General features: G+C 48.4%; 36 protein-coding genes and 1 pseudogene. 17 read left to right on the plus strand and 20 right to left on the minus strand.

The genetic code is table 11. The features are described from left to right. From AC14M5_RS09000 to AC14M5_RS09040, 9 genes and pseudogenes are all read left to right on the plus strand, one after another. Positions 1-210, plus strand: a pseudogene (locus AC14M5_RS09000) (hypothetical protein); the annotation flags it as partial. Between the two features lie 53 nt (positions 211-263). Further along, complete coding sequence (locus AC14M5_RS09005) at positions 264-1,259, plus strand: ABC transporter substrate-binding protein (protein WP_484029321.1); 996 nt, start codon at positions 264-266, stop codon at positions 1,257-1,259. 185 nt (positions 1,260-1,444) lie between these two features. Beyond that, positions 1,445-3,310 (plus strand): cache domain-containing protein, encoded by a 1,866-nt coding sequence (locus AC14M5_RS09010; RefSeq protein ID WP_484029322.1) that lies wholly within the window; start codon positions 1,445-1,447, stop codon positions 3,308-3,310. Further along, positions 3,307-5,892 (plus strand): cache domain-containing protein, encoded by a 2,586-nt coding sequence (locus AC14M5_RS09015; RefSeq protein WP_484029323.1) that lies wholly within the window; start codon positions 3,307-3,309, stop codon positions 5,890-5,892. The genes AC14M5_RS09010 and AC14M5_RS09015 overlap by 4 nt, the downstream gene beginning before the upstream one ends. A gap of 27 nt (positions 5,893-5,919) precedes the next feature. Continuing rightward, the gene (locus AC14M5_RS09020; RefSeq protein ID WP_484029324.1) at positions 5,920-6,726 is read left to right on the plus strand and encodes a transporter substrate-binding domain-containing protein; all 807 of its coding nucleotides are present in this window, start codon (positions 5,920-5,922) and stop codon (positions 6,724-6,726) included. Positions 6,727-6,768: 42 nt separating this feature from the next. Next, positions 6,769-10,686 carry a GAF domain-containing protein gene (locus tag AC14M5_RS09025; RefSeq protein ID WP_484029325.1) on the plus strand — a complete coding sequence of 1,306 codons (3,918 nt, stop codon included), beginning with the start codon at positions 6,769-6,771 and terminating at the stop codon, positions 10,684-10,686. After that, positions 10,679-12,334, plus strand: coding sequence for a pyridoxal-phosphate dependent enzyme (locus AC14M5_RS09030; RefSeq protein ID WP_484029326.1), 1,656 nt, complete (start codon positions 10,679-10,681; stop codon positions 12,332-12,334). The genes AC14M5_RS09025 and AC14M5_RS09030 overlap by 8 nt, the downstream gene beginning before the upstream one ends. Before the next feature lie 12 nt (positions 12,335-12,346). Continuing rightward, complete coding sequence (locus AC14M5_RS09035; protein WP_484029327.1) at positions 12,347-12,733, plus strand: response regulator; 387 nt, start codon at positions 12,347-12,349, stop codon at positions 12,731-12,733. Positions 12,734-12,756: 23 nt separating this feature from the next. Beyond that, positions 12,757-13,935: a threonine synthase gene (locus tag AC14M5_RS09040; RefSeq protein ID WP_484029328.1), complete on the plus strand. Its 1,179-nt coding sequence runs from the start codon at positions 12,757-12,759 to the stop codon at positions 13,933-13,935. A gap of 57 nt (positions 13,936-13,992) precedes the next feature. Here the strand turns inward: AC14M5_RS09040 and AC14M5_RS09045 are convergent, their stop codons facing one another. The 13 genes from AC14M5_RS09045 to aroH all read right to left on the minus strand — a co-directional run bounded on the left by AC14M5_RS09045 (position 13,993) and on the right by aroH (position 27,418). After that, positions 13,993-15,120 carry an SPFH domain-containing protein gene (locus AC14M5_RS09045; RefSeq protein ID WP_484029329.1) on the minus strand — a complete coding sequence of 376 codons (1,128 nt, stop codon included), beginning with the start codon at positions 15,118-15,120 and terminating at the stop codon, positions 13,993-13,995. Between the two features lie 36 nt (positions 15,121-15,156). Beyond that, positions 15,157-15,795: an MBL fold metallo-hydrolase gene (locus tag AC14M5_RS09050; RefSeq protein WP_484029330.1), complete on the minus strand. Its 639-nt coding sequence runs from the start codon at positions 15,793-15,795 to the stop codon at positions 15,157-15,159. A gap of 100 nt (positions 15,796-15,895) precedes the next feature. Next, complete coding sequence (locus tag AC14M5_RS09055; protein ID WP_484029331.1) at positions 15,896-17,065, minus strand: MFS transporter; 1,170 nt, start codon at positions 17,063-17,065, stop codon at positions 15,896-15,898. 127 nt (positions 17,066-17,192) lie between these two features. Continuing rightward, on the minus strand, positions 17,193-17,978 hold the full coding sequence (locus AC14M5_RS09060; protein WP_484029332.1) for an alpha/beta hydrolase: 786 nt from the start codon (positions 17,976-17,978) through the stop codon (positions 17,193-17,195). Next, positions 17,975-19,048: a hypothetical protein gene (locus tag AC14M5_RS09065; RefSeq protein ID WP_484029333.1), complete on the minus strand. Its 1,074-nt coding sequence runs from the start codon at positions 19,046-19,048 to the stop codon at positions 17,975-17,977. The genes AC14M5_RS09060 and AC14M5_RS09065 overlap by 4 nt, the downstream gene beginning before the upstream one ends. Positions 19,049-19,323: 275 nt before the next feature. Beyond that, a complete protein-coding gene (gene aroQ / locus AC14M5_RS09070; protein WP_484029334.1) occupies positions 19,324-19,770 on the minus strand; it encodes a type II 3-dehydroquinate dehydratase in 447 nt (148 codons plus the stop codon). 97 nt (positions 19,771-19,867) lie between these two features. Beyond that, on the minus strand, positions 19,868-21,376 hold the full coding sequence (gene aroB, locus AC14M5_RS09075) for a 3-dehydroquinate synthase (protein ID WP_484029335.1): 1,509 nt from the start codon (positions 21,374-21,376) through the stop codon (positions 19,868-19,870). Positions 21,377-21,493: 117 nt separating this feature from the next. Further along, a complete protein-coding gene (aroC, locus tag AC14M5_RS09080; RefSeq protein WP_484029336.1) occupies positions 21,494-22,663 on the minus strand; it encodes a chorismate synthase in 1,170 nt (389 codons plus the stop codon). Between the two features lie 42 nt (positions 22,664-22,705). Continuing rightward, the gene (aroE, locus tag AC14M5_RS09085) at positions 22,706-23,581 is read right to left on the minus strand and encodes a shikimate dehydrogenase (protein WP_484029337.1); all 876 of its coding nucleotides are present in this window, start codon (positions 23,579-23,581) and stop codon (positions 22,706-22,708) included. Continuing rightward, complete coding sequence (gene aroA / locus AC14M5_RS09090; RefSeq protein ID WP_484029338.1) at positions 23,578-24,906, minus strand: 3-phosphoshikimate 1-carboxyvinyltransferase; 1,329 nt, start codon at positions 24,904-24,906, stop codon at positions 23,578-23,580. Before aroA ends, aroE begins: the two co-directional genes overlap by 4 nt. Before the next feature lie 34 nt (positions 24,907-24,940). Further along, entirely contained in the window at positions 24,941-25,801 is an 861-nt protein-coding gene (locus AC14M5_RS09095) for a prephenate dehydrogenase (RefSeq protein ID WP_484029339.1), read from the minus strand. A 2-nt stretch (positions 25,802-25,803) separates the two neighbouring features. Further along, positions 25,804-26,850 carry a 3-deoxy-7-phosphoheptulonate synthase gene (gene aroF / locus AC14M5_RS09100; protein WP_484029340.1) on the minus strand — a complete coding sequence of 349 codons (1,047 nt, stop codon included), beginning with the start codon at positions 26,848-26,850 and terminating at the stop codon, positions 25,804-25,806. Positions 26,851-27,046: 196 nt separating this feature from the next. Then, on the minus strand, positions 27,047-27,418 hold the full coding sequence (gene aroH / locus AC14M5_RS09105; protein ID WP_484029341.1) for a chorismate mutase: 372 nt from the start codon (positions 27,416-27,418) through the stop codon (positions 27,047-27,049). Positions 27,419-27,778: 360 nt separating this feature from the next. On the opposite strand from aroH, the gene coaBC reads away from it, so the two are divergent. The 4 genes from coaBC to rsmG all read left to right on the plus strand — a co-directional run bounded on the left by coaBC (position 27,779) and on the right by rsmG (position 31,728). Then, positions 27,779-28,984 (plus strand): bifunctional phosphopantothenoylcysteine decarboxylase/phosphopantothenate--cysteine ligase CoaBC, encoded by a 1,206-nt coding sequence (gene coaBC / locus AC14M5_RS09110; RefSeq protein ID WP_484029342.1) that lies wholly within the window; start codon positions 27,779-27,781, stop codon positions 28,982-28,984. 2 nt (positions 28,985-28,986) lie between these two features. After that, the gene (locus AC14M5_RS09115) at positions 28,987-29,718 is read left to right on the plus strand and encodes a metallophosphoesterase family protein (RefSeq protein ID WP_484029343.1); all 732 of its coding nucleotides are present in this window, start codon (positions 28,987-28,989) and stop codon (positions 29,716-29,718) included. Positions 29,719-29,856: 138 nt separating this feature from the next. Then, positions 29,857-30,819, plus strand: coding sequence for a DUF4349 domain-containing protein (locus AC14M5_RS09120; RefSeq protein WP_484029344.1), 963 nt, complete (start codon positions 29,857-29,859; stop codon positions 30,817-30,819). 198 nt (positions 30,820-31,017) lie between these two features. Next, the gene (gene rsmG / locus AC14M5_RS09125) at positions 31,018-31,728 is read left to right on the plus strand and encodes a 16S rRNA (guanine(527)-N(7))-methyltransferase RsmG (protein ID WP_484029345.1); all 711 of its coding nucleotides are present in this window, start codon (positions 31,018-31,020) and stop codon (positions 31,726-31,728) included. A 3-nt stretch (positions 31,729-31,731) separates the two neighbouring features. Here the strand turns inward: rsmG and AC14M5_RS09130 are convergent, their stop codons facing one another. The 4 genes from AC14M5_RS09130 to AC14M5_RS09145 form a co-directional block, all read right to left on the minus strand. Continuing rightward, the gene (locus tag AC14M5_RS09130; protein WP_484029346.1) at positions 31,732-32,631 is read right to left on the minus strand and encodes a hypothetical protein; all 900 of its coding nucleotides are present in this window, start codon (positions 32,629-32,631) and stop codon (positions 31,732-31,734) included. Between the two features lie 79 nt (positions 32,632-32,710). Then, positions 32,711-33,073: a cupin domain-containing protein gene (locus AC14M5_RS09135; RefSeq protein WP_484029347.1), complete on the minus strand. Its 363-nt coding sequence runs from the start codon at positions 33,071-33,073 to the stop codon at positions 32,711-32,713. 84 nt (positions 33,074-33,157) lie between these two features. Continuing rightward, positions 33,158-33,790 (minus strand): response regulator, encoded by a 633-nt coding sequence (locus AC14M5_RS09140; RefSeq protein WP_484029348.1) that lies wholly within the window; start codon positions 33,788-33,790, stop codon positions 33,158-33,160. Between the two features lie 148 nt (positions 33,791-33,938). After that, a complete protein-coding gene (locus tag AC14M5_RS09145) occupies positions 33,939-35,252 on the minus strand; it encodes a sensor histidine kinase (protein WP_484029349.1) in 1,314 nt (437 codons plus the stop codon). 331 nt (positions 35,253-35,583) lie between these two features. Here AC14M5_RS09145 and AC14M5_RS09150 point away from each other — a divergent pair, with 331 nt between their 5' ends. From AC14M5_RS09150 to AC14M5_RS09165, 4 genes are all read left to right on the plus strand, one after another. After that, positions 35,584-36,015: a GtrA family protein gene (locus AC14M5_RS09150; protein WP_484029350.1), complete on the plus strand. Its 432-nt coding sequence runs from the start codon at positions 35,584-35,586 to the stop codon at positions 36,013-36,015. Between the two features lie 109 nt (positions 36,016-36,124). Beyond that, positions 36,125-38,329 carry an ArnT family glycosyltransferase gene (locus AC14M5_RS09155; protein WP_484029351.1) on the plus strand — a complete coding sequence of 735 codons (2,205 nt, stop codon included), beginning with the start codon at positions 36,125-36,127 and terminating at the stop codon, positions 38,327-38,329. A gap of 404 nt (positions 38,330-38,733) precedes the next feature. After that, positions 38,734-39,996 carry a YHYH protein gene (locus AC14M5_RS09160; RefSeq protein WP_484029352.1) on the plus strand — a complete coding sequence of 421 codons (1,263 nt, stop codon included), beginning with the start codon at positions 38,734-38,736 and terminating at the stop codon, positions 39,994-39,996. 81 nt (positions 39,997-40,077) lie between these two features. Further along, a complete protein-coding gene (locus AC14M5_RS09165; protein ID WP_484029353.1) occupies positions 40,078-40,461 on the plus strand; it encodes an MSCRAMM family protein in 384 nt (127 codons plus the stop codon). A 4-nt stretch (positions 40,462-40,465) separates the two neighbouring features. On the opposite strand, the gene AC14M5_RS09170 is transcribed toward AC14M5_RS09165, so the two are convergent. The 3 genes from AC14M5_RS09170 to AC14M5_RS09180 are packed head-to-tail and all read right to left on the minus strand — an operon-like array spanning position 40,466 to position 45,333. Continuing rightward, positions 40,466-42,172, minus strand: a complete 1,707-nt coding sequence (locus AC14M5_RS09170; RefSeq protein WP_484029354.1) for a glycosyltransferase family 39 protein — start codon at positions 42,170-42,172, stop codon at positions 40,466-40,468. 8 nt (positions 42,173-42,180) lie between these two features. Next, positions 42,181-43,902 (minus strand): ArnT family glycosyltransferase, encoded by a 1,722-nt coding sequence (locus tag AC14M5_RS09175; RefSeq protein WP_484029355.1) that lies wholly within the window; start codon positions 43,900-43,902, stop codon positions 42,181-42,183. Positions 43,903-43,959: 57 nt separating this feature from the next. After that, entirely contained in the window at positions 43,960-45,333 is a 1,374-nt protein-coding gene (locus tag AC14M5_RS09180) for a hypothetical protein (RefSeq protein ID WP_484029356.1), read from the minus strand. Positions 45,334-45,429: the final 96 nt, after the last annotated feature.

The raw sequence follows: 45,429 nt of genomic DNA on the forward strand, positions 1-45,429 counted from the left end.
GTCAAATATGACGAAACACTTGATCTCGCCTACCAGCAAAAGGTAATGAAAACCCAAATCCCATTTATTGACACCGGAGATGGTTCGATTGGTTCAATGGATGAGAATATATGGGAAAACACACAGGCGATCCTGCTGGAGTTCAAGTTAATTTCCAATCCAATTGAATTATCTTCAATTTATACAAATGAGTTTATCGCCGCTCCTTGATTCGCGCGCGACAAAATAGGTTTATTCAACTAATTTTTAGAAAGGAAAATCCAATGAAAACAAATTCCGCCCGCATAATTGGCGTGTTGCTTATCATTACGACATTATTGGTAAGCGCCTGCGGTAATCTTTTCAGTGCCCCAGAAAAAGTAACCATGCAATTTGCCTGGTTCCATCAAATTGAGTATACAGGGTTCTATCTGGCAGTTGAAAAGGGATTTTACGCTGATGAAAATATTGATGTCACGCTGGTAGCGGGCGGCTATGATACTAACCCAACTGCAGAAGTAGTAGAGGGCCGCGCCCAGTTCGGGATTTCCAGAGGCGTGAACATGGTGATTGCAAAATCTGAAGGACAGGATGTTCAAGCACTCGCAACGATCTTCCGTAAGAGTCCCTGGGTGGCGGTCTCGTTGCAAGAGGCTGGCATTACGACCCCACAAGATCTGGCTGGCAAAACCATTGGTATTGAAACAGGGGATCCAAAATACATTGAAAATATTCAATTGGCAGCAATGTTGAAAAAGCTTAATGTTGATACCAGCGAAATCACTTATGTTGCAAGGGACTTTGCCGACCCAATCGCCAATGATTTGCAAACAAGTCTCACAGATGTAGACGCCGGGCTTTTTTCCACGAACGATCTTGTAACAGCTCAAATGCGAGGCCTGAGCGTAAACACGATTTACTATTCCGACTATGGTGTTGATTTTTACGCCAATCTAATTTTTGCAAACAGTTCATTTTTGAAACAGAACCCCGACCTTGCAGCACGATTTATACGCGCCACATTACGCGGTTACCAATATGCCCTGGAAAACCCGGAAGAAGCTGTGGCCGCCACGCTTAAGTATGATGAGAAATTGGATGCAACAATACAAACAGCGCAAATGAAGGCCCAGGTTCCATTGATTGATACAGGTGATCAACCCATAGGATGGATGGATGCAGATGTCTGGCAAAACACAGTGGATACTTTACTTGCAGGTGGTTTTATTTCATCGACTGTGGATATTAATTCGTTGTACACCAACGAGTTCATTGAATAGATCGTTAATACAAGCTGGCAGTTACTCTGATTAAGAGTAACTGCCAGCCTACTACCATAAACACGTTGATTTTACGTAAGCCGAAGATTGGCCCTGATTTATTTGTAAGTCCTATTATTTACATCAAATTAAAAAGATATTCTGTAACACATATCAGGTACTAGCAAAAGAGACCGGAGGTTGTAATGAACCAAAATCCACCTATTTTAAATAATAAAGGCTTTGCAAGCAGCCGCTTATTTAAATTCACATCACTTAGAAACCGCCTGCTTCTTGCTTTTACACTGTTGGCAATCCTTCCTGTGCTTATCACCGGTACTACAGCCACATTGGTCAGTGCCCAGGGCCTGAGAAGTGACGTCTTTGATGAGCTTAAATCTGTAACGATCTTGAAAAAAAATGCGATTAGAAGCTGGTTGGAAGTTTTACAGACAAATCTTGATCTTATTCAAGAAGACCAGGTAGTGGAACAGGGCATGTTCGCGCTCCTGCAAAATAGCCAGGAATTAATCCTGAGCCAAAACCAGTTAAGAAACGAACTGGTCAGTTTTAATGAAAAAACAGGGTACTTTACAGAGATATTTGTCATGAATACTAATGGAGAAATTGTAGTCTCGACAAATGCACCCCAGGAAGGCAAGGTTCAGGCAAATCAAACCTTCTTCCAGAAGGGTTTGACAGATAAATATATTACACCACCTGCATATGAAATATCTCTTTCCAGCTACTCCATCATAATTTCACAGCCCATAAAAAACAGGAGTGGGAGGACTATAGGAGTATTAGCCGGCCGTGTAAATCTTGCCACATTGAGTAATATCATGGAACAGGAAACCGGCATCGGAGAAGCCGGTGAGACTTACATCGTAAGCGCCAACTACGCTGTATTAACTGATCTAAAGCACATAAATTTTACACTGGGTGAAACCTATGTACGCACGCAAGGTGTAACTGACGCAATCAAGAATAAGTCTGAAGGTTCGGCCGCTTACACTGATTACGCAGGGAATCTCACTTTTGGCACTTACCAATGGATACCGGAACTCCAAATCGCGATTATTGCTGAACACGATCAAGATGCTGCATTGCAGGCATCCAATAGAGTGTTTCAAATCACAGTCGGTTTGATGATCATTACTGCCTTGCTGGCCATCTTCATTGCATTCATTGTTACCAGAAGCATTACTTCACCAATCACAGCACTCGTGGATGTTGCGAACAAGATTGCCCAGGGAAATATTGAATTACAAGCTGAGGTCGCCGGGCAAGATGAAATTGGAGTATTGGCGCAATCATTCAATACGATGACATCACGTTTGCGAGATTTCATCAATACACTTGAACAGCGCGTGGCGGATCGAACCAAAGCGCTCTCCACATCGATTGAAGTAAGCCGCCATCTCTCGAACATTTTGGATGAGAAACAATTGGTGACCGAGGTGGTGGAACAGATCAAGGCGGCCTACGATTATTATCACGGGCAAATCTATTTGCTGGATGGCAGCGGCCAAACGCTTGTTTTAGCTGGAGCCACAGGTGAAGGCGGGCGAGCCATGCTAGAAAGTCAGCACAGCATATCCATTGAACGCGGGCTGGTTGGACGTGCAGCCCGCTCAAAATCCGGTGTGCTGGTAACGGATACCTCGCAAGACCCGGATTGGCTGCCTAATCCCCTACTACCGGATACGAAGGCCGAAGTAGCCGTCCCCATCCTTTTGGGCGATCAACTGCTGGGCGTAATCGATATGCAGGATGATGTTGTTGGTGACATCTTCCCAGACGATGTTGAACTTCTCACAGGTATCGCCAACCAGGTGGCAGTCGGGTTGCAAAATGCCCGTTCATATGCGGAGGTAAATGCCCGGGCGGAGCGTGAAGCGTTGATCTCATCCATCAATCAAAAGATCCAAAGCGAAACATCCGTGGCAAGTGCTTTGCAAGTGGCGATCCGTGAAGTTGGTCGGGCAACCGGCGCACAAACCAGCGTGCGGTTGAAATCCACCAGCAATCATGAAGATCGTGAGACTTCGATTGAAGAGAGGTCGTTATGAAAAAAAGTCTATTTCGCCTCCCGGAAAATAACACACTTCAGGCACACACCGCATTTCTGATCGCCATGTTGCTTTGCATTGTCCATTTTATGGCAGTGGCATATTACCTGTATCTAATTCAAACAACCGGGATCGCTCAATTCTATACGCTGGCAATCATTTCATCTGTGCTTGGCATTCTGTTCGGAATCGGCGCAATGCTAAACAGAAGTGGAAAACCCACCCCTGGCACAATTCTGGTTCTCGGCGCATTGGCTGTGTCTTACCCGCCCATCTCGGCTTTGGTAATCGGACTTGGATTGATCATCGGGCTCGCTTTAATGTTTGCCGGCCCGATGATCGCATTCCAGATTTTGCCCCGAAGGTCGGCTTGGGTGATGGCAGTTGCCACTTTAGCCTCGGGCCTGGCTGCCCTACTTTTGGACGTTTTCGGTTCAACAGTTAGGCCCGCCCTGCCGGGCATCGTCATTCAGCTTTTGGCGGTATCGGTATTGGGTGTGCTCGGCTTTTTCATTGTCCGCCAGTTTCGAGATTATTCCCTGCGTACGAAAATTATTTTGGGGATTCTGTTAATCGAAGGTATTTCCATCGGTACGCTGTCATACTTTGCCTTAACACGGGCAAATCAAATCGTTACATCAGTTTCCAGTGAATTTGAAAACAGCGTCCAGGCTCAGACGGAAGCGCAGTTGAAGAACATTGTCCAAACTGAGGCAACGAACGCAGATCAAATTTTTTCGGCAACGAGAGACAGCCTGGTCAATTTGGCAGATTACCGCGCCCAACTGGAATCGCAGGACACAATTCTGGGCCAAGGCACATATTGGGATGCGCACACGAAATTATCCATATTGTCCGAAAACCAATATGGCAACCCGGCTTCAGACGTAGCCTCTGTTTTTCTTCCAAATACCATGATCGTTGATGAGAATGTTCTATCGGAACTAAACACATCCGCTTTTCTAGACTTTTCCGCTCCGGGAATATTGAAAACCCAACCGCAAATTGTCGCAGTTTATTACATGAGTGTGCTTGGTTCCACCACATATTACCCGAATATTGGGCTAGCCAGCCTCGTACCCGGAGACTTTGATATTTTAGGCCAGCCTTTCTTTACCGTTGCCGATCCACAAAACAACCCTGAACGCATCCCACGCTGGACGGCGCCATATCAAGACCCAGCAGGTACCGGGTTGATCGTTACATCCTCCGCACCTGTTTACGACGCCGGCGGAATTTTCAAAGGTGTAATCGGCATTGACATGCAGCTTGCTCGCATTTCTGAAAATATCTCGAAAATCAAAATCGGCGAAACAGGTTTTGCCTTCCTTGTTGATGAGACAGGTCACATCCTGGCAATGCCGTCAAAAGGGTACACCCTCTTCGGGCTGCAACCCGAGGAAGTGCCAGTCAATGAAACACCGAAAGAGACCATCCTGGGTCATGGATCCAAGGATTTGCAGGAGGCAACGAGCCGCTTGTTAAGCGAAGCATCGGGATTATCGATTGTTGTCATTGACGGCGTGGAAACCTATATTGTTTCTTCGCCTCTTGACACTCCCGGCTATAGACTTGGCGTGACCGTACCAGTAAGTGAACTCAATTCAGCTATCATAACTTCTCGCGAGCAAATTCAAAACGAAACGACTTCTTCACTGCAAACAGCTACATTCATCCTGATTGGTTTATTGGTTGGCGCCATACTATTAAGCCTTGGAATTGGCCAGGTTATCGCTGCGCCGCTCACTCGCCTTACCCAAACTGCAGAACAAATCTCTTCTGGAAATCTTTCTGCTCGGGCTACCATCACTTCAAAAGATGAAACTGGAATTTTGGCGGGTGCCTTCAATCGCATGACCGACCAGTTGAACGAAACACTTTCCGGTCTCGAACAACGCGTCGTTGACCGCACCAAAGCGCTGGCCACCTCTACAGAAGTCAGCCGTCGTCTCTCCACTATTCTGGACCAGAAACAACTTGCAGTTGAAGTAGTGGAACAGGTGAAGAACTCCTTCGACTACTACCATGCCCAGATTTATCTTTATGACGAAGCCGGTGGCGAATTGCTCATGTCCGGTGGCACAGGCGAGGCTGGTCAGACCATGCTGGCACGCGGACATAAAATCCCGAAAGGGAAAGGACTGGTGGGTCGCGCAGGCATCACGAATGCTCCCATCCTGGTATCCAATACATCCATTGACCCGGATTGGCTGCCTAATCCTTTACTGCCTGAAACCCTATCTGAAATTGCCATTCCTATTTCCATCGGAGATGATGTATTGGGAGTGTTGGACGTTCAGCAAAATATTGTGGATGGCTTGAAGCGTGAAGATGTGGACCTGCTCCAGTCAATCGCGAACCAGGTTGCAGTTGCGATCCGAAATGCGCGTTCCTTTTCTCATGCGCAACAAAAAGCGGAACGCGAGTCTTTGATCTCCTCCATCAACCAGAAAATCCAAAGCTCAACCACAATGGAAGGCGCGATGCAGGTGGCGGCGCGTGAACTGGGCCGAGCATTAAGCGCGAAAGAGACCCGTGTAATTTTGGATGCGTCTTCGCAGAAGACCAGGCCAAATAATTAGAAGTATCTAGACCTAAAGGAGACTGATATGAATACTCGGAAATTAACACACTTTATTATTGCCACGCTCGTCATGATCTCATTGCTGTTGGCAGGTTGCGCAGGGGGCGGTCAATCCACCGTTGAGCTTACGCCTCGATTGCAGGAAATCAAGGACAGCGGCAGCCTCGTGATTGGCACGGCCATTACCGCGCCTTTTGAATTTCGTGACTCTCAGACCGGCGAGCTAAAAGGCCTGGATGTAGAACTCGCCAATGCGATTGCCGCGAAAATTGGTGTGCCAATCGAATGGAAAGAAATGGCATTTGGTGATTTGATCGCCGCGCTTCAGGAAGGCAAAGTGGATATGGTGATTGCAGGTATGTACATCACCGATGCAAGAAAAGAATTGGTGGATATGTCGGATGGATATCTCGACACGGGCCTGGTCATCGTCACACAGGCTGATGAAACCTCGATCACCAACGCGGAAGAAATGTCCGGGAAGACCGTGTGTGTAAAGACTGGTTCAACGGGCGCCAAGTTCGTTCAAACCCTGAACGATGCCGGCGCAACCATCAAGCCGCAGGAATATGCAGATACCGTTAGTTCACTGGAAGACCTTTCCAATGGCTTCTGCGATGCCGTACTGAATGACAAGATCAACTCGCTCGAATATATCAAGACCCATGCCGAGCTAAAGGTAGCCAGCGAAGTGTTACAACCAGCCCAGATCGGCGCCTCAGTTCAAAAGGGTGATACAGAATTGCTGGCCCTGATCAATTTGACGATTCAGGATATGAAAGCCAGCGGCGATATGGATGAATTGTTTAATACCTGGGTATTGGGCCAATAAATTAGATCGAGCCCGGTCACGACCCTGCTGAGAGGATGAAACATGAAAAAAACTGGACGTTTGGCAAATCGTTTGACAATATCATTTGTACTTGCGGTGGCGTTACCGCTGGTCATTGTCAGCCTTCTATTCGGCTGGGGCTTTGCCCGCTTTAGTCAACAAGCCATTCAAACACGCCAGTCGAGCATTATTGAAGTTGGCCGGGCCTACATTAACCGTTATTTCAATGACCTGTTTGACGAAGTCACCTTGATAGGTGGATTTGTGGATAGCGGCGACCCCGATTGGGTATCCACTGTGGAATTGATCTGCCGACGCTCAGCTGACGCGTATCTTTCCCTGTCCATTCTTGATACCAATGGGGACGAAGTTTCCCGGCTGGAAGATTGTAGGAATGTGGGTGTTGCGTCCTTTTCCAACCGCGCCAATGAAGAGGCCTTCTTTCGAGCAGCACGCGGTGAGATATTCGTTGGGAATGTTTCATTCAATGCTGAAAGCCAACCGATAGCCACCATTTCCTTGCAAACAAAAGCGCGTGATGGCCGCCAAATTGTGGTGATCGCGCGCGTAGACCTCGGCAATATCTGGCAGCCGCTTAATGAACTTGAAGTCAGCGAAGGCGGATACATCTATGTAGTGGATCAACGAGGTAACCTGGTCGGTTATCGTGACCCTGCGGTCATCAAGTTGGAACGCAACCTGGCTTCCAGCCCCAGTGTGGCTCCGCTGCTTGTGGATCAACCCGGTGTAAACTCAGCCAGATATACCGGCTTGCTTGGGGAGGATGTTATCGGCACATCCAGCGTGATCGATCAATTAAACTGGGGTTTGGTATTGGAACAACCTGCCAGCCAGGTATATGAAACGCGAAATCAGCTTGCGATTCTGTTCCTCGTCATTTTGGTCATCTTCAGTATAGCGGCCATTCGGATCGCTTTATCCAATTCCAGATCCATCGTGACCCCCATCCAACAACTGGCGGAAGGCGCAGAGGCGATTGCGCGCGATGATTTGACGGTACACCTGGATGTCAAATCACAGGATGAGATCGGTGTAACAGCCCAGGCATTTAACCAAATGACCAGCCGCCTGCGTGATCTGATCGGCTCATTGGAACAACGGGTTGCGGATCGAACCCACGACCTTGAACTGGCCTCTGAAGTCGGGCGTGCTATTACAGAGAGAGTCGGTGATCTCTCTGATCTACTCTTCAGGGCTTCTGAAACGATTCGTTCAAGATTTGACCTGTACTATACACAAATCTTCCTGGTTGACCCGGCAGGGCTCAGCCTCATCATGCGTGCAGGCACAGGTGATACAGGTGCACAATTATTACAACGCGGGCACAGGTTGGTAATTTCACCAGCCTCCTTAAATGGACGCGCCGCTTTGGAACGCACTCCTCTTCTGGTTGGTGACACACAAAAGAGTACAAACTTTTTGCCGAATCCTCTGCTGCCTCTCACCCGCTCAGAACTCACCGTGCCGTTGATCGTAAACGAAAAAGTTGTGGGCGTCCTGGATATGCAAAGCGCGGTACCAGATGCGTTTAGTGAAACAAATCTACCCGCCTTCCAGGTGCTGGCAGGTCAGCTTGCGGTCACCATTCAAAACTCTCAGTTGTTCGATCAGGCAGAGGAAGCCCGCCATATCGTGGAGGAACAGGCTCAACGTCTTACCTCCGCAGGTTGGCACGAATACATGAATGCAGTGGATCGACAGGAAAAGATCGGCTTTGCTTATAACGACTCAAAAACAGTTGCCCTAGATGACTTCAATTCCCCCGCATCAGAGGAAACGTTGACTGTGCCAATTACGGTCTCAGGTGCATCGGTCGGCTCGATTCACATCACAGAAGAAAATAGAGCCTGGACGGATGACGAACTGGGCATTCTGGAGGCTGTTTCAACCCAGCTTGCACAGCACCTCGAAAGCCTCAGGCTGCTGAATCAGGCTGATAAATACCGCTTGGAAGCTGAGCAGGTCACCCGTCGTCTAACGCGCGAAAGTTGGAATGACTATCTCAATATCCGCAAGAATATCGTTGAAGGCTTTACCTATAGCGGAAACATGGTGGAGTCATTAAGTGGAAATAACAAAGAGAATAATACCCCTGCCCAGTCCTATCCTATTCGTGTACGTGATGAGCAGGTCGGCGAATTGACCGTAGAGTCCACAGATGGCATGGATAGCGATACTGCTGAAATCGTATCTGTTATTACTCAACAGTTGAGCAGTCATATCGAAAACCTGCGCCTGCTTGAAGAATCTGAGATCAGCCGAAATGAACTTCACCTGGGCGAAGTCCGTTTGCGCTCTTTGATTGAAAACGCACCAGAGGCCATTGTGGTTGTAGATTTAACCACCGGGCTGTTTGCCGACCCGAATGAAAACGCAACAAAATTATATGGTTTGCCCCGCGAAGAACTTGTAAAGGTGGGACCTGCACAAATGAGTCCGCCCACCCAGCCGGATGGTCGCGACTCTACCGAAAAAGCCATGGAAAAAATCAACGAGGCCATGCAGGGCGGCGCGCCAGTCTTTGAATGGATACATCGCAACGGGCAGGGAGTGGACTTCCCATGCGAAGTTCGCCTCGTGCGTCTGCCGGGTGAACTCCCGCAAGTGCGTGCCAGTGTGACTGACATCACCCAGCGCAAGCGCGATCAGGAGATCATTGCCCAGCGCGCCAATCAACTTGAAACAGTGGCAGCAGTTTCCTCTACAGCCTCCACCGTGCTCAACCCAGACTTGCTTTTGCAACAAGTAGTAGACCTGACGAAGACACGCTTCAACCTCTACCACGCGCACATCTATCTGCTGGATGAAAGCTGGAGCACCCTCCTGCTGGCAGCCGGTGCCGGTGAAGTTGGAAAGCAAATGGTGACCTCAGGCCATACCATTGCAGCCGATGCAGAACGTTCGCTTGTGGCGCGTGCTGCCCGTGAAAGACAAGCCATCATCGTAAACGACGTGCGCAATGAACAGGGTTTTCTGCCCAATCTCCTGCTGCCTGAAACACGCTCAGAGATGGCGGTTCCGATGATCGTGGGTGACAAGGTGCTGGGTGTTCTGGATGTGCAATCTGAACAGGCCGGTCACTTCTCACAAGAAGATGTCACCATCCAAACCACGCTGGCCGCGCAGGTAGCCATCGCATTACAGAATGCCCGTTTGTACGTGGAACAATCCGCTACTGTAACGCAGTTGCGCGAATTGGATCGCCTTAAATCTTCCTTCCTTGCCAATATGTCGCATGAATTGCGTACACCGCTCAATTCGATCCTTGGCTTTGCAGATGTAATGCTCGAAGAGTTGGATGGCCCGTTGACCCCCAATATGGATAACGACCTGAAACTGATTCAGAAGAATGGTCAACACCTGCTCCACCTTATTAACGACGTTCTGGACATGGCGAAGATCGAGTCTGGCACATTGAACCTCATCATTGAAAAATTCAATTTGCAGGAAGTCATCGAGGAAGCCACCAGCATTACCTCCTCGCTCGCAAATGAAAAAGACATCGACCTCGTCATTGAAGATGACTCAGACCATGACGTGATGATCAGCGCCGATAGAACCCGCTTGCGTCAGGTATTGATCAACATCGTAAACAATGCCATGAAATTCACAGAAAAAGGTAAGATCGCGGTGCGCGCGATAAAAGAGGAGAACAACATCCTCATCAGTGTAAAAGATACGGGCATTGGCATTCCGCAATCGCAACTTGAATCCGTCTTCCAGGAATTCACACAAGTCGATTCATCCACCACCCGAAAAGCGGGCGGAACAGGCCTCGGCCTGCCCATCAGCCGCCGACTGATCCAATTGCATGGGGGGCGCATCTGGGCTGAAAGCACAGGCGTCCCGGGCGAAGGCGCCACGTTCTATGTCTTCATGCCCATCGAAGCGAAAGTATCAGATTCAGAACCCGTGCAAAGATCCGATCAACATGACTAAACCAGCCTTCCTTCAATGCGCGATCTGCGGCAAGCAGCAGCCCTACGAAGCCTTCGTGCCTGCCATCTGCAAACATTGTGATTCACAATGGCTTGAAGCAAATTACGATTACGAATCCTTCAAACGCGAGATCCTGCGCGGCATCCCCAACCGCCCAACCAATATGTGGCGCTATCAGGATATCCTACCGCTTGAGAATCCCTCCGCTTTGGATCTCTACCCCGCTGGCGGGACTCCACTCTGGCTGTCACAACGCTTCGCACCTAATCTGGGACATGCTTCTGTTTACATCAAGGACGAACGCTACGGCCCGACCTCTTCTTTCAAAGACAGGCAAGCCGCAGTAGCCGTCGCTGCGATGAACGAGAACAACGTGCGTGAAGCCGTCATCGCGTCCACAGGGAATGCAGCAGTGGCGTATGCCGCCGCCTGTGCCCGGGCTGGGATCAAGCTTTGGGTTTTTATGACCAGCCTCGTTCCCCAGGAGAAGCTGCGAGAAGCCGCACTCTTCGGTGCCGAAGTCATTCGAGTCAGCGGAAATTACGATCAGACAAAACAGATCGCGAGTCAATTTGCACAGCGCAAAAATTTGCTTTTGGATCGCGGCGCAAGTTCAGTGCCCGCCCGCGAATCGATGAAGACCATTGCCTACGAGATCGTGGAACAACTCAGCTGGCGCGCACCGGATTGGTACATTCAGGCCGTCAGCGGTGGGCTTGGGCCGCTCGGTGTGTACCAGGGATTCAAAGAATTATTCGCGATGGGTTTAATTGACCGCATACCCAAACTCGCGATCATTCAAGCCGAAGGTTGTTCGCCAATGGTGCAGGCCTTCAAAGCTGGCAGGGATGTTGCTGAAGCCGTTATTCCTGCTACAAGCATCATCATCCTCTCCACAGGCGATCCTGGCAAATCCTATACTTATCTTTGGAATCTCACCCAGCAATTTGGCGGTACGATGGAATCTGTCACCGATGCAGAGGCCTTTGCCGCCATGCGTTCGCTTGCCAAGAGTGAAGGAATGGCCGTAGAGCCTGCAACATCGGTTGCGTTTGCAGGTTTGGAAAAGATGTTGAAGGAAGGTAAGATTGGTGCGGATGAAACAGTAGTGGTCAACTGCACGGGTCACACCTTCCCCGTCGAGAAGCACGTTCTCGGCGATCAGTGGGCAGTGGATGTGCATCTCAGCAAAGACCAATCCCCTGCGCCGCGCGAAGGCTTACAAGCCGCCCTCGAAAATCTGGATGAAAAGACCACCAGTGTATTATTGGTGGATGATAATTCGGATGACGCGCTCCTCATCCAAAGACTGCTCGAAGGGCGTAAGAATTACCGCATGTATCACGCGAAGGACGGATGGGAAGGTCTCGCTATGGCCAGGCAAAAACTACCAGACCTGATTATCAGCGACCTGACCATGCCCGGCATGGATGGCTTTGGGCTGGTTGAAGAATTAAAACTTGACCCTCGCACAAAGGATATTCCCGTGGTCGTTGTCAGCGCAAAGGATATTACCGTGGAAGAACGCAAACGACTCAACGGTCATATTGAAGCGGTTTATCAAAAAGGTTCATTACCCACACGAAAATTTGTAGACCAGGTCATTAACGTCATCCAGGACAAGACCGAAGATAAAAACGGAGCTTAAGGAGATACCATCATGGGAAGTAATGTTTTATATATTGAAGATAACCCTGATAATATGATGCTTGTCAGGCGCGCCCTTGAATCAAGGGGTTATAATTTCCTGCAAGCCATGAACGGCTTGAACGGAGTTGCAGCCGCCGAAGGACAGGATGTGGATTTGATCCTGCTCGATATCAACCTGCCTGATATTGACGGCTACGAGGTGGCACGCAGGATCCGCGCCAGCGAAAAACATAACCTGGCTTATGTGCCGATCATTGCGATTACCGCCAATGCCTTAAAAGGAGATGCAGAAAAAGCGCTTTCTGCCGGTTGTGACGTGTATATGTCCAAGCCGATCAACATCCGTGAGTTGTGGGCTCGTGTTGAAGCTTTTGTGCCTGCACCCAACCCAAAGTAAAGATATTCATAAGGTCAATCATAGTGAAAACATCTTATCTCACCGAACTGACTTGTTCGGATTGTGGAAGATCTTTTTCCATCAATGAAGTACATACCTTTTGCCCGGATTGCCAATCGACCCTCATTTCAAATTATGATTTGAAAGCCGCCCGCCAGGGAGTGGATCGTGATGAAATCCATACGCGGCCAAAAGGCATGTGGCGCTGGCATGAAATGCTCCCAGTGCAAGACCCTGAAAATATCGTGTCGCTTGGCGAAGGCGACACTCCTTTATTAAAAATCCCTCGTATTGGAAAAGAACTCGGGCTTACCGATCTTTTGGTTAAAGACGAAAGCAGTAACCCCACTGGCTCCTTCAAAGCACGCGGGCTTTGCGCCGCGGTTTCAAGAGCCAAGGAACTTGGTATAAAAAAGGTCATTATCCCCACCGCGGGCAACGCAGGTGGAGCCATGGCGGCCTACGCCGCTCGCGCTGGTTTGCAGGCCTTGATCTACATGCCAAAAGACACACCCACCGCAAACATTCAGGAAAGCCGCATTGCAGGCGCGGAAGTCATCCTTGTGGAAGGGTTGATCAGCGATGCCGCTGGCATGGCTGGTATAAAAGCGCGCGAAGAAGGCTGGTTTGATGTTTCCACTTTCAAGGAGCCCTATCGCACCGAAGGCAAAAAGATCATGGGTTATGAACTTGCTGAGGCCTTCGATTGGACTCTTCCAGATGTAATCCTTTACCCCACTGGCGGAGGCACTGGCCTGGTTGGCATGTGGAAAGCCTTTGCTGAAATGGAAGCCCTGGGCTGGCTTACGAATACGAAACGTCCGCGCATGGTTTCAGTGCAAGCGGAGGGATGTGCGCCCATTCCCAAAGCATTTCACGCAGGCGCTTCATTCTGTGACTTCTGGCTGGGTGCGCAAACTGTGGCATCTGGCTTACGAGTGCCAAAGAGCTTCGCTGACCGTATCATCCTAGCCAACATCCGCGAAAGCAATGGGACAGCGGTTGCAGTTAGCGATGCCGCGCTCATCAATGCTCAGAAAAAATTAGCCGCCCTGGAAGGCATCTTCGCCGCACCCGAAGGCGCCGCATGTGTTGCCGCATTGGAAGAACTCATTAAACAAAATTGGGTGAAACCCGACGAACGCATTGTCATTTTCAATACCGGTTCGGGGTTGAAATATCTAGACCAGATATTGAACTAAACAAAAAAGCTCCTGCCGCCAATGGCAGCAGGAGCATATAGTTGGATATATCAACAACTACTTCGCTTGAAAAGTTGGAACTACACCGTTGCTCAAGATTAGATTCGGAAATACTCCCGCAGGCGTATAGATAAATTTATCTGAGTCTTTGATGGCGTTTGCATTTGCTAACGCGATCTGCAAAGCAACATATTCAGGATGCTGGGCATACATCTCTGCCAATGCAATTTCCTTGGCAATGTCAACCTTGGCCTGTTCATCTGCAATAGCCTGTTGGGCCTGGGTAAGTTCCAATTGTGCCTGTGCATTGACAGTCTGTTGTTGTATGACCGCGAGTTCTGCTTCCAGTTGCTGCTGCTTCAATTGCTGAAGTGTAGCCTGCTGACGCGCCTCTTCCTGCAATCTCGACTGTTCTACACGAATGCGGCCTTCTTCCAACGCCTGTTGTGCGGCAGATTCCTGTTTGGCTTTTTCCGCATCCTGCTTGGCTTTTTCGGTAGCCAGACGGCTTTGTACAATGGCATCTAACCCCGCCTGTACTTCGGGTGAAATCGTAATCTGCGGTACAGCCACGTTCCGTACTTCCAGTCCTAGGGGTTCAGCCAACCCGCTCAGTTCCTCGTCGATACATGCTCGTAAATCGTCACGTCCCGAGCCTATGACAGCTTCATCAAATTTCTTGTCACCCACGCAAACCTTCATTGCCTGCAAAGTGAAGGCCGTCATACGTTGTTGTAAGGCTTCGTCATTCAGGTAAATATTTCGATAGCGTGAATAATTGGAGATAACAATATCAGCTTCTCTAGGGCGAAATACATCGGCAGTTACCTCCAGCCCAATACGCTGTTTATCTATTGTGATTAACTCGGGATCATCTACTGTGATTGCCACTGCACTCGTTGTGATTTTGACTAGATCGACGAATAGGCCAAAATCATAAGCAATACCTGGCTGTAAGACGCCTTGAATTTCACCAGCTTCAATGGTTACACCAACCTGGTCATTCTCAATCACTTCAAAATACCAAAATGGCTTGCTAAGGTTGGCAAGGAAAGCAATCACAATGATTCCTATAACCAATCCAATCAGCCAACGTGGGATATAAGAGAGAATGGGTGGTTTCGGCTCAGCTGGTGGCGTTGAATTTTGTTTTTGATTTTGGTTTTGCGCATTTGGATTTTTCATTTTATCTCCTCACTAGATTTTCTGATTATACGTGAATTACTTCATTCCCACAAACGGATTATTCATCTTCTCGTGCCCCACCGTGGTTTCAGGGCCGTGACCAGATAATAAGCGAGTTTCATCGGGCATGGTGAATATCTGGGTGCGGATGCTGTTTTCCAAAGTATCCCAGTCACCGCCGGGCAAGTCCGTACGACCAACACTTCCATTAAAGATCAGATCACCGCAAAAACAAATATTTTCTTTTGGGACATATAAAACACAATGACCTTTTGTGTGCCCCGGGGTATAACGCACTTCAAAATCATTCGAGCCAAGTTTAAGCGTTAGGCCATGCGCGAAATCAATCGTGGGTTCAGGGCCAGGGTCAATATCGAAGCCAAAGACTGCGCCGCCCCCACCCGCACGCCAGAGGACATGGTCATCGGGATGCAGCGCCACATGCGGGAGCGGATTCAACGCATCTGCAATCGCCGCCGCCCCGCCGATATGATCGAAATGCGCGTGCGTATACCAGAGGTGACCAATCCTCCAGCCGCGATCCTGCGCCGTTTTGAGGATGATATGCCCGTCCCATGAAGGGTCGATCACAACGGCTTCCTTTGTTTCGGGGTCTGCCACAAGATAGGCATTGGTCTGCGCGGGGCCTAATGTAAAAGTAACAATCTCAAGCATATGATTTCACCTTTCTTGAAGTTGTACCGCACTCGGTCACAAATTGCGCTTTTTCTGAAGGTGGAAAGCGCAATTTGTGACCGTGGGTATTATATGAAGGTCAGTTTACCTGTCCGCTAGGCCCTGATTCCTCCACAGCGATGGCCTTCATCGGTTCTGGTCTTGGAGAGAAAAATTGGCCGACGATAATGGATACAACGATCAGCCCGATTGCCAGCGGGTAGACAAAGAATGGATCGCGTTCAAAGATGAAACCAGCCAGCGGCGGCGCAAGGATGAAAATGATTGCGCTCACGGTTTCCATCGTCCCATAGGTAACTCCCATTTGCGAATCATGCACGAGTTCGCGCGCCTGCGCCATTGCCATTGGGCGCGCTGCGCGGAAACCGCCAAGGAAAAAGTAACCCAGCATGAAAATTGGTAAGCCCGTTCCGCGCCAAATGCTCACAGCGAATAACGCAACTAGAATTTGTGCCAGCAAAAAGCCACGGCGCGGATTGAAGCGGCTGAAGGTAAGAGCCATCAGAGAATTACCAAGCGCTCCTGCGGAAAATATCCAACCTGTTTCACTTAGAGTAAGTTGCCGCACACCTTTCAAAAAGTTGGGCGTCAGCGGTTGGGCGATGTACATGGCAAACACAGCGAACGCAAACACCATCAGAAAATTGGTGAATCGAAGGTTATTCCACAAGTTGATCGGAGGCGCTTCAGGGTCATGCCTGTCAATCGGCTGGCCCTGAATAAAAATAATAAACAGGACAGATATAAAGAACACAGCCGAGGCTGCAAGATAACTCGTCCGCATTCCAAAATGTTCGCCGATCCAACCACCAATGACAGGGCCCAGTGCCATGCCAAGGTTAAATGTGGCAGTCGTCAGCGAGAGCGCAGTACCCACTCCCCACTTGCCGCGCGCCGCAGTGACGTAACTCCCTAAAGGAGATGACACAAAAGCCGTCAGCCCATAACCAAGAACACCGATCATATAAAACGGCAGCTTTGTCGCAAGCCCCATTAGCAATGTGGAAAAAAATCCCAGCACCCAGGCAATGATCAAAAGTGGACGCCGCCCTAAACGGTCTGCCAAATGGCCGCCAGGGATATGCGTGATCGCCATAAAAAAGCCAAATGCACCCAGGGCAAAACCGATCTGCTGTTTGCTCAAAAAGAACTGTGTTTCCAAATAGATCGGCACAAAGTTAAAGAACATCCCCTCGCCAAGCCCCCAAAACAGCAGGGCAAAGGCAATGAAAAATAGATTTCGATTCAAGTTTTCCTCTTTTATTTTTCGTCATTCCCTTGCAGGGACGATGTGCGAGGAGCGTTTGTTGCGACGACATCGTACCCGAATGGGTAAGCAATCTCCAATATTGTGGGCGGGATTGCTTCGTCACTCACTATCGTTCGTTCCTCGCAATGACATTTGAATTTCGATTAATAAAATCACGCGCAAGTTCAAACACTTGATGACGAGCCGCATCGCGCGTAACAACATGGCCTGACCCAGTCACGTAGAGCTTTGTCTTGTCTGACGCATTCACCAGCCCGGCATAGATCTTCTCCATATTTTCGGGCAGAACATACGGGTCATCTTTTGAGTGGATCAATAACACAGGCTTGCGAACCTCAGGTAATGCAGTTTGCATTTCATTGAGCAGCAATTTCATCTCAACCACCGAACGCATTGGGTTTTGGGGGTATGAAATATGCTCGGCATATGCGGCTTTATCAAACCACGAAGCCCCAGGTTTCTCTTTGGATTTTGGGTTATCACGAACAAACATGCTATATAAACGCAACGCCCAAAGCGGATAATCATGCGGCAATTGATAGGGGGTAGACATAGCCACTACGCCCTCAACATCCAACCTGGTGGACATTAGCAACGACAGCACGCCGCCCATTGAAAGCCCCACGAGATAGATACGGTCAACAAGGCCACAGAGTAGATGATAGCCGTCTTCAACGGAGGCAGTCCAATCGGTCCAGAGCGAGCGGCGCATATCTTCCATGTCAGTTGCATGGCCGCTAAGTCGAATCCCCAAACAGGTGAAGCCCTTCTGATTGAGGTATTCCCCCATCCAGCGCATTTCCTTGGGTGTGCCCGTGAATCCATGAACGAGCAAAACGCCAGTACGGCTGCCTGGAAAGAAAAACGGTTCGGTGGTTTCTATGATTCTCATTGCCGTGCCTGCTTCAGAATTTTACCCAGTTTGGGATAATATGTTGCAAAGATGATCCCAAGCCCAAGTTCGAGGTAGCTGGCATAAGATTCCTTCGGGATGATAAAGGGGATAACAAAGATCAAAATGACAATTGCAATCCATACGAATAAATTACCGAAGGGCATATCCACCCAGCGTGCAAGCAGTGTAATCGCCAGCATGATGACTGTGGCGGAGGCCAATACCAATAACCAGAACAACCAGGGATGATTCCAGATTAATTCGATATTACGCTGAAGTTCAAACAGGCGAAAGAATTTGATCAGCGCATAATGGATATACAAAAACAGGAGCGAGTTCGTGCCCCAAAAGATGGTCAGCCAGTTATGGGTTGGGTGGCGTAGTGCTGGGATAAAGCGTATCATGAAAAATGCAAGAAAAAGAAATGCTGAGGAGGCGATGAAAAAATCCAGAAGGAAGCGCCACTTACTCTCGTTGACGTCGGGAACATTCAAGCCAAAGAGGAAGTAGTATACGAGGCCGAGCACCAAGAATAATATCAGGTTGTATAAGTTGTTCACGCGATAGGCGAACACTCCAAAAAAGAATAATGAAAGCCAGGGCAGGAAAGGAAAAATCCCGGGCGAGATCAAAATGCCTTCCAGCGCTTGCCAACCGAGCGGCTGAAGGAGTTTATCCAGCCCAAATGCCGCAAACCCAAGCAGAAGATAGATCCAGTCTTTCGGCTGTAAATAGCGCTCGATGAAATAAACAGCCAGCACACCCAGCGCAATGGTTTGAATGATCTCAAATTGAATGCGCGAGAGGAAATTCGGATCGAGGAGCCCGCTGTAACTGAAGCCCAGCAGGAAGATGAAACCATAAAAGAATAATATCTCGCGCGGCGGATATTTCGCCGCTTGAAAAATCGCCGTCACACCCGCAACGGAAAAGAAAAAGGCGGGAGCAAGATTACCCCAAAAGATGTAATCTTCATAATTCCACATCTTGAGCTTGGAATGCGCCACCACCATTAAAGCACACCCAATGCCCTTTAATACATCCAGCCCAAGGTCGCGTTTCTGCAATGCATTCACAAGGCAGGCATTATACCCAGCGCGCTCACAAATTGCGCTTTTTCAAAAGCGGGAAAGTGTAATTTGTGAGCGTGGGTATTCTATAACCGTGAAATCTCTATTCATTATTTAACGTCAATAATGGACAAGGGATTGTGTCATGCTGAGCGCCGCTTTTCAGGCGCGAAGCATCTCGTGACTTACATTCGAGACTCTTCAGTCGCTGAAAAGCGCTCCTTCACATCGTCCCGATGTCCTTTGGAGGGGTGACACAACGGCCTATTTTTTTATCCATTGTTCACGTTATTTACAATTCCCAACAACCCGCGCAGACCCAGTTCATATGAGCGCCAGCCAAAACCTGTCACCTTGCCCTTGCAGGCCGCTGAAATCAAGGACTTGTGTCGGAACTCTTCGCGAGCATACACATTTGATAAATGCACTTCGACCACAGGAATTTGAATGGCAGAGATCGCATCACGCAATGCGACCGAAGTATGTGTATACCCGCCTGGGTTGAATACAACTCCGTTCGCCCATGTCTGTGCATCCTGCAATGCATCGATCAATGCGCCTTCATGATTTGATTGCAGGGTTTTTATTTCAGCGCCTAATTCCTTTCCCAACTCGATCACCTTATTATTAATGTCATCAAGAGTCATCGATCCATATATTTCAGGTTCGCGCGTGCCAAGCAGGTTTAGGTTGGGGCCATGCAGTATTAAGATTTTCATTTGTCCTCTTTTTTACGTCATTGCGAGGAGCGGTAGCGACGAAGCAATCTCTTCATCGTGTTGGGGATTGCTTCGCAAAGTGCGCTCGCAATGACGACTATTCCAGCACTTTCTCCAAATTCGTCACATCCACCAACTCCACTTTGCCAATTTCAATGGGCAGTGCAAAGCGGATGGCATCCTCGTTCTTTTTCTTATCCACTCGCATGGCGCGGACAATTTCCTCGCGTGGTAATTCTTTGTGGATATGAATGGGGAGCTTCAATGTTGTCAGTAATTCCGTAATTGCTTCCACCAACCCTTTGCCTGCCAGCCCGACCCGGGCAGAATACTTCGCCTCAGCCACCATGCCAATGGCAATGGCTTCTCCATGCGTCAACTTGAACTTGCTAACCAGCTCCACTGCATGGCCAACGGTATGACCCAAATTCAACGCCGCGCGGAATCCTTTTTCATAGGGATCTTCTTCGATGATTTTTATCTTCACCGCCATCGCGCGCTTAACGACTTCTTCCAAATTATTTTTTATCCAATCCAAGCCACGTGTGCATAATTCGAATAACTCGGGATCGGAGATAATTCCGTGCTTGACTACTTCTGCCAGGCCAGAAATAAATTCTCTTTCGGGCAATGTTTTTAGAAGTTGCGGGTCAGCCAATACCAATTTCGGCGGATAAAACGAACCGATCAAATTTTTTCCTTCCGGCAGATCAAATCCAGTCTTACCGCCCAACGACGCATCCACCATGGACAGCAGAGTTGTTGGAACAGCCACCCAACTGATCCCGCGCATGTAAGTTGAGGCGGCAAAACCTGCCATGTCGCCGACTACGCCGCCGCCCAAAGCGATGACCGTGCTCTTACGATCCAAGCCTGCCTGGAGAAATCCATGCCAGAGTTTATAAATAGTCTCCAAATTTTTGTGAACTTCACCCGCAGGAATAATCGACAACTTGGAATCGAAACCAGATGCGCGCAGAGCAGAGACCGTTTTTTCAGCGTGGAATTTCGCCACATTTTCATCGGTCACGATCAACGCGTTTGAGTAGTGCAAATTGGCAATCTGTCCCACGATCACATCATACTCACCCATCGCGGACAGATGATATCGTCCCAATACAACCTGAATTTGATGTACATTTTGCTCGGCAGTTTTTCCATCCACATGGATAACATGAGGAAAAGATGCATAATGCTTGCCGCGCTTGATGAGCAGTGCCGCTAGATTCGTGCTCAAATTCCCTGCCAGCAGAGGGCGAGTCACAGGTTTATTTTGAAGCCGCTCAATTAAAGTGGATAATTCCGCCATCAACAATATGACTTTGCCATTGTTTTCTGCAAAGGCACGATTCTGATCTTCCAAAAGTGCGCCGCCACCCAGAGCTACTATACTTTCCGCTTCATTTACCAACGCTTTCAAAGCATCGGATTCAAGTCTGCGAAAAGCTGGTTCACCCTGTTGTTCCATGATCTGCGAAATGGACAGCCCCGCTTTTGTTTCAATGATACGGTCAAGGTCAATAAAAGGCAGTTTAAGATTATGGGCAAGGGTTTTGCCTGCTGTTGATTTTCCTGTCCCTGGGGGACCGTAAAGGAAGATGTGCATGATTCTCCATTCGTCATTTCGAGGGCAATGCCCTCCCGAAGGGGCCCGAAGCAATCTCAAACACAGTGAGGGGATTGCTTCGTCGCAAAGACCGCTCCTCGCAATGACGTGATGTGGTTATTCCCAAAATACATGTGAGATATTATCCATTTGCAAATCGTCAAGCGTGGCTTTACGAAGAGCTTTGAATCGAGGCTTCATCTCATTCATAGAGTCACCGCCAAGTTTTTCGATGAGTGCGTCAGCTAATACAAAAGCAACCATGGATTCAAGGATGGGCACAGCTCTTGGAACGGGGCAGAAGTCGGAGCGTTCATATTTGGTGGGAGATTCGGTTCCTGATGCCAGATCAACTGTCGGCTGGGGAAGAAGCGTGGTGGCAATTGGCTTCATCGCCGCGCGGATGATGATCGGCTGTCCGTTGCTAATTCCACCTTCTGTTCCGCCTGCGCGATTTGAATTACGTATTACGTATTGCGTATTACGTAATTGCATTGCATCATGGGCTTGCGTTCCCAATCGTTTGGCGTTTTCAAATGCGTCGCCAACTTCCACACCTTTGATGGCCTGCACAGACATGACCGCCATGGCGAGCTTTGCTTCGAGGCGTTTATCCCATTGGACAAAACTACCGAGGCCAACGGGAAGGTTGAGCGCAATGATTTCAAGCACACCGCCCAAAGTGTTTTTTCCATGAATGGCCTTTTCGATTTCATCACGCATTTTTTTTGCGGATGATTCAACGGGGCAACGTACACCAGATTCTTCGGCGCGGATGAAGCGTTCTTCATAAGGCATGTCGCCAAAATCAGTTTGGGTCTCGCCAATGGATGAGACATATCCACCAACGATAATTCCAAATTGGGTAAGGAAATGTTTACAAACCGCGCCGACTGCAACGCGCATTGTAGTTTCGCGGGCGGAGGCACGTTCAAGCGCGGGGCGCAAATCTTTGTAACCATATTTGACTGCACCCGTTAAATCCGCGTGGCCTGGGCGAGGGGCGGTCATTGGCTCAATAACCTGGCCCTTCCATTTGGCATGATCGGCATTTTGGACAAGCAGGGCAATCGGCGCACCTGTAGTTTCGCCCGCCATGACTCCGCCAAGGATTTGCACAGTATCTTTTTCAATCTTCATGCGCCCACCTGAACCGTATCCTTTTTGGCGGCGTGCGAGTTCCTTGTTGATAATTTCAGTTGTTACAGGAAGTCCCGCAGGCATTCCGTCGAGGATGGCGGTGAGAGATGGGCCGTGCGATTCTCCTGCGGTTAAAAATCTAAGCATACGATCTCCGTGTTTCGTGTTGCGTAAGTGGGAATTAGAGAATTAGAGATTGGAGATTTGTTCGATGGACGCACGCATTATTTCGCGAAGAGGATTATGCCCAGTCCAAAGTTCAAAGGATAGAGCGGCTTGCTCGATCAACATGCCGAGACCCGTTGTTGCCTTCAGTCCATGTGCGCGTACATCTCTTACTAATTTTGTCTCACTTGGATTGTAGACCAAATCATAAATTAAAGTATTTGAAGACAATGACAGATTTTCGGGAAGAGGTGATTCTTCGATTTTCGGGGTCATGCCAAGGGGGGTGGTGTTGACGATCAGAGTGATATTCGATAATTCGATATTCGAGATGTCGTCCTCAATACACAATCGGTAATTCGGAATTGACGCTGCAAGTTGCTGGGCCTGTTCCATCCTTCTTGCAATGAGAGTCACATCCCATCCGTCACCGGCAAGAGCATGCACCACTGCCCGCGCGGAACCGCCCGCTCCCAAAACCAATGCCGATTTACGATTCCCAATTCCCAATTCCCGATTCCCGATAAACCGTTTTAGATCAGACAGAAATGCTTTCGCATCAGTGTTATCGCCGATGAGTTTATTGCTACGGAGATAGATTGTGTTTACTGCGCCGACGGCTTTTGCTGTTGGTGTGAGTTCATCCATCAACTCGATCACATTTTGTTTGTGGGGGATGGTGACGTTGAGTCCGTGAATTTCACCAGCGCGAACGCGGTTCAGTAAATCTTTCAGTCCCTGTTTATCTTCTGGATGGATGGGGAATAGGGAATAGGTTCCATCCAACCCGCACGCTTTGAGTGCCGCAGTATGAATTTTGGGGGAAAGCGAATGCCCAAGGGGATAGCCAATCAAACCCAGTTTGAAAGTTGGAAGGTTGGAAAGTTGCAGGTTGGTCATTGTAAAGAATCCAAAACCTCGAAATAATTTGGGAATGTTTTGGAAACACAAGATGGATTTTCGATAGTGACGCCATCCACGCGTAAACCGATAAGCGAGAAGGACATTGCCATGCGATGGTCATTGTAGGTTTGAATGCTGGAAGGTTTGAAAGTTTTACACGGATAAACAGTCATTCCATCTTCGTGTTCTTCAACCTGCACTCCCAGGCGTTTTAGCTCATTACAGGTCGCGGAAATGCGGTCTGTCTCTTTGACACGGGCAGAGGCAATGCCGCGGATTCTGGTCGGTGAGGATGCAAATGGCGCAACGACTGCGAGAGTCTGTGCGGTGTCAGGGATGTCACACATGTCCACATCGGTGCCGTGAAGTCCCGTCGCCCCCGTAATCTGTATACAGTTATCAGTTTCAGTGGTGGCGCAACCCATTTGTGTCAGTACATCGAGAAAGGCAATGTCACCTTGTTTTGAGTTGCGTGAAATATTTTCAACTTTTACCGTCCCGCCGCAAATGGCAGGAGCAGCGAAGAAGTAAGAGGCGGCGGAGGCGTCAGACTCTATGGGATAAGTTGAGAAGGGGTGAGAATTAGAGATTGGAGATTGGAGATTGGAGATTAATTGGTAATTGGTAATAGGGATGCGGTATGTTTGGTGATCGTTTCGTTGTGCTTTAACACCAAAATCCTGCATAACGGCGATGGTCATATCCACGTAGGGCTTGGAGTTAAGTTCAGTGGTGAGTGTTATTTCTATAGGGGATTTTGCGTAGGGGGCAACCATCAATAAGGCCGAGAGAAATTGGGATGAGATATCGCCTGCAATTTGTGTTTTTCCACCAGGCAAACCATTGGCAGTAATTTTTACAGGTGGGCAGATTTGACCTTGAAGGTTCGACTTTGAAGGCTCAACAGATTCAATCTTTGCGCCAAGTTGAGTGAGCGCTTCAACCAGGTCGCCGATGGGACGTTCACGCATACGCAAGTCACCATCCAAAATGTATTCTCCGTTGCCAAGTGTAAGAAATGCGGAGAGAAAACGTGCCGCCGTGCCAGCGTTGCCGATAAATAGCTCAGCTTTTTCCGCAGGGATTTTTCCGCCAAGGCCATGCACCGTCATTTCATAATTTGCCTCGTCAAGTTGAATATCGAATCCCAAAGTTTGTAAAGCATTGGCAAAGTAACGCGAGTCATCGGAAAAGAGAGCATTGGTTAAGCGCGTGGTTCCGTTTGCAAGCGCCGAAATCAGCAAGGTACGATTAGTCAGCGACTTTGATCCAGGGACGCGGACGGTTGCGTTGAGAGGATGATGGATGGGAAGGATTTGCATGAAAGATGAATAATTGGTAATAGTGATTGGAGAATTAGAGGCTTGGGTGGAGCAGGCTTTCGTATGAGTACCGTGAATTGTCGAGGAGAGTCTGTAATGTGAAATCATCATCGTTTTCAATTGCAACTTCAAGTTCGTTAAGCGCATTGCGAAAGGTGAGAAGAGATTGCATAATATTTTTCCGATTTGATTTCAAGATGCCCATCATCATGTGGGAGGGTGTGCCTGCGAGGCGGGATGCCGAGCGAAAGCCTGGGCCAATTGCAGGAGAAAATTCAGGTAGGGTTGAATGTACAAGCGCGGAAGAAATGAGAAAAGGTAAATGACTCGTTTGCGCAAGAATGCGGTCATGCTCTTCGGCGGTCATTTCAATGGGATGAGCGCCGATTGCTGAAATAATTTGTTTGGCGACAGTCTTTGCTCTTGACGATGTTCGCTCCAACGGTGTGATCACAAATGGAGCATCCTGATATAAATTTAAATCTGCATGTTCCAGGCCAAGGGTTTCCTTGCCACAGATGGGATGTCCGCCGATGACATCAAAGCGTGATGGCAAAGCATCCATGGCACACAGGATATCTGTTTTGGTGGAACCCAAGTCCATGATGATGCAGGGATTAGGCATAAGGGTAGGCAATTGCCGGATAAGAGTCAAGATCGCTGGGACGGGAGTGGCGAGAATGAGCAGGTCAACTTGAGAGAGCGAGGTGGCAGAGTCGCTTTCAGCCTGGTCAACGATATTTTTAGAAAGAGCAAGTTCGAGCGTGGGGAGATGCGAGTCGAATCCGATCAGGCGCGCACAATGTCCCTTGAGATTCATGGCGAGTGAGCCTCCCATGAGTCCCAATCCAAAAATTCCAATGGTTGAATCTTTAAGCGAAAAGCCAGCCTCCATTTTTACCAACCAGCAGCGACAGGCTTCTTGATGGGCGCAACACGACGGCCCATGACTTCGGCAATGGCTTTGACCTGCTTGACCATCTCGGCAAATTTTTCGGGCTTGAGAGATTGCTTGCCATCCGAGACAGCTTTTGCAGGGTCGGGGTGGACTTCAACGATGAGGCCGTCGGCGCCTGCGGCAATGGCAGCGCGTGCGATGGCAGCCACATAATCGGCATGACCCGTTGCATGGGACGGATCAAGAATGACTGGCAGATGCGTGAGATTTTTGAGAACGGGGATCGCATTGATGTCGGTGGTATTCCGTGTGGAAGTTTCAAAGGTGCGGATGCCGCGCTCGCACAACATGACCTGTTTGTTGCCGCCCGCCAGAATATATTCAGCCGACATGAGCAGTTCTTCAATCGTCGCCGAGAGGCCACGCTTTAGCAAAACACTTTTTCGTGTTTCACCGATGGCACGCAGGAGATTGAAGTTTTGCATGTTGCGCGCGCCTACTTGAAATACATCCACATATTTCACCATGAGATCAAGTTGCATTTGCGACATGATCTCGACCACAATGGGCATACCTGTTTGCTCACGTGCTTCGGCCAGGAATTCGAGACCTTCCTCACCGAGGCCTTGAAAAGCATAGGGTGAGGTGCGAGGTTTGAAGACTCCGCCACGTAATGCATTCGCACCTGCTTCACGGACAGCGTGCGCGGTTTCAAGAATTTGCGAACGCGATTCAACCGCGCAGGGCCCCGCAATAACGACAATGTCATTGCCGCCAACTTGAAAGCCATCTATTGGAAAGATGGAATTTTCAGGATGCACCTGACGTGAGCCAAGCTTGAAGGGCTGTGAGATTCGTTTCACGCTTTCGACTCCTTCCAACGCTTCAAAGGCATCCATTGAAGGTGCGTGGAATTCACCGACCACTGCAACGATGGTGGTCTCAACTCCGTGTGTGATATGCGGAGTGAGATCATGAGCTTTGGCGGTATTGAACACTGCTTCAATTTGCTGAGGTGTGGAATTGGGTTTCATGATGATTAACATAGGTTTTTCCTTCTTTGGTAGGGGCGGGGTTCTCCCGCCCAGGATCGAGGCCACCGCGTTTATGAAAATTCTTCTTGTAAGTGGTGGTTTCGACACCGCACTTGCGTTCGGTGCAAGTGCATGCCCTTCGCACACCTGCCCTGGCGGGCGGTGCCAGGGAAAACGCTCAGGGCTACTCAACCACCGGTAGCAATAATTATTGCGCCGCCACCAGATCGGGTCTTAGCTTAACCGCATCGCGTAAATAGACATGCGTTATCTCTGATTGTAGTACTTCCGTATTCCAATGGACAAGCACGCGGATCACTCTCGTCAAACTGCCCGGGACGGGGATTTCGCGCGCACACATCATCGGAACGAGTCCCCAGCCCATTTGACGGGCAGCCTGTGCGGGGAAGGTGGCGGCGAGGTCTTCGGTCACTGTGAAGAGTGCACTGGCTACATCTTCATGAGTCATTCCAGCGTTTGCTTCGAGAATGGCTTCCAATAATTCCCGCGTGGCTTCAAGGATCAAGTCTGGCTCATCAGCCTGGACTGTGGTTGCACCGCGGATTCCACGAATTGACATAAATTTCTCCTAAGACCCTCACCCTGCCCTCTCCCAAAATGGGACGTGTGCCCGATAGGGTAGAGGGTTGCAAGGAAAATGAAAATAAAAAGAGCGAGACCGTGTGGTCTCGCTCTTTTACGTGAACAGGTTTACTCTCTGTTTACTTAAGCGCCACCAACGGCAACCGAACCTCGGAAACCGTAATAAAAATAAAATGCAAACCAGCGGGCAGACTTAAGCATGTTGGGCGCTATTCTATGCCTGTCATGCAGATGCGTCAAGAGGGAAATTCTGTAAACGGACTCTGTCACGGAATCGCGGGTGGGAAACAGATTTCGATGATCGTTTTGTTTTGTGTTGGAAGTATAATCACCTCGTATGTCCATCCTTTCGGAAAAACACATTTTGCTTGGGGTCACAGGGTCTATTGCGGCGTATAAGGCAGCGGACCTGGCTTCCAAGTTAGCGCAGGCTGGCGCACAGGTGGATGTAATATTGACAAGCGCGGGGGAAAAATTTGTAACACCGCTTACCTTTCAATCTGTCACTGGCCGTCGCGCATATACAGATGATGACTTGTGGGGAAATGAAGCGCATGTGTTACATGTCAGCTTTGGTAAGACAGCCGACCTGCTTGTTATTGCTCCATGCACGGCCGATACGATGGCAAAGCTCGCGCATGGTATTGCAGATAATTTATTAACCGTTACTGCACTCGCGGCAACTTGCCCGATCTTGATCGCGCCTGCAATGGATGGCGGGATGTTCGACCATTCCGCCACGCAGGAAAATTTAGCGACGCTTCAATCTCGTGGAGTGCTGGTTGCTGGCCCTGCGGAGGGACACCTCGCTTCGGGCCTTTCTGGCAAGGGACGCATGTTGGAGCCGATGGAAGTTCTTGGTCATATCCGCATGGCGCTTGGCAGGAATGGAAAACTGGCTGGCAAGAAAGTTGTCGTCACTGCCGGCGGAACTCAGGAAGCGCTTGACCCTGTCCGCATTATTACAAATCTTTCAAGCGGCAAACAGGGATATGCCCTCGCTCAAGCCGCTCTCGATGAAGGCGCAAACGTAACCCTGATCACCACGCCAACTGTCTTGACCCCGCCCGTAGGTGCGCAGGTTGTTAAAGTGAAGAGCGTGCAGGAAATGTTGGATGCTGTGATGAGCGAATCCGCGGATGTGTTGATCATGGCGGCAGCCGCAGCAGACTTCCGCCCGAAGCAGGTTGCCAAAGAAAAAATGAAGAAGCGGGATGGTATTCCACAGGTCGAGCTTGAGGCGGCGCCTGATATTCTTAAAACAGTAGCAAGCCAAAGGTCAGGAAAGAAGCGTTTCAAAGTCATAGTAGGGTTTGCGGCGGAGAGTCAAAACCTTCTCGAAAACGCATCTGAAAAGTTACAATCAAAGGGTTTGCATCTCATCGCCGCCAATGACATCTCTGCCAAAGACGCGGGGTTTGCCGTTGATACAAATCGCATTACCTTGTTATTCGCAAATGGATCAAAAGAAATTTTGCCGTTGATGAGCAAAACAGAAGCGGCCGAAAAAATCATTGAACACACAGCAATGCTGTTGGAGTAAATATGCGCGTTTTGGTCATCTCGGATATTCATGCAAATTACACCGCGCTCCAGGCCGTTTTGAAAGAAGCTGGCAAAGTGGATGAGACCTGGTGTTTGGGCGACCTGGTTGGGTATGGCCCCGATCCTAATGCAGTGGTCGAAGAAGTGCGTGAGATCAAAAATCTCATCTGCCTGCTTGGTAATCACGATGTGGCCGTCATCGGCAGGATGCCGCTTGAAACATTTAATGGCGAAGCGCGGCGTTCGTTGATCCATCATGAAAAAGTTTTAACCGCCGATAACATGGAATATATGCGCGCGCTCCCATCCAAAACAACGGTGCGCGGCGAGGCTACCCTGGCGCATGGAAGTCCGCGTGACCCGTTGTGGGAATACATTTTGAATTCACTTTCGGCGCGTCTCAACTTTGAACATTTTGATACCCCCTGGTGTTTCGTTGGGCATTCGCACATCCAGTGCATGTTCGCATTGGATGAAGCACAAGACCGCGTAAGCCTTGAGCAAGTGAAAGCTGATGTGCCGATCGCACTCCGCCGAAAATTGATCCTGAACCCGGGTTCTGTTGGCCAGCCTCGTGACCGTGACCCGCGCGCCGCCTTCGCCATCTACGACACCGAAGCCCGCACATGGACTCCGCGCCGTGCGGCATATAACATCCCTGAGGTGCAGGAACGTATCCGCGCTGCAGGGCTGCCCGAAAAACATGCGGCTCGCATTGCAGAGGGATGGTAGTTAATCTCTGGATTCGGACGGCTTGCCGTCCGCGACCAGCAAGCTGGTCGACTCCAGAAAAATCTGCGGAACTATTTCTCTAATATCTTCGTCCTTTTGGTAGCGAAATTACCAAAGGAAAAAATAGGAGAAGAAATCATGAAAAAGATATTGCCATTTAGCCTTATTGTCATTGCCACATTGATCCTCGCCGCATGTGGCGGAGCTGCTGCAACGGAATTTCCAGCACCCGAACAAAATTACAGTGTCGCGCCGCAAGCATTGCCCCCGATTTCCGAATCAGCACCAGCCAGCGGATTTGATGAGGGTGTTGTCACCGACTCTGCACAAGGCGGAGGCGGTGTTGCCCCTGCCCAGGTGGAACGGCTTGTCATCCAAAACGCGGATGTTTCCATTGTCGTAACAGACGTGGAAGGGCGTATGAAAAATATCCAGATCATGGCCGAGCAAATGGGCGGATTTGTCGTATCGTCCAACCTGTATCAAAGTTACACCAGCAATTATGTTGAAGTGCCCGAAGCCCAGGTGGTCATCCGCGTGCCTGCCGAAAAGCTGGATGATGCGTTGGAACAGATCAAGAAAGACGTAGTTGAGGTTCAAAATGAAACCCGCTCAGGCCAGGATGTGACCGCCGAATATGTGGACTTGAAATCACGCCTGACGAATCTTGAAGCCGCAGAAAAGCAATTGAATGACATCATGCAAACTGCCACGGAGACTGAAGATGTTGTGAACATCTTCAACCAACTGGTTTATTATCGTGAGCAGATCGAGATCGTAAAAGGTCAGATGGAATATTACGAGGACGCCGCCGCGCTCTCTGCCGTCACTGTTCGCATTCTTGCTGAAGAAAAAGAGCAGCCCATTCAGATCGGCAAGTGGGAACCCAAAGGCGTTGCAAAGGATGCCATTCAAGACCTGATCTTCTTCTATCAAGACTTTATTGATTTCGTCATCCGCTTCGTGATTTACACCTTGCCTGTCTGGATCACTGTTGGTGTTCCGCTGTACCTGATCTTCATCGGTGTTCGCGCCCTCTTCCGCAAGATGCGCGGGAACAAGAAGAAGGTGGAAGCGAAGGTTGAGGAAGTGAAGAAGTAATGAGGAATAAGTAACGAGTAATAAGTTGAGGACGGTGGTGACGCCGTCCTCTTTTTATGTCAGGTTCCCGTCATTGCGAGGGCGGTGCTTTTCCGCCCGAAGCAATCTCCAATCAAGTCGTGAGATTGCTTCGCCGCCAAAATACAAGGGCAGCGGCTCGCAATGACATAGGGCTTATTTGCTTTATAATCACCCTACATGGATTCATTAATCAACGATGCGCGAACGCTGTTCAACGTCCACCTCACGGCACGGCAAGTGATGGGGCTTATCAATTACGAGCGTGAACTGATCGAGTGGAATCAAAAATTCAATCTGACTGCCATTCGGGATGTAGAGTCGATCCGTACCAAGCATTTTCTGGATTCATATTCCTGTGTGCTGGCGTGGAAAGCCACTCCCCCGCTTCGTCTCGTGGACGTTGGAACTGGTGCGGGGTTCCCGGGCCTTCCCTTGAAAATAATTTACCCCAACATGCACGTCACGCTGGTTGAATCAGTTGGCAAGAAAGCCATGTTCTGCCAGCATATTGTCAGTAAGCTTGGCCTGGAAGGCGTGGATGTGATTCATGCCCGCGCCGAACATGTTGGGCAAAGCCCTGAACATCGCGAGTCCTATGATTGCGCAGTGGCACGTGCTGTTGCACAACTCAATATTTTGAGCGAATATTTGCTCCCGCTCGTGAAAATCGGCGGGATGATGCTGGCCCAAAAAGGCGAAAGCGGACCTGCCGAAGCGCAGTCCGCTGAAAAAGCGATGAAATTATTGGGTGGAAAACTAAAGCAATTAATCCCCGTCAATTTACCTGGCGTTGCCGATGACCGCTATCTCGTGCTGGTAGATAAGGTCGCCGCCACGCCACCGAAGTATCCGCGCAATGCGGGGATGGCGGCGAAGTCGCCGTTGTAAAAATTAATGTCGCTTTCTTTTTTTACGAACTTTCTTGATTTCTTCAAATTCAAAATTCGTTTGAGCCTCATTGTTTTTCATGTTTTCTAATACTAACTTAACTTCTTTAGCTGCAAAGCTATCTTGTGGCCCTAATAAAGTAAGTCTATCGGCAAAGGTAATAACGTCGTTTGATTCATATTGCTTTACTATTGACACACAAGGGCTATCTATATCCTTAGGGACTATAGTAACAATCAAGTTTTTCCCAATCGTATTATTAGCCTCTGGACGGCCTGCAATTTCTCTAACTACATCAACAGCTGTATCAATTAATACTTCTACGGGTTTAGGCTGGCGAAGCAAGTTTCGAAGATTGGCTTCATCTTCCGGCTTCATAGCTTGCCAAAAGCCTATTCTCTGAATCAAGGTTGTTTCGGGTGAAGAATCGTCTCTTTCAAGTTCAGACATTATCCAAAACTCATCTTTTGCTTCAGGATAATCAATTCTCATTTTAAAATCTTGAAAGTTGGTTATTATCAAGTTTCCAATGAGTGGCCTTACCTCGTGAGTTAAGTACCCTGACAACATGATACTTAATCTCTTATCAGCGGATTGCAATTTTGCCAGTAAGGGTATTTTCTTGAAATCTTGTGATGCCCTTTTCGCAAACCTCTCTACAGTCTCATAAATAGTGTAGTCTGGTGAAGCACATTCAAAAAAAGTATCAAGTAACCAAGCTTGCATATTAAACGATCCCACAAGTGCCAAACCAGTATATCCAATCGAAAATCTACCATTTCTACAAATAATACAAGTGGCTTTATTGGAGTTATCGTTAATTACATTTTTACCGCTAGAGAGTCGGCGGTCTGAAATTTGTATAACTTGACTACTATTTGCAATAGATAATATGAGAGTCATTGTTGTTCGATTTGAACATTAGATTTCAACAATTTATATGGTTTTAGGTTATTTCAAAACATCGGAGGCTACTTAAACATTAGCAAGATTCATCCACAATCGTGATCTTATCTTCCTTATTGGGGATAATACACAAGAACTCAAACGGTTCTTCGCCGATATTCTCGTAAAAATGAATTTCGCCAGCGGGGATGTAGACCACGTCACCTGCTTTTACTTCATGGATAGTATCGCCAATCCCAATTTTTGCGTGTCCGCGTAAGACATATTGTTCATGCTCCACTGTGTTGGCGTGACGGGGCATCCCGCCACCGGGCAGCATGGAGAATTTCCGCAAGGCAAAGTTTGGTCCCTCTTGAGATGAGATCAACACTTGAATGGTCGTGTCTTTGCCTGCGGCCACATTTTTGGCTTCCACTTCGTTTGTGTGTTTGACGGTCATGTTTACCTCGTGTTCCTGGACTCAACGTCTCCTGACGTTGAATGCTAAAGTCCAAAGTCTGGAGACTTTGGACTCCCTTTAATATCACAACCCATGCTGTATCGCGATCACAGCAGCTTGGGTTCTATCTGAGACATTTAGCTTTTCCAAAATAGCGCTGACGTGGTTTCTCACTGTCCCTTCGGACAAGTGCAATTGAGCCGCGATTTCGCTGTTGTTGATGCCTTTGGCGATCAAACGCAGCACATCCAATTCACGCTCCGTGAGTTTCTCTGCCAATATGGATGCGGGCTGGGTTTGTTTGCTGGCGACCTGGTTAAGCAATTTGCCCGCGATGGCAGGGTCAACGAAGGACTTGCCTTCCATTGTCCCACGGATGGCTTCGACAATTTTCTGGCGTGAAGTATCCTTGAGCAAATAACCAGATGCTCCCGCGCGGATGGCGTCAAAGACCCATTCATCATCGTCATAAGTTGTGAGCACGAGAATTTTTATGTTGGGGAATTTCGCGCGGATCTCACGCGTAGCTTCAATGCCGTTCATGATTGGCATCTTCAAATCCATCAGGATCAAATCTGGTTGTTTTTGTGCGGCAAGTTCCACCGCTTCGGCGCCATCCTGTGCGAGACCAACGACTTGAAAATCCTTCTCGAGGTTGAGAAGCATTTCGAGCCCATCACGGATTACGGCTTGGTCGTCACAGAGGAGGATTTTCATAAAAGTCCCTTCGGTGGTCGAGTAGCCCCGAATGCTCTTTGAGGGGCATATTGAGACCACCGATGAATTGTGAATATTTCTGTCAATGGTGGTCTCGATATGGGCTGGAAGAACACCAGCCCTACTCGACCACCGGATCATTTAGAAATTATATCGTCAACACAACCTTCGTGCCTTTTCCTTTTTCACTTTCAATTTTCAACTTGCCGCCTGCGAGCTGGGCGCGTTCGTGCATACCGACCAATCCAAAGTGTCCCGTGGGCTCTTTGGATTTTGAGTCAAAACCAATGCCGTCATCCTGGATGATGAGTGTGGTGTGGCCATTGCTTTCCAAATGCACGCTGAAATTTTTAGCGCGCGAGTGATTGGTAATATTCTCTATCGATTCTTGCACGATACGATAAATGGTCTGCTCTACGTCTGGGCTGAGGGAAGGCATGGGATTTTTAAGATCAAGCGTCAGATTAAGATGGAAGCGTGCCGCGGCGGATTCGGCGGCGCGCTGAATGGCGAGCCTGAGTCCCATATCTTCCAGAGCATTGGCGCGCAAGGCTTTGAGAGCGCGGCGGGTTTCATCCACACCGATGCGGGTTGACTCCAAAGATTTGTCGATCAAATCGCGGGACTTATTTGAGTCAATATCGAAATAGGCTTTGGCGGTTTCGAGCGAAACAGAAATGGCGGTGAGGGAATGAGCAAGAGTATCGTGTAATTCGCGTGCGAGACGATTACGCTCGCGACTCACCGTAAGCTGCTCCAAGGTAGACGCATAATGCGCAAGATTGGCATTTGCCTCACGCAACGACTCGCGCTGTTCACGCAGGCGCGCAACCAGCAGGCTGATAAAGACTCCCACCGCAATGAAACTGATAGTGCGAATGATGGCGATAAAAATGAAAACGAAAATATTTCGATCATCGATGGGGCTGAAATAAATGAGACCCAATTCAAGCGTGGTGGTGGCGATGCTGAAAAAGATGACATGCGCCAATTGATATTCCCATGCTACAAGCGCAAGCGCAACAAATAAAACGGGCAGTTGACGGAGCGCCATTCCCTCCGCATTTCCCAGCGGCCCATTGGGAAAGCGCGGCGTGATCAACACGTTGATAAAAATTGGCGCAGTGGAAATGGTGAGCAGCAAGAGAGGATAAAAAATGTGGCCCAGTTTTTTTTGTATCCAATTCGAGTGAGCAAAGACTAAAAAGAGCAATGCGACCAATCCGTTCGCGGCATAGAAAATATAAACAGGCCTGAGCAAATTCCTCGGTGGGTTCAGCGGATTGAGAGGCGGCAATGGTTGCCCAGGCACGCCTTGCAGTAAAGGAGGGTTTTGCGTAATGGGGATGTTTACCTGCGTGTACAGCACAAAATCCATCACAGCCATGGCGATGAGGAAGCTGATCCAAATCCATGCAGCGATGCGGAGAAAGCGGGCTGAGTCTTGCGAACGTGCTTGCATGTTCAAATCATATCACGGAGGTTATTTCACAGGATGTGTCTGCCGTCACGCTTCGGAGGAAGCACCCATGACAGGTGTCATGCCTTTGAATGAGAAGATACATGGGTTTATCTGGCAAGTGATGACTGGCTTCACTCTCGGTTTTTGGAGGGGAAATATAAAATAAAGAAGTGAAAAGTAAAAAGTGAAAACTGGTGGTTGAGTAACCCCGAATGCTCTTTGAGGGGTATATCGAAACCACTCATGACAAGTAAACATTCAATGTGTGGTCTCGATATGGACGAAAAGAACCCTCGCCCTACTCGATCATCAGCATATAAAGGAACGGAAAATGGACATCTTATCAAATAGTTCTTCAAACAAAGAAATGCAACGCTTCTTGCATTTTCTCGCAGTGGGCGCAGTTGGTACAGTCTTGGATTTCAGCCTGCTTATTCTTCTCAAGCAGGCTGGCCTGCCCACCTTGTTTGCAAACACTTTTTCTTTTACCGCAGGCTTGATCAACAACTTCACCTGGAATCGCTTGTGGACTTTCAATGATGGAACCCAAACCGATTGGCGCAAGCAGTTCGCGCAATTTACGCTCATTAGTTTAATTGGGCTGGCGTTGAACAATATCATCCTGCTGTCGCTCGAAGTTGTTTGGGGCAACATGCTCGGTCAACCCGAATGGAGCTACCTGCCTGCTAAATTCATTGCTACAGGCGTAGTAGTCTTTTGGAATTATTTTGCGAATCGTATGTGGACATTTAAAAAGCATTAACCACGAAGGCGATGTGTTGAGCCTGTCGAAACAACACGAAGTACACAAAGGAAAGAAAAAGAAAGAAACATCTTTGTTCATCTCTGGTATAAAATAAAAGGAAATCAAAATGACAACAGCAACCCTACCCGCACAACCTTCATTCTTGAAGAAAAATCTCTTCCTCGGCGTGACGATCTCCACCATTCTGGTCATCGTCATCATGGCGTTCTCATTCGCCTTGTACATGTACAACATCGAATCGATTGGCGATGCGAATGCCTATTACACGGCGGCGGTCAAATCCATGCTGCAATCGTGGAGCAACTTCTTCTTCGTTGCGGCAGAGCCAGGCGGCTCGGTCACCGTGGATAAACCTCCGCTTGGGTTATGGATCGAAGCCGTCTTCGCATACTTCCTCGGCGTGAGCGGCTTTAGCGTTTCACTGCCAAACATTCTCACAGGTGTTTTTGGAATCCCATTGCTGTACGTGATGGTCAAAAAATATATGGGCGAACTCGCAGGTCTTGTCGCGGCCCTCGTGTTGGCAATCACGCCTGTCTTCGTCGCCACCAATCGCAACAACACCATGGATGGTCTGCTGGTCTTCTTCCTGCTCATGGCCGCGTGGGCATTCATCCACGCCACTGAAACGAGTAAACTTCGCTGGCTTTTGCTTGGCGCATTCATCGTCGGCCTCGGCTTCAATATCAAAATGATGCAAGCCTTTTTGCCGCTCCCTGCTTTTTACGCGCTGTATTTCTTCGGTTCAAAAGATGGCTGGTTGCGGAAGGCCATCAATCTTGGCATCGCAACTATTTTATTAATTGCTGTCTCGTTATCATGGGCAGTCGTTGTGGATTTGATTCCCGCAGACTCGCGCCCATACATTGGTTCAAGCGATGACAACACCGTCATGGGATTGATCTTCGGTCACAACGGGATTTCACGACTCGAAAGCAGTGGAGGTCCTGATGGTCCGCAAGATGGGCAAGCGCCTCCTTCCGCGCCGATAGCGGGTACAAATCCCAATCAGTCCGCTCAGCCTCAGCCCTTCGATCAAACTCAGGACGGGCAGGGTGCACGTCAAGGCCCGCCGCAGGAAGCACTCGATGCGTGCGCAAATTCAACGCAAGGCGCGGCTTGTTCATTCATAATGTCAAATCGCACAGTTGATGGGACGTGCATCACTCCGCCCAATTTGGATGTGCTTGCCTGCGCACCACAGGGGATGATTCCGCAACAAAACGGGCAGAGTCCTTTAGGGCAGGCCCAATCAAACAGCCAAGTTCCCAATGGCGGCCCGGATGATCAAGGATTGGGTGGGCAAGGTGGCAGAACACCTTTTGCAAATGAGACTGGTTCTCCGGGTGTACTACGCTTCTTCTCTGAACCATTATCCAAGCAAATGTCATGGCTCTTGCCTTTTGCATTGATCAGTGTGGCACTTGCTTTACTCGGTTCACGCATTCAATTGCCAGTCGAATCGGGCGTCCATAAAGCCCTCATTCTTTGGGGTGGATGGTTACTCACTTGTGTGGTGTTCTTCAGCATGGTCTCAGGTATTTTCCATGCGTATTACGCCATTATGCTGGCTCCCCCTCTTGGCGCAATGGTCGGCATAGGCTTCGTACAGCTATGGTCATGGAGTGCAGATAAGAAATGGGTCGGCATTCTACTGGCCCTCTCTGCCGCATTGACCATCGGTTTTCAATACTATGCCACAACGCAATATAACGAGACCTCGTGGTGGATGCTTGGAAGTGGCATCCTGCTTGGGTTGGGAATCCTCTTGATGGTCGCGCGACGCGGGAAGCGCCTGGCTTACGTCACGATTTTGGCAGCGATGATGATCATCCCTATGTATTGGACTGTATTAACTGTTGTGTCGAATGCAGATCAGAATTTACCCACTGCGTACATTGGCGGCAACCAGGCGCAGGATGGTGTGGATCGGGCGCGTCAACAGCCAGGCTCAAATATGAATACAGAACTGCTGGCTTATCTTGAAACAAATTCGCAGAACGTGGAATATCTGGTGGCTGTCCCATCATCACAACAGGGCGCGCAACTCGTGCTCGCAACCGGGCGTCCCGTTTTATATATGGGCGGCTTCGGCGGACAGGATGAAGTTGTCACCGCAGAGGACTTAAGCGTGATGGTTGCAAATGGCGAACTGCGTTACGTGCTGTATGGCGGCGAGCGCGGAAGCAAAGTGGATATTACAAACTGGTTGAAGGCATCCTGTGCAGTGGTTTTGGATTACAGCCAGACCAGCACAGGCAATCAACAAGGTCCGTCTGATCAGGCAATGTCACTTTATATGTGCAAGTAGGCCAGGCTTGCAGCCTGACAGTTTTTGAGAACATAAATATTGGCAGGTTAAAAACCTGCCCTACAAACATGACTCACCCCGAAATTAATCTTTCGCGGGTGGGTTTGTTTTAAAGCCAAGGCGGGACGCTGAAAAACGCACACCTGCCCTGGCGGGCGGTGCCAGGGGAAAACGCTGATTCTTGCTTTTGATCAGCGAAAATCAGCGTTCACAGCGTCCCCTTTGGGGATCTGCGTCCAGATTTAATTTGGGGTTAATTATGTTTGTATTCACATCCCATGACACCTGTAATACAAACTTGTGCATATTTGCATGGGAATCGCGCGATTTCGATGATTCTATACACTCTCTACAATTTTTGATCATTTGTAAAATGAGTCAATCAATTACCAAAGGAGAAGAAAATGTTCAAAAACAAGTTGTTCGCCTTATTTGCTATCAGTTCGATCCTATTGGCCGCCTGTTCCACTCCCGTCCTTCAGGTGAATGCGCCCATTGCCCAGGGATCAGGAAATTCTGGGCAGGCTGCACCTGTTCAGGATTCTGCCCAGCCTGTCATCACAACGAGTCTTGATGATGACCATGATGAGGGCATCGAACATCATTCGGATGTAGACCTCACGCATCTCGAAGTGGGTGACGGAAAGTATTCAACGAGTCCGCAGGTTGGGTATGTGTATTCCTGTATGACTTCGTTTAATGGCGGCGGCGCCCAAGGCACTGGAATTTGGATGAACGATGATGGAACCTGGGACGCCACCAAGAAAGCCGTGGTGGATGGCTCTGTCACATGGCCGGGCAGTTTTACGGTTTCGATCCAGGGAGGCCAGCGCGTCTTTACAGGTAACGATCTTCCCGATCATCCAACTGGAAACTATCCAGTTGACTCAAGCGATGATGCGTATGCCGTGGATCGTAATCCCAATTCCATCCGGGAGCAGTCGATTACATTAAGCCTGCCTGTAAACCCCACGGCAGTGGCTCAACCCAACTGTGTTGGCGGTGAAGTAGGTATCATGCTCTCCGGTGTGGTCATCTTCAGTGCATTCGATGCGGAAGGCCACGACGCTGTGGCCCACGAAGTACAGGATACCTGCGATGGGCATCCGCAGGTATCGGGTTTTTATCACTATCACAGCTTGAGCGATTGCATTGAAGATACATCCGCCAGCGGACACTCATCTCTGGTTGGCTATGCCTTCGATGGCTACGGCATTTACGGCTACTATGATGAGGATGGCTCCGAAGTAACCAATGAAGACCTCGATGAGTGCCACGGCCATATCCATATGGTCCAATGGGATGGTCAAATGGTGGAGATGTATCACTACCATGCCACACATGAGTTCCCCTATGTTGTGAGTTGTTTCCATGGGACGCCTGCCGTGCGTGCTCTCTCACAAGGTGGAGGTCAGGGCGGTGGTCAACAGAGCGGACAACAGGGCCAGCCTCCTACTGGTAATCAACCTGCTCAAGGTCAAGGCGGTGGACAGGGCAATGGTCAGCAACAACCTCCGCCGGAAGCGATTGATGCGTGTGTAAATCTGACAGTTAATTCAGCTTGCAGCGTCTCAACTCCGAATGGAACAATCAGCGGTACATGTATGATGCCGCCCAATTCAACTCAACTGGCTTGTGTTCCAGCAGGTGGGCCGCCTAGTCCATGACATAACCAAACAAAAAATGATGACATGTGGCAAAATAACGCATGTCGTCCTTTTGCTTTAAAGTTAAAGAGAAGGTGAAAAATGTCTAAAAAACTACTTTTACTTTTTATCCTGATCCTGGCTGCATGTGGGCAGAAAAGTGATCCACCTGAACTATTGACGAGCGGCATCGAAGTTCAAGTATCCATTGGCCCGATGTGCCCAGTGGTACAGGCAGGTGATGAATGCCCAGACCAGCCTTATCAAGCCACGCTGACGGTTCTCGACATTGATCGAGAGGAAGTCCTGCGATTTGAGACAGATGAGAATGGAAGGTACGTTGTTAACCTTCCGCCGGGTGATTACATCCTGGTCCCCGAAAGCCCGCAGGGTATGCCGCTTCCTTTCGCAAGTGAGCAAGATTTTACAGTACTGCCCAATCAGATCACACAACTCGTTGTCGTATACGACAGTGGCATCCGCTGATGAATTACCTGCTCAACTCGTCATAAACGCTTTCGGGTATATCTTTAATTTTATAGACGCGGATGTATTCCAGATCGTTAATAAAAATGGTTCTTTCAGGAACTACATCCTGCAAAGCACCCAGGATTTTTTCGGTTTCAGGTTGTTTTTCCCTTACTATCGGATAAAGCACCAAATAATCGGAATTCCGCATGTCCTGCGTTACTGTCACAAAATCCTCTTCAATTAGATATACCCTCTTGAATACGACGGTTTCTCCGGGGAAGAAGAAAGAAAAAGTTCCCATGCCGTTATATACATAGGCGCGCAGCTCTTTTGAGTTTGGCTTCTGTGCCAGATATTCGGCCGCCTGAGCTAATCCTTCGCCATACCCAAAGGTTGCTGCCTGGTTTGCAAATGGACTCTTATACGTGAAATAATAAGGCGCATAAGGAAGACCAGATCCAATTTGGGCTGCTATTAGAAGGATGAATATCGCGATGGTTGCATAAGAGCGACTTAACCCGGCCCACCGATTCTGGACCCACATCCACGCCACCCACCAGCCGATACCTGCCATGACATCGAAGCAGATGTAGCTGCTGAGAATGTAGTGCGGAGAGTTGCGTCCCTGTGCGACGCCGAACATGGCGATAAACAATCCACCTAAGATAGCCAGATATATGAGAGTAGATTTTATTGGCGCGGGTAACCGCCCTTTATCTCTTGAAAACAATGCAAACAGCGCAAAGATCAAACCAAGCCAGGTTATAGGTGTGGAGGAGGATACCCAGCTTTGTAAATACTGAGCAATGCCATCAAATCCTGTTACAAGATTGAAAGTGGAAGGCTGTAATTCCTCGGTCACGTCGAGGCGCGCACCTTGAAATGCATAACTGAATGCATTTCCGTAAACTCCTGAGAGCATTTTCCCCGGGGCAACCCACATCCCGGGCCATATAAGTACATAGATAAATACGGCAACAGCCAGCCAGATTACAAATGTTTTAACCGCATTCCATATTTTTACACTTAGAGTTTGACCACTTTGCTTGAACAGCCCTATAAATAAGATCAAGCCAAATAATGGGATAACAACAATAGAGGATGACTTGGTCAATTGTGCGAAGCCAAACGCTGCACCAGAGATCAGCAAATAAATTAATTTTCGTTCCTGGTTGAGATAAACCTGCATTCCCAGAAACGAAACCAAAACGAACATGGCAAGTATACCCTCGTGATTAAGCAGACGGGAATGCCCAAGAAAGAACGGAGCAGTCATCGCGAGTGTAATGCCAAGGAAGGCAGCTTTCTGGTCAACCAGCAATTGCAGAAGGAAAAACCCTAAAAGCGCAAGCACGAGCAATAATGTGGTTTGGATTAACCTGCTGTTGCGGACAAGATCAATGGCTTCTTTTCCATTCTCGCGTAGAAATTCTTCAAACTGCGGTTTGCGAACATCAAAATAGTCCATCCCAAACCCACGATAACTGGGGAAATAAGTCAACATACCTGCTGTTACGATCCACGTGGTAGTTACGGCTGGATGATAATCGTAAAGGGTGTTCTCAAAATCCCCATGTGTGAGCGCGTAATAATAATTAGAACCCGAGATCACCCACCATGGCTCGTCAACAGTGACGACTTTATCATTTCCAATGACATGAGAGGGAGCGATCAATATAAGCAGGAGGAGGATCGTCAGCCAGATATTCCAGTTGTTATTATTCACATTAGTTCTCATAAATTTGCAAGTGCTTCGAATATCTCTGGCGGAAGAGAATCCACCTGATAGATACGGATGTATTCATATCCATCCATCCAGATCACATGCATAGGTTCAACCGTTGAAAGAATATCGAGGTAGGTGTTATATTTTTCCAATTGCCCCTGGTTTGCATAATAAACAACAAGATAATCAGCGTCTTGGACAAAGTTCAACAAGTCTTCGGCGTGTTCACCATCCACATAATAGGGTCTGAAACTTGTGGTGGTGCCCGGATAATAGTAGGAAAAGCAGCCACGGCTGTAATAGACAAGCGCGGTTGAGTCTTTTGCGCTTGGAAGTTCGGCCAGATATTGCGCAGCGATTTCAAGTCCCTCGCCATAAGGGAATTGCGGGAAATCCTTATTCTCACTCAGGCTATATGAAATGGGGTTGCGGTAGGTAAAGTAATATGGATAGTAGGAAACCGCGCTCGATACTTGAAATAACAACAACAGGAACAGACCAACATACTGTACTTGAATCCTATTGGGAGCAAAGCGGTCACCAAGCCATTGGATCAGATGGAACCAACCCATAGCTGCGAGCAGGTTCAACGCAAGATAACTGGTAAGAATGTAATGTGGAGAATTGCGTCCCTGGGCAATGCCGATTAGGAGGATGAATGCAAGTGCAGTGGTCAACAAGAGGGTAAACAACTGCCTGTTTGGGCGAACCAATTCACGGTTGGGAATGAACGGCAAGGCAAATCCGAACAGGATGCCAAGCCACGTTAGCGGAGTCGTCCTCCAAAAAAGAACCTTCATCACTTCCCAAACGCCAGTGAGATTTGTATTCAGGTTGAATTGAGAGACCTCCAACTCTTCAGTGACCGTGAGGCGCGCGCCCTGAAATGCATAGCTGAAGGCATTGCCATAGACCGTGTAAAGCATTTTGCCAGGCGCAACCCACATACCCGGCCAGAAAACAAAGTAGGTGGCGATAAGGGCAATAAACCAGAGAAAAAATATTTTTGTATTATCAATCAAGGCTTTCAGAAGGCCATTCTGCCGTTCCTGAAAGATTTGGATCAGCAGCAAAATGCCAACCGAGGCAAGCATAGCAATCGCAGATGACTTTGTGAGCTGAGCCAGCCCTGCCGCAACACCAGATATTAATAAGAATATAAATTTGCGGCCATGCGAAAGATAAATAACAAAAGCCAGCAGGGAAATAATTACGAATAATGCAACCATGGCTTCATGGTCAAGCAGGCGTGATTGGCCGAGGAAGAATGGATCAAATGAAGCGATGAGGACGGCGAACGCGGCGGGGAGTTTTGGAATAAGCCTTTGCAATAAATAAAATAAGAGGATGAACAAAGCAACAACCAGCAAGACTTGAATCAAGCGCGCGATATGCAACAGCACAAGCGGGTCATAGCCATGTTGAATCATGAAAGGGTCAAGCCTGCCTTTTTCATAATCAAGATAACCTTGACCAAAACCACGATATTCAGGGAAGTAAAACAGCATGGCGATGCTGATGATCCACATGGTGGTGACAGCGGGCTGGTATTCGTAAACCGTATTTTGAAATTCCCGTTGACCCAGTGCATAATAAAAATTTGCGCCCTGGCTTAACCAGGACGGCTCATCGAGTGTGACAAAGGAATCCAACGCGGGGATACGGGGCGCAAGTAGTGCAACGATCAATGCAATATAAAAAATAGTCCCGATTAGTTTTTTACGATCCATGAAGGAAATTATACTCGACTGCCTTATATGGGTTTTGCCGTGCAAAAAAGAACAAGATTATTTTTGAATGGTCAGTAATTCATTTATTCTTTCGAAGAACTGGGGATTTAATGTTTGAAACCAATTCTTTTCACTGGAAAAAGCCAGAAGCATCCCTGTGCAAATTGTAAGGGCTAGCAGAAGGTTTGCCAATCCCAGGAATATTCTAGATTGGAGGGAATTCAATCTTAATTTTCTGGAGACTATTTGCCAGTATCCGATAATTGCTAAAAGCGCGGCTTGAGAGATCATGTCAATAAGATAACGCGTCTGCCCAAAGAAAAAGAACAGAACGAGTGAAAAATTGACAAAAAACGATCCACCCAAAAGAAGAAGAAGAAAATTATAAGGTAGTGGGAAAGTGGATGAATTCTCTTCCCCTGCCGTTCTGTTTCTTGAAAACAAGTGAACCAATCCCAGGACCAGAAAAGGGGCGCTGAATAAAAGCCCGGTTATCTTTCCGGCGTAGTAAATTTGTGGCGTTGCAATATTGAATTTTTGCAGGGAATTAGAAACAATCGTGGATTGAATAAACGGAAATTCCGGGAGAAATTCATAGGGATGGAAAACATACGTATATAGATTTAGAAAAAAATAATCCGGCTCGAATACTAAATTTGCATCTCCATCTAGATTAAAAGTGGTTATTTGATATTTCAACCCAAATTCAAAAGGAGAATCAAAACGGGCCCAATTGTACCAACCTATGACAAGAGCACCGGCAATTAATGGGACAAACAGGGGAACTACAGCACGAAAATACTTCACCCAGCTTACGGGCCTGGGTAGTTTTTTTATGACCCAGAACGCCACCATAAGTGCCAGGAAGACGACTGACATCGTATTAATTGCCCTGGATCCTACGCAGAAGGCCCAAAATAACCCGGCTAGAAATAAGTTCCTTCCAATAACAAAAGTTGACCGCTGTTCAAAGATGACAAGTGAAAAATAGATGCCTCCCATCAGAAAAAAATGACCTGCTCCAATGGCTGCTTTGTAGATGTTGGGTTTATTGGTTGACCCTAGAATGGGCAGAATCAGGCCAATAAGCAAAATACAAATAAACACGTATTTTGCTGGTATTTCCGAGAAGAAAATTCTCCATAGTTTTAAGATAATCAGGGAATTAAAAATCAATAACCCTGCAAAAAAGAAAAAAACCAGGTAATTGTCTGTGATCTTCGTATCAAAAATTAGTTGAATGGGTGCAATTAACAAAGCCGGAAACGGCCCCCAGTAGAGATATAACTTCCCATTATAGAGAGACATATCCCAGATTTCATCGTCAACGGGGGGCCTGCTTGTTGAATCATAGGGATCAGCCGTTTCCAGCAGGGCTGCGTCGGGCTGTCGGTCAACGTAGAGATTTCCCTTATTGAATGCATCTGCCAACTGAGTGTAATAGTGGGTAGTATGGTCCCATGTTGTGAAGTTGCCATATGTGATAAATCCTACATACACCACAGAAATAAATACCCATATATGACT

This window comes from Candidatus Villigracilis sp., from assembly GCF_057083605.1.

Coding starts and splice junctions, on each gene's coding strand:
- AC14M5_RS09005 (WP_484029321.1), top strand. CDS start 264: ATGAAAACAAATTCCGCCCGCATAATTGGCGTGTTGCTTATCATTACG.
- AC14M5_RS09010 (WP_484029322.1), top strand. CDS start 1,445: ATGAACCAAAATCCACCTATTTTAAATAATAAAGGCTTTGCAAGCAGC.
- AC14M5_RS09015 (WP_484029323.1), top strand. CDS start 3,307: ATGAAAAAAAGTCTATTTCGCCTCCCGGAAAATAACACACTTCAGGCA.
- AC14M5_RS09020 (WP_484029324.1), top strand. CDS start 5,920: ATGAATACTCGGAAATTAACACACTTTATTATTGCCACGCTCGTCATG.
- AC14M5_RS09025 (WP_484029325.1), top strand. CDS start 6,769: ATGAAAAAAACTGGACGTTTGGCAAATCGTTTGACAATATCATTTGTA.
- AC14M5_RS09030 (WP_484029326.1), top strand. CDS start 10,679: ATGACTAAACCAGCCTTCCTTCAATGCGCGATCTGCGGCAAGCAGCAG.
- AC14M5_RS09035 (WP_484029327.1), top strand. CDS start 12,347: ATGGGAAGTAATGTTTTATATATTGAAGATAACCCTGATAATATGATG.
- AC14M5_RS09045 (WP_484029329.1), bottom strand. CDS start 15,120: ATGAAAAATCCAAATGCGCAAAACCAAAATCAAAAACAAAATTCAACG.
- AC14M5_RS09050 (WP_484029330.1), bottom strand. CDS start 15,795: ATGCTTGAGATTGTTACTTTTACATTAGGCCCCGCGCAGACCAATGCC.
- AC14M5_RS09060 (WP_484029332.1), bottom strand. CDS start 17,978: ATGAGAATCATAGAAACCACCGAACCGTTTTTCTTTCCAGGCAGCCGT.
- aroQ (WP_484029334.1), bottom strand. CDS start 19,770: ATGAAAATCTTAATACTGCATGGCCCCAACCTAAACCTGCTTGGCACG.
- aroB (WP_484029335.1), bottom strand. CDS start 21,376: ATGCACATCTTCCTTTACGGTCCCCCAGGGACAGGAAAATCAACAGCA.
- aroC (WP_484029336.1), bottom strand. CDS start 22,663: ATGCTTAGATTTTTAACCGCAGGAGAATCGCACGGCCCATCTCTCACC.
- aroE (WP_484029337.1), bottom strand. CDS start 23,581: ATGACCAACCTGCAACTTTCCAACCTTCCAACTTTCAAACTGGGTTTG.
- aroA (WP_484029338.1), bottom strand. CDS start 24,906: ATGCAAATCCTTCCCATCCATCATCCTCTCAACGCAACCGTCCGCGTC.
- AC14M5_RS09095 (WP_484029339.1), bottom strand. CDS start 25,801: ATGGAGGCTGGCTTTTCGCTTAAAGATTCAACCATTGGAATTTTTGGA.
- aroF (WP_484029340.1), bottom strand. CDS start 26,850: ATGTTAATCATCATGAAACCCAATTCCACACCTCAGCAAATTGAAGCA.
- aroH (WP_484029341.1), bottom strand. CDS start 27,418: ATGTCAATTCGTGGAATCCGCGGTGCAACCACAGTCCAGGCTGATGAG.
- coaBC (WP_484029342.1), top strand. CDS start 27,779: ATGTCCATCCTTTCGGAAAAACACATTTTGCTTGGGGTCACAGGGTCT.
- AC14M5_RS09115 (WP_484029343.1), top strand. CDS start 28,987: ATGCGCGTTTTGGTCATCTCGGATATTCATGCAAATTACACCGCGCTC.
- AC14M5_RS09120 (WP_484029344.1), top strand. CDS start 29,857: ATGAAAAAGATATTGCCATTTAGCCTTATTGTCATTGCCACATTGATC.
- rsmG (WP_484029345.1), top strand. CDS start 31,018: ATGGATTCATTAATCAACGATGCGCGAACGCTGTTCAACGTCCACCTC.
- AC14M5_RS09130 (WP_484029346.1), bottom strand. CDS start 32,631: ATGACTCTCATATTATCTATTGCAAATAGTAGTCAAGTTATACAAATT.
- AC14M5_RS09135 (WP_484029347.1), bottom strand. CDS start 33,073: ATGACCGTCAAACACACAAACGAAGTGGAAGCCAAAAATGTGGCCGCA.
- AC14M5_RS09140 (WP_484029348.1), bottom strand. CDS start 33,790: ATGAAAATCCTCCTCTGTGACGACCAAGCCGTAATCCGTGATGGGCTC.
- AC14M5_RS09145 (WP_484029349.1), bottom strand. CDS start 35,252: ATGCAAGCACGTTCGCAAGACTCAGCCCGCTTTCTCCGCATCGCTGCA.
- AC14M5_RS09150 (WP_484029350.1), top strand. CDS start 35,584: ATGGACATCTTATCAAATAGTTCTTCAAACAAAGAAATGCAACGCTTC.
- AC14M5_RS09155 (WP_484029351.1), top strand. CDS start 36,125: ATGACAACAGCAACCCTACCCGCACAACCTTCATTCTTGAAGAAAAAT.
- AC14M5_RS09160 (WP_484029352.1), top strand. CDS start 38,734: ATGTTCAAAAACAAGTTGTTCGCCTTATTTGCTATCAGTTCGATCCTA.
- AC14M5_RS09165 (WP_484029353.1), top strand. CDS start 40,078: ATGTCTAAAAAACTACTTTTACTTTTTATCCTGATCCTGGCTGCATGT.
- AC14M5_RS09175 (WP_484029355.1), bottom strand. CDS start 43,902: ATGGATCGTAAAAAACTAATCGGGACTATTTTTTATATTGCATTGATC.